The sequence below is a fragment of the Streptomyces azureus genome (assembly GCF_001270025.1).
Taxonomy (GTDB): Bacteria; Actinomycetota; Actinomycetes; order Streptomycetales; family Streptomycetaceae; genus Streptomyces; species Streptomyces azureus.
The window spans coordinates 1-55105 of record NZ_DF968533.1 but is presented as its reverse complement, the minus strand read 5'-3'; the positions used below and the strand labels follow the sequence as shown (position 1 = coordinate 55105).

General features: G+C 70.7%; 55 protein-coding genes and 1 pseudogene (1 of these 56 cut by a window edge). 23 read left to right on the top strand and 33 right to left on the bottom strand.

Going from position 1 to position 55105, the window contains the following annotated elements; genetic code table 11:
* The 4 genes from AOQ53_RS38200 to hemL all read right to left on the bottom strand — a co-directional run.
* A protein-coding gene (locus AOQ53_RS38200; RefSeq protein ID WP_059424516.1) for a TlpA family protein disulfide reductase crosses the window boundary here: on the bottom strand, positions 1-493 show its 5' portion. The gene continues 155 nt to the left of window position 1, outside the view; the window shows 493 of its 648 coding nt (coding positions 1-493); its start codon is at positions 491-493; the stop codon falls past the left edge of the window.
* Between the two features lie 66 nt (positions 494-559).
* The gene (locus tag AOQ53_RS38195; protein ID WP_059424514.1) at positions 560-1849 is read right to left on the bottom strand and encodes a polysaccharide deacetylase family protein; all 1290 of its coding nucleotides are present in this window, start codon (positions 1847-1849) and stop codon (positions 560-562) included.
* 165 nt (positions 1850-2014) lie between these two features.
* Positions 2015-2728: a histidine phosphatase family protein gene (locus AOQ53_RS38190; protein ID WP_059424513.1), complete on the bottom strand. Its 714-nt coding sequence runs from the start codon at positions 2726-2728 to the stop codon at positions 2015-2017.
* Positions 2725-4041: a glutamate-1-semialdehyde 2,1-aminomutase gene (gene hemL, locus AOQ53_RS38185; RefSeq protein WP_059424511.1), complete on the bottom strand. Its 1317-nt coding sequence runs from the start codon at positions 4039-4041 to the stop codon at positions 2725-2727. The genes AOQ53_RS38190 and hemL overlap by 4 nt, the downstream gene beginning before the upstream one ends.
* Positions 4042-4328: 287 nt before the next feature.
* On the opposite strand from hemL, the gene AOQ53_RS38175 reads away from it, so the two are divergent.
* The 3 genes from AOQ53_RS38175 (at position 4329) to AOQ53_RS38165 (ending at position 7662) form a co-directional block, all read left to right on the top strand.
* Entirely contained in the window at positions 4329-4967 is a 639-nt protein-coding gene (locus tag AOQ53_RS38175) for a hypothetical protein (protein ID WP_174523414.1), read from the top strand.
* Positions 4968-5406: 439 nt separating this feature from the next.
* A complete protein-coding gene (locus AOQ53_RS38170) occupies positions 5407-6345 on the top strand; it encodes an aminoglycoside phosphotransferase family protein (RefSeq protein ID WP_099054779.1) in 939 nt (312 codons plus the stop codon).
* A 663-nt stretch (positions 6346-7008) separates the two neighbouring features.
* Positions 7009-7662, top strand: a complete 654-nt coding sequence (locus AOQ53_RS38165; protein WP_059424505.1) for a M15 family metallopeptidase — start codon at positions 7009-7011, stop codon at positions 7660-7662.
* Between the two features lie 31 nt (positions 7663-7693).
* Here AOQ53_RS38165 and AOQ53_RS38160 read toward each other — a convergent pair whose 3' ends face one another.
* Positions 7694-8098 (bottom strand): MerR family transcriptional regulator, encoded by a 405-nt coding sequence (locus AOQ53_RS38160; RefSeq protein WP_236711954.1) that lies wholly within the window; start codon positions 8096-8098, stop codon positions 7694-7696.
* A 329-nt stretch (positions 8099-8427) separates the two neighbouring features.
* Between AOQ53_RS38160 and AOQ53_RS38155 the strand changes: the two genes are divergently transcribed.
* On the top strand, positions 8428-9918 hold the full coding sequence (locus AOQ53_RS38155) for a SulP family inorganic anion transporter (protein WP_174523416.1): 1491 nt from the start codon (positions 8428-8430) through the stop codon (positions 9916-9918).
* Between the two features lie 53 nt (positions 9919-9971).
* Here the strand turns inward: AOQ53_RS38155 and AOQ53_RS38150 are convergent, their stop codons facing one another.
* Positions 9972-10322 carry an alpha/beta fold hydrolase gene (locus tag AOQ53_RS38150; RefSeq protein ID WP_236711973.1) on the bottom strand — a complete coding sequence of 117 codons (351 nt, stop codon included), beginning with the start codon at positions 10320-10322 and terminating at the stop codon, positions 9972-9974.
* Here AOQ53_RS38150 and AOQ53_RS38145 point away from each other — a divergent pair.
* On the top strand, positions 10254-10697 hold the full coding sequence (locus AOQ53_RS38145; RefSeq protein WP_059425018.1) for a MarR family transcriptional regulator: 444 nt from the start codon (positions 10254-10256) through the stop codon (positions 10695-10697). The genes AOQ53_RS38150 and AOQ53_RS38145 overlap by 69 nt on opposite strands.
* Before the next feature lie 169 nt (positions 10698-10866).
* Positions 10867-11673: a GNAT family N-acetyltransferase gene (locus tag AOQ53_RS38140; protein WP_059424501.1), complete on the top strand. Its 807-nt coding sequence runs from the start codon at positions 10867-10869 to the stop codon at positions 11671-11673.
* A gap of 24 nt (positions 11674-11697) precedes the next feature.
* On the opposite strand, the gene AOQ53_RS38135 is transcribed toward AOQ53_RS38140, so the two are convergent.
* A complete protein-coding gene (locus AOQ53_RS38135; protein WP_059424499.1) occupies positions 11698-12753 on the bottom strand; it encodes a LacI family DNA-binding transcriptional regulator in 1056 nt (351 codons plus the stop codon).
* Positions 12754-12965: 212 nt separating this feature from the next.
* On the opposite strand from AOQ53_RS38135, the gene AOQ53_RS38130 reads away from it, so the two are divergent.
* On the top strand, positions 12966-13586 hold the full coding sequence (locus tag AOQ53_RS38130) for an antibiotic biosynthesis monooxygenase family protein (RefSeq protein WP_059424498.1): 621 nt from the start codon (positions 12966-12968) through the stop codon (positions 13584-13586).
* 2 nt (positions 13587-13588) lie between these two features.
* Here AOQ53_RS38130 and AOQ53_RS38125 read toward each other — a convergent pair whose 3' ends face one another.
* The 3 genes from AOQ53_RS38125 to AOQ53_RS38115 all read right to left on the bottom strand — a co-directional run bounded on the left by AOQ53_RS38125 (position 13589) and on the right by AOQ53_RS38115 (position 16921).
* Positions 13589-15007, bottom strand: coding sequence for a sensor histidine kinase (locus AOQ53_RS38125; RefSeq protein WP_059424496.1), 1419 nt, complete (start codon positions 15005-15007; stop codon positions 13589-13591).
* On the bottom strand, positions 15008-15727 hold the full coding sequence (locus AOQ53_RS38120) for a response regulator transcription factor (protein WP_078945695.1): 720 nt from the start codon (positions 15725-15727) through the stop codon (positions 15008-15010).
* A 117-nt stretch (positions 15728-15844) separates the two neighbouring features.
* Positions 15845-16921, bottom strand: a complete 1077-nt coding sequence (locus tag AOQ53_RS38115; protein WP_059424492.1) for an LLM class flavin-dependent oxidoreductase — start codon at positions 16919-16921, stop codon at positions 15845-15847.
* Between the two features lie 713 nt (positions 16922-17634).
* Here AOQ53_RS38115 and AOQ53_RS38110 point away from each other — a divergent pair.
* Complete coding sequence (locus AOQ53_RS38110; protein WP_059424491.1) at positions 17635-17970, top strand: YnfA family protein; 336 nt, start codon at positions 17635-17637, stop codon at positions 17968-17970.
* A 21-nt stretch (positions 17971-17991) separates the two neighbouring features.
* Here AOQ53_RS38110 and AOQ53_RS38105 read toward each other — a convergent pair whose 3' ends face one another.
* Positions 17992-18426: an ester cyclase gene (locus tag AOQ53_RS38105; RefSeq protein ID WP_059425016.1), complete on the bottom strand. Its 435-nt coding sequence runs from the start codon at positions 18424-18426 to the stop codon at positions 17992-17994.
* A gap of 121 nt (positions 18427-18547) precedes the next feature.
* Between AOQ53_RS38105 and AOQ53_RS38100 the strand changes: the two genes are divergently transcribed.
* Positions 18548-19324 carry an SDR family NAD(P)-dependent oxidoreductase gene (locus tag AOQ53_RS38100; RefSeq protein ID WP_059424489.1) on the top strand — a complete coding sequence of 259 codons (777 nt, stop codon included), beginning with the start codon at positions 18548-18550 and terminating at the stop codon, positions 19322-19324.
* Positions 19324-19488 (top strand): hypothetical protein, encoded by a 165-nt coding sequence (locus AOQ53_RS45130; protein ID WP_167745811.1) that lies wholly within the window; start codon positions 19324-19326, stop codon positions 19486-19488. Before AOQ53_RS38100 ends, AOQ53_RS45130 begins: the two co-directional genes overlap by 1 nt.
* Before the next feature lie 291 nt (positions 19489-19779).
* Here AOQ53_RS45130 and AOQ53_RS38095 read toward each other — a convergent pair whose 3' ends face one another.
* Complete coding sequence (locus AOQ53_RS38095; RefSeq protein WP_059424487.1) at positions 19780-20973, bottom strand: RtcB family protein; 1194 nt, start codon at positions 20971-20973, stop codon at positions 19780-19782.
* A 171-nt stretch (positions 20974-21144) separates the two neighbouring features.
* On the opposite strand from AOQ53_RS38095, the gene AOQ53_RS38090 reads away from it, so the two are divergent.
* The 3 genes from AOQ53_RS38090 (at position 21145) to AOQ53_RS38080 (ending at position 24320) form a co-directional block, all read left to right on the top strand.
* On the top strand, positions 21145-21963 hold the full coding sequence (locus AOQ53_RS38090; RefSeq protein ID WP_059424486.1) for a hypothetical protein: 819 nt from the start codon (positions 21145-21147) through the stop codon (positions 21961-21963).
* A gap of 118 nt (positions 21964-22081) precedes the next feature.
* On the top strand, positions 22082-22960 hold the full coding sequence (locus AOQ53_RS38085) for a DUF3558 family protein (RefSeq protein ID WP_059424484.1): 879 nt from the start codon (positions 22082-22084) through the stop codon (positions 22958-22960).
* A gap of 112 nt (positions 22961-23072) precedes the next feature.
* Positions 23073-24320 (top strand): DUF2637 domain-containing protein, encoded by a 1248-nt coding sequence (locus tag AOQ53_RS38080; protein WP_059424481.1) that lies wholly within the window; start codon positions 23073-23075, stop codon positions 24318-24320.
* Positions 24321-24363: 43 nt separating this feature from the next.
* Here AOQ53_RS38080 and lysS read toward each other — a convergent pair whose 3' ends face one another.
* On the bottom strand, positions 24364-26106 hold the full coding sequence (lysS, locus tag AOQ53_RS38075; RefSeq protein WP_059424479.1) for a lysine--tRNA ligase: 1743 nt from the start codon (positions 26104-26106) through the stop codon (positions 24364-24366).
* Between the two features lie 149 nt (positions 26107-26255).
* Here lysS and argS point away from each other — a divergent pair, with 149 nt between their 5' ends.
* Complete coding sequence (argS, locus tag AOQ53_RS38070; protein ID WP_059424477.1) at positions 26256-28028, top strand: arginine--tRNA ligase; 1773 nt, start codon at positions 26256-26258, stop codon at positions 28026-28028.
* 76 nt (positions 28029-28104) lie between these two features.
* Here argS and AOQ53_RS38065 read toward each other — a convergent pair whose 3' ends face one another.
* On the bottom strand, positions 28105-28488 hold the full coding sequence (locus AOQ53_RS38065; protein ID WP_059424475.1) for a peptidase inhibitor family I36 protein: 384 nt from the start codon (positions 28486-28488) through the stop codon (positions 28105-28107).
* A 307-nt stretch (positions 28489-28795) separates the two neighbouring features.
* Between AOQ53_RS38065 and AOQ53_RS38060 the strand changes: the two genes are divergently transcribed.
* Both AOQ53_RS38060 and AOQ53_RS38055 read left to right on the top strand, forming a co-directional pair.
* Positions 28796-29635, top strand: coding sequence for a peptidoglycan-binding protein (locus AOQ53_RS38060; protein WP_059424473.1), 840 nt, complete (start codon positions 28796-28798; stop codon positions 29633-29635).
* Positions 29632-30459, top strand: coding sequence for a DUF2690 domain-containing protein (locus tag AOQ53_RS38055; protein ID WP_059424471.1), 828 nt, complete (start codon positions 29632-29634; stop codon positions 30457-30459). Before AOQ53_RS38060 ends, AOQ53_RS38055 begins: the two co-directional genes overlap by 4 nt.
* Before the next feature lie 12 nt (positions 30460-30471).
* Here the strand turns inward: AOQ53_RS38055 and AOQ53_RS38050 are convergent, their stop codons facing one another.
* Positions 30472-30972 (bottom strand): DinB family protein, encoded by a 501-nt coding sequence (locus tag AOQ53_RS38050; protein WP_059424468.1) that lies wholly within the window; start codon positions 30970-30972, stop codon positions 30472-30474.
* Positions 30973-31058: 86 nt separating this feature from the next.
* Between AOQ53_RS38050 and AOQ53_RS38045 the strand changes: the two genes are divergently transcribed.
* Positions 31059-31844, top strand: a complete 786-nt coding sequence (locus AOQ53_RS38045; RefSeq protein ID WP_059424466.1) for a DUF4253 domain-containing protein — start codon at positions 31059-31061, stop codon at positions 31842-31844.
* 9 nt (positions 31845-31853) lie between these two features.
* Here the strand turns inward: AOQ53_RS38045 and AOQ53_RS38040 are convergent, their stop codons facing one another.
* The 3 genes from AOQ53_RS38040 to AOQ53_RS38030 all read right to left on the bottom strand — a co-directional run bounded on the left by AOQ53_RS38040 (position 31854) and on the right by AOQ53_RS38030 (position 34987).
* Positions 31854-32687 carry an arylamine N-acetyltransferase family protein gene (locus AOQ53_RS38040; protein WP_059424465.1) on the bottom strand — a complete coding sequence of 278 codons (834 nt, stop codon included), beginning with the start codon at positions 32685-32687 and terminating at the stop codon, positions 31854-31856.
* 78 nt (positions 32688-32765) lie between these two features.
* Complete coding sequence (locus tag AOQ53_RS38035; RefSeq protein WP_059424463.1) at positions 32766-33989, bottom strand: aminotransferase-like domain-containing protein; 1224 nt, start codon at positions 33987-33989, stop codon at positions 32766-32768.
* Between the two features lie 95 nt (positions 33990-34084).
* Positions 34085-34987, bottom strand: a complete 903-nt coding sequence (locus AOQ53_RS38030) for an SAM-dependent methyltransferase (RefSeq protein WP_059424460.1) — start codon at positions 34985-34987, stop codon at positions 34085-34087.
* A gap of 86 nt (positions 34988-35073) precedes the next feature.
* Here AOQ53_RS38030 and AOQ53_RS38025 point away from each other — a divergent pair, with 86 nt between their 5' ends.
* Positions 35074-35430 carry a hypothetical protein gene (locus AOQ53_RS38025; RefSeq protein ID WP_059425015.1) on the top strand — a complete coding sequence of 119 codons (357 nt, stop codon included), beginning with the start codon at positions 35074-35076 and terminating at the stop codon, positions 35428-35430.
* A 1-nt stretch (position 35431) separates the two neighbouring features.
* On the opposite strand, the gene AOQ53_RS45125 is transcribed toward AOQ53_RS38025, so the two are convergent.
* Entirely contained in the window at positions 35432-35569 is a 138-nt protein-coding gene (locus AOQ53_RS45125) for a hypothetical protein (RefSeq protein ID WP_167745810.1), read from the bottom strand.
* Between AOQ53_RS45125 and AOQ53_RS38020 the strand changes: the two are divergent.
* Positions 35561-35846, top strand: a pseudogene (locus AOQ53_RS38020) (DUF4232 domain-containing protein); the annotation flags it as partial. The gene AOQ53_RS45125 and the pseudogene AOQ53_RS38020 sit on opposite strands and share 9 nt — an antisense overlap.
* Here the strand turns inward: AOQ53_RS38020 and hemB are convergent.
* A complete protein-coding gene (gene hemB / locus AOQ53_RS38015) occupies positions 35840-36838 on the bottom strand; it encodes a porphobilinogen synthase (protein WP_059424458.1) in 999 nt (332 codons plus the stop codon). The pseudogene AOQ53_RS38020 and the gene hemB overlap by 7 nt on opposite strands.
* A gap of 248 nt (positions 36839-37086) precedes the next feature.
* Between hemB and AOQ53_RS38010 the strand changes: the two genes are divergently transcribed.
* Complete coding sequence (locus tag AOQ53_RS38010) at positions 37087-38475, top strand: FAD-binding oxidoreductase (RefSeq protein ID WP_059424456.1); 1389 nt, start codon at positions 37087-37089, stop codon at positions 38473-38475.
* A 24-nt stretch (positions 38476-38499) separates the two neighbouring features.
* Here AOQ53_RS38010 and AOQ53_RS38005 read toward each other — a convergent pair whose 3' ends face one another.
* The 5 genes from AOQ53_RS38005 to AOQ53_RS37985 all read right to left on the bottom strand — a co-directional run bounded on the left by AOQ53_RS38005 (position 38500) and on the right by AOQ53_RS37985 (position 44278).
* Positions 38500-40206 (bottom strand): bifunctional uroporphyrinogen-III C-methyltransferase/uroporphyrinogen-III synthase, encoded by a 1707-nt coding sequence (locus AOQ53_RS38005; protein WP_059424455.1) that lies wholly within the window; start codon positions 40204-40206, stop codon positions 38500-38502.
* Entirely contained in the window at positions 40203-41162 is a 960-nt protein-coding gene (gene hemC, locus AOQ53_RS38000; RefSeq protein ID WP_059424453.1) for a hydroxymethylbilane synthase, read from the bottom strand. The genes AOQ53_RS38005 and hemC overlap by 4 nt, the downstream gene beginning before the upstream one ends.
* Positions 41159-42913 (bottom strand): glutamyl-tRNA reductase, encoded by a 1755-nt coding sequence (locus AOQ53_RS37995; RefSeq protein ID WP_059424451.1) that lies wholly within the window; start codon positions 42911-42913, stop codon positions 41159-41161. The genes hemC and AOQ53_RS37995 overlap by 4 nt, the downstream gene beginning before the upstream one ends.
* Entirely contained in the window at positions 42910-43674 is a 765-nt protein-coding gene (locus tag AOQ53_RS37990) for a redox-sensing transcriptional repressor Rex (RefSeq protein ID WP_059424449.1), read from the bottom strand. Before AOQ53_RS37990 ends, AOQ53_RS37995 begins: the two co-directional genes overlap by 4 nt.
* Positions 43675-44008: 334 nt before the next feature.
* Positions 44009-44278 (bottom strand): glutaredoxin family protein, encoded by a 270-nt coding sequence (locus AOQ53_RS37985; protein WP_059425013.1) that lies wholly within the window; start codon positions 44276-44278, stop codon positions 44009-44011.
* Positions 44279-44449: 171 nt separating this feature from the next.
* Between AOQ53_RS37985 and AOQ53_RS37980 the strand changes: the two genes are divergently transcribed.
* The 3 genes from AOQ53_RS37980 (at position 44450) to AOQ53_RS37970 (ending at position 47999) form a co-directional block, all read left to right on the top strand.
* Positions 44450-45367: an HAD family hydrolase gene (locus tag AOQ53_RS37980; RefSeq protein ID WP_059424447.1), complete on the top strand. Its 918-nt coding sequence runs from the start codon at positions 44450-44452 to the stop codon at positions 45365-45367.
* A 374-nt stretch (positions 45368-45741) separates the two neighbouring features.
* A complete protein-coding gene (locus AOQ53_RS37975) occupies positions 45742-46512 on the top strand; it encodes an ECF subfamily RNA polymerase sigma factor, BldN family (protein ID WP_059424445.1) in 771 nt (256 codons plus the stop codon).
* 236 nt (positions 46513-46748) lie between these two features.
* Positions 46749-47999, top strand: a complete 1251-nt coding sequence (locus AOQ53_RS37970) for a DUF5667 domain-containing protein (protein WP_059424443.1) — start codon at positions 46749-46751, stop codon at positions 47997-47999.
* Between the two features lie 96 nt (positions 48000-48095).
* Here the strand turns inward: AOQ53_RS37970 and AOQ53_RS37965 are convergent, their stop codons facing one another.
* The 8 genes from AOQ53_RS37965 to AOQ53_RS37935 all read right to left on the bottom strand — a co-directional run bounded on the left by AOQ53_RS37965 (position 48096) and on the right by AOQ53_RS37935 (position 54986).
* Positions 48096-49151 (bottom strand): lysophospholipid acyltransferase family protein, encoded by a 1056-nt coding sequence (locus AOQ53_RS37965; RefSeq protein WP_059424440.1) that lies wholly within the window; start codon positions 49149-49151, stop codon positions 48096-48098.
* Between the two features lie 14 nt (positions 49152-49165).
* The gene (locus AOQ53_RS37960; protein ID WP_059424438.1) at positions 49166-50227 is read right to left on the bottom strand and encodes an NAD-dependent epimerase/dehydratase family protein; all 1062 of its coding nucleotides are present in this window, start codon (positions 50225-50227) and stop codon (positions 49166-49168) included.
* A gap of 202 nt (positions 50228-50429) precedes the next feature.
* Positions 50430-50528, bottom strand: coding sequence for a 30S ribosomal protein bS22 (locus tag AOQ53_RS42455; RefSeq protein ID WP_003948845.1), 99 nt, complete (start codon positions 50526-50528; stop codon positions 50430-50432).
* A gap of 153 nt (positions 50529-50681) precedes the next feature.
* Positions 50682-50894, bottom strand: coding sequence for a helix-turn-helix domain-containing protein (locus tag AOQ53_RS37955; RefSeq protein WP_159045100.1), 213 nt, complete (start codon positions 50892-50894; stop codon positions 50682-50684).
* Positions 50895-51023: 129 nt separating this feature from the next.
* Positions 51024-51839, bottom strand: coding sequence for a phosphatase (locus AOQ53_RS37950; protein ID WP_059424436.1), 816 nt, complete (start codon positions 51837-51839; stop codon positions 51024-51026).
* 86 nt (positions 51840-51925) lie between these two features.
* Positions 51926-53098 carry an acetoin utilization protein AcuC gene (locus AOQ53_RS37945; protein ID WP_059424434.1) on the bottom strand — a complete coding sequence of 391 codons (1173 nt, stop codon included), beginning with the start codon at positions 53096-53098 and terminating at the stop codon, positions 51926-51928.
* A complete protein-coding gene (locus tag AOQ53_RS37940) occupies positions 53049-54266 on the bottom strand; it encodes an MFS transporter (RefSeq protein WP_059424433.1) in 1218 nt (405 codons plus the stop codon). The genes AOQ53_RS37945 and AOQ53_RS37940 overlap by 50 nt, the downstream gene beginning before the upstream one ends.
* Before the next feature lie 75 nt (positions 54267-54341).
* Positions 54342-54986 (bottom strand): HAD family hydrolase, encoded by a 645-nt coding sequence (locus tag AOQ53_RS37935; RefSeq protein WP_059424431.1) that lies wholly within the window; start codon positions 54984-54986, stop codon positions 54342-54344.
* Positions 54987-55105: the final 119 nt, after the last annotated feature.

Genomic DNA, 55105 nt, shown 5'->3' with positions numbered 1-55105 from the left:
GCTTGCCGGTCGGGTCGTACAGGCTCGGGTAGGAGATCCCGAAGTCCTTCTCGAAGGCGGTGGCGGACTTCAGGTTGGTGTCCCGGGTGTTGATGCCGACGAACTGCACGCCCTTGCCGGCGTACTCCTTGGAGACCTTCGCGAAGTACTTGGCCTCGGCGCGGCAGGGGTTGCACCAGGATCCCCACACGTTGAGGACGACGACCTTGCCCTTGTAGTCGGCGACGTCGAGGGTCTTGCCGTCGATGGTCTTGCCGGACAGGTCGGGCGCCGGGGTGCGCTTGCCCTCGGCGACCGTGGCGATGCCGTCGGTGCCGGTGACGAAGTTGGTGTTGCCGCCCCCGCCGGAGGTGCCGCCGGAGCCGCACGCGGTGACGAGCAGCGCGGCCACGGCGGCACCGGCGGTCAGGGCGGCGCGGCGACGGACCCGGGTCGAGTGGGTCGTGCGGGACGAGCGGTTCGAGCGCAGGGGGGCGCGGCTGGCGGCACTCATGTGAAAAGTTTCGCATGTCCGTTCCGAGGCTCTCGCCCACCCCCCTTGCGGGTGGAAAACCGCATTTCAGGCGGCGCTCCGGGAGGGTGTACCGGCACCTGTCGGGGTCTTCTCGACAAACCCCTTCCAGCCACCGGCCGGTTGCTGGCCGACGTCGAGCGTGCGGAGCTTTTCGAGCACCTCGGGCTTCTGTACGTCCAGCCAGTCGACGAACTGCCGGAAGGAGACGAGGCGCACATCCGCGCCCTTCTCCTTCTCCCGCGCGATGTGCTTGAAGGCCTCCTCCACGGCGTCCATGTAGATGCCGCCGTTCCACTGCTCGAAGTGGTTGCCGATGAAGAGAGGTGCCCGATTAGTCTCGTATGCCCGCTTGAATCCCTGTATGTACGCCTGAGCCGACTGCTCCCGCCAGCCCGGGTAGTTGTGCGCCGGGGCCTTCGTGGTGCTGATGGACTGGTTCGCCAGCATGTTGTAGTCCATGGAGAGGACCTCGAAGCCACGGCCGGGGAAAGGTATCTGCTGCAACGGCAGGTCCCAGAGCCCCTGCCGCTTCACCGGCCACACCTGACGGCCGCCGGGCGAGGAGGCGTCGTAGCGCCAGCCCAGCTCACGGGCGGTGGGCAGCAGGTTGTCCTGGCCGAGCAGACAGGGCGTACGGCCGCCGACGAGTTCCTTGTCGTAGTCGAACGGCAGCGACGGCAGGTCCCTCCAGCCGGTGTTGGTGCGCCATTCCTTCACGAAGGACTTCGCCTGGTCGATCTCACTGCGCCACTGCCGGGGCGTCCAGTTCTTGACCGAGCCGTGGGCCTCACCGCAGAAGTGCCCGTTGAAGTGGGTGCCGATCTCGTGGCCTTCCAGCCACGCCCGGCGGACGTTCTCCAGCGTCTCCTTGACGTGCGCGTCGGTGAGGTAGCCGATGTCGGAGGCGCCGCGCGGGTTGTTCGGCGGGTCGTAGAGGCGCTTCTTCGACTCGGGCAGCAGATACAGCCCGGACAGGAAGAAGGTCATGCTCGCGCCGTGCTCCTTGGCCAGGTCCAGGAAGCGCGGGAAGAGCCCGTTGCCGACCTCGCCGGCGCCGTCCCAGGAGAACACGACGAACTGCGGCGGGGTCTGCCCCGGCTCCAGCGGCTCGGGCTTCGCGGGCTGGTGGGGCTGCTTGCCGGTGTAGGCGGTGGAGCCGTCACCGATGGGCCGGGCGGTCGGCTTCGGCTTCGACCCGCCTTCCGCGGAGTCTCCGGAACCGTCGGCATGGCTGGACCCATCTGACCCGGTGAGTCCGCCGCACCCGGCGAGCGAGACGGCGGCCGCGGCACCCGCGCCGATTCCGAGCATTCCCCTGCGGGAGTAAGGGCGCATTGCATCCCCGTTCGTCACGTTCTCTGGTGGTCACCCAGTCAGAGGACGTGATGAACGGGGAGGTTCCGCTGATATTTGCAGATTCCGTAACGGAGGAGTCGTAAGCGAACAGAAGGGGTCGAACGGAAAAGGCCTACGCGCGCGCAGGGCGCCCTGCGCGCCGGCTCACGCGCCGAACGCCTTGTCCTTCCCCTTCACCGGCTTGGCACCGGCGAGGAGATGGGCCGGGACGAGATCGCGGGCCGGCTCGCTGTAGCCGACAGAAACGATCCGGTCGCCCCGGTACGTGAAGCTCGTCAGCGAGGCGAGCGTGCACTGCCTCTTGCGCGGGTCGTGCCAGAGCCGCCGTCGCTCGACGTACGACCGCACGATCCAGATCGGCAGCTGATGGCTGACCACGACGGCCTCGTGCCCCCGGGCCCGGTCCTTCGCGGCGCTCAGCGCGTTCATCATCCGCACGACCTGGTCGACGTACGGCTCGCCCCAGGACGGCCGGAACGGGTTGATCAGGTGCTTCCAGTTGCCGGGTCTGCGCAGCGCCCCGTCCCCGACACCGAACGTCTTGCCCTGGAAGATGTTGCCGGCCTCGATCAGCCGCTCGTCGGTGGCGAGGTCCAGCCCGTGCGCCTTGGCGATCGGCTCCGCCGTCTCCTGCGCCCGCTCCAGCGGGGAGGCGACGACGTACGTCACATCGCGGGACGCGAGGTGCTCGGCGACCCGGTCGGCCATGCGCCGGCCCAGCTCGGACAGGTGGTAACCGGGAAGCCGCCCGTAGAGGATGCCGTCCGGGTTGGCCACCTCGCCGTGCCGCATGACGTGGACGACGGTGATGTCGTCGTCGACGCCGTTGTTCCGGGGGCTGCCGTTCTGGGGGCTCATGCCCTGGCCTCCGCGGCGGCTCGGGCCGCCGCCGGGAGGGCGTCGGCGATCCGCTGCACGGCCCGCTCGTCGTGCGCGGTGGAGACGAACCAGGACTCGAAGGACGACGGCGGCAGGTAGACGCCGCTCGCGAGCAGCGAGTGGAAGAACGCGGTGAAGCGGAAGGACTCCTGCGCCTTGGCGTCCTCGTAGTTCCGCACGGGCCGGTCGGTGAAGAACACGGAGAACATGTTGGAGGCGTTCTGCAGCGTGTGCGCGACGCCCTCCTTGGTCAGCGCCTCGCTGACGAGCCCCTGGATCTGCTTCGACACGGCGTCGACCTTGTCGTAGGCGGCGTCGTCGAGGAGGCGCAGCTGGGCGAGCCCGGCCGCGGTGGCGACGGGGTTCCCGGAGAGGGTGCCGGCCTGGTAGACGGGCCCGGCCGGGGCGAGGTGCGCCATGACGTCCGCGCGCCCGCCGAAGGCCGCCGCGGGGAAGCCGCCGCCCATGACCTTGCCGAAGGTCATGAGGTCGGGCCGGACCCCGTCGATCCCGTACCAACCGGCCCGGCTGGTCCGGAACCCGGTCATGACCTCGTCGGAGATGTAGAGGGCGCCGTTCTCGGCGCAGAGGTCCTTGAGGCCCTGGTTGAAGCCGTCCGCGGGCGGTACGACGCCCATGTTGCCCGGGGAGGCCTCGGTGATCACGCAGGCGATCTCGCCGGGGTGGGCGGCGAAGGCGGCGCGTACGGCGTCGAGGTCGTTGTAGGGCAGGACGATCGTGTCGCCGGCCTGGGCACCGGTGACACCCGGGGTGTCGGGCAGCGCGAAGGTCGCGACGCCGCTGCCGGCGGCGGCGAGCAGCGAGTCGACGTGCCCGTGGTAGCACCCGGCGAACTTGATCACCTTGCTGCGCTGGGTGAACCCGCGCGCGAGCCGGATCGCGGACATGGTCGCCTCGGTCCCACTGGACACGAGCCGCACCTGCTCGACCGGCTCCACCCGGGCGACGATCTCCTCGGCGAGCGCGACCTCGCCCTCACCGGGCGTACCGAAGGACGTACCGCGGGCGACGGCCTCCTGCACGGCGGCGATGACCTCGGGGTGCGAGTGCCCCAGGATCATGGGCCCCCATGAGCACACGAGGTCGACGTACTCCCGCCCGTCGGCATCGGTCAGATACGGCCCGTTGCCGGACACCATGAACCGCGGTGTGCCGCCGACCGCGCGGAAGGCCCGCACCGGCGAGTTCACGCCACCGGGTGTGACAGCCGCCGCACGGTCGAACAGAGCCTGCGAGGCCGGTGCTTCATACGGATATGCCAGTTCGCTCATGACCTGCGACTTCTCCGACCTTCTCCGACGACGTCGGACTCCGGGTGTGAGTGACCTGTTCAGGGTAGGACAGTGCCCGGCAACCGGTCCCCGAACCTCCGTCGTCTGAGAGACTGGGACGTGATACACACAGCTCAAACGGCCGAGGGTGGTCGGAGGCTGCGAAGATCCCGCGGGCAGATGTTTCAGCGCACGTTTCGGCGAGCGGCCGCGGGGGAGGTCACTGACACGATGATCGGGTTGCGCGGCGGGGGCGACGCGTCCTAGAAAAGCAGTCGGGTGGAGATATGCATCGCGGTGGCGGACTGGGCGAGGGGACTGATGACCTGGGTCCTCGACGTGCCCGGCGGGGAAGGCACCGGCGCGAAGCGGAGGACACGCAGGAAGCACGTCGGGCTCAGAGTTTTCCGAGTGAACCGGAGCGGCTCGACGGACGTACAGAACGTCGGCTGGACGATCTTCGGGCCGGGAGCAGGAATGGTGGTCGGGTGGGGGTGACGTACAAGTACTTCGGCGCGCCGGACGGCGCGACCGCGGCCCGCGTCCCGATCTCGATGCGTCCCGAGGAACTCGGCGGCGACGAGCTCGGCATGAACGGCATGTTCACCAAGATCAAGCCGGAGACCATGGCGGCGATGGTCCTGACGGGCATCGAGGGCATTCCCCTGCACAAGGTGCCGCCCCTGGAACTGGTCGTCCTGCACCCCGACTACGCGGTCGTGAAACTCCCGATGACCGTCGTCGACCCCCTGCGCGGCATCGGCGAGGAGACGGTGGGCGCGGCGGCCTTCATCTGGTCGACGGTCCCGGACCGGGGCGGGCCTCGGGACGCGTTCAACGTGTACCAACTGCTGCACGAGTGGCAGGACTTCTCGCATCGGTTGCATGAGGCGGGGCATCAGCCTTATTGCTTGGTTTGGCCCTGAGCTGGGGTTTCGTTGGTCGTGGGCGGGGTCTTCGGGCCTCGCCCTTTTTTGGTGTCGGAGAGGGGCCGTCAGGCGGCCGGGACACATTGGATTCGATGGGGGCACGGACGCGCCCTGGGCGGCGGGCGGGGCCGCACGCCGCTGAGGGACGCGCTCGAAAGGAGCGTGACCGCATCACAGTGGCAAGGAGCGCGACCGCATCACCGTGACGCGGGCCGACCCGGGCGTGCGGCCAGTCGACACGAAGACGCGAGGTGCGGTCAGACAGCCCATGCCCGCCCCCCTGAGACTCGCGTCGGGGTCGGGTCATCGTGGTGGTCTTCCCCCGTCTTCAACGGATGACAGCAATTCTGTGTTCGTGTCCCGGACGGCCGGCAGGAGAGGTCGCGCGACGAAAAAACGGATTGCAGTAGAAGATCGTGACGCGGATGCTGCCACCATGAAGATGCACGCCAACCAGCTCACCGTGTCACCTGAGACGGTGCGCACGTTGGTAGATCAGCAGTTTCCCGAGTGGCGGAGCCTGCCGGTCAGGAGCATTGCCGGCCACGGCACGGTCAACGCCATCTTCCGCATCGGCGATCGGTTCACAGCTCGATTCCCTCTTGAGTCCGCGGACGTCGAGTCGACGCGGCGCCAACTGGAATCCGAAGGCGAAGCGGCTCGCGAGTTGGCGGGGCGCACGCGTTTCCCCACGCCCGAGCCGGTCGCGCTGGGCGAACCGGGGGCGGGCTACCCCCTTCCGTGGTCGGTGCAGACGTGGCTGCCCGGCATCGTGGCCACCGACGAGGACCCGGGTGAATCGGTTGCGTTCGCCCGCGACTTGGCCGACCTCATCGGCGACCTACGCGCGATCGACACACGTGGTCGCGCCTTTGCCGGCACAGGCCGGGGAGGCGACCTGCGATCCCACGACGCGTGGATGGAGACCTGCTTCGAACACAGCGAGCAACTCCTGGATGTTCCCCGGCTTCGCCACCTCTGGGCAACACTGCGCGAGCTGCCGCGCGGTACGGCGGAGGACATGATGACCCACGGTGACCTGATTCCCGGCAACGTGCTCGTGTCCGCCGGCCGGCTGGCGGGGATTCTTGACGTCGGCGGCTTCGGGCCGGCCGACCCTTCTCTGGATCTCGTGAGCGCGTGGCATTTGCTCGATGCCCGGCCGCGCCGGGTTCTCCGCGATCACCTGGGGTGCGACGACCTCGAATGGGAGCGGGGCAAGGCGTGGGCCTTCGTTCAAGCCATGGGGTTGGTCTGGTACTACGTCGAAAGCAACCCACCCATGAGTCGGATGGGCCGACGCTCCTTGGAACGCATCATGGCGAGCACCGGAGGACGGCTCGGCGGCAACAGGGGTGACCGCGTGCGTCCTTGAGAGCTTCTACCGCTCCGATAGAGGCCCGCGGATGCCGCACGGACGCTGAGGAAGGCGAGATCGGCGGTAGGCCGGCGCAGTCACCGTGGATGAGGACCGGTGCCAGTGACTCCATCTGGTGCTCCAACTCGGCTATGGACAGAAGAGATGACGCGTGGCAGAGAGTGGAGCCACTGTCGGCCCTGCTCGCCGTGCTGCTGCCAGGCCGAACCGGCGCATGGACTCGGGCACTTCGAGTGACCCGCCTTCCTCGGATCCTGCATCGGCAGTCACAGCCGATTTCTCCACATTCTGCTCGTGAACGCCTTGGCCTCGGAGCAACACCGTCAGTGACGGCCGCCATGGGTGCTCCTCCGTGGACGGATCGGTGACGGCACCCTGCCGGCGGGCGAGGGTGCGCAGCGTACCGGCCGCGAGGTCCGTGCCGAGGGGAACCCTGCTCTACGAGTCACCCGACCTGAAGACCTGGACCTACCGCGGCCCCTTCGACGCCCGCCATCCGCAGCACGTCGGCGACACCAGCCGAGGGACACCCCGGCTGACTGATGTCACGACCGCCGATGCCGCTCGCCCTGCCCCTGCCCTTCTGAGGCCACCAGGGCAGCAACCTCGGCGTGCTCGGGCCCTTGTTCTGCCACTCGGGACCTGCGTCATGATGAGCGCATGACCAAGATCGTGCTGATGTCGGATTCCAGGGTCGCGGCGATCCCCGTGGTCGACTGCGGTGAAGAGCTGCTCGACGTCAGGGCGCGGGGGTCCATCGCCGTCGACCCGCGCAAGGAAGACGGGTCGGGCGCTTTCGCGCACCTGCGCAAGGGCGTCCTGGCCCGCCTTCTGAAGGCTCAGGAGCTGCTGCCGGACGGCGTTCGTCTGCTGTTCGTCGAGGGGTACCGGCCGCCCGCCCTCCAGCGTTCCTATTTCGAGCAGTACTCCGACGCCCTGCGGGCGGAGCATCCGGGCTGGCCGGCGGAACAGGTGCGCGAGGCCGCGAGCCGCTATGTGTCACCGCCCGAGATAGCTCCCCACAGTGCCGGTGCGGCAGTCGATCTGACCCTCATGTCCGCCGACGGGCAGGAACTCGACATGGGGACGCGGGTGAACGCCAGTCCGGAGGAGAGCGACGGCGCCTGCTACACGAACGCTCCCGGCATCCCGCCCCGGGCACGCGACAACCGGCGGCTGCTCGGCGACGCGCTGACGGCGGCGGGCCTGGTCAACTACCCGACCGAGTGGTGGCACTGGTCGTACGGCGACCGGTACTGGGCCCTTGCCACCGGCGCGGAGCACGCGATCTACGGGGCGCGGGAGCGGAGTTGAGTCTCCCGTGGGGGGAGACGTGAGGGTGAGCTCAGGCCGTGGGTGTTCGGGCGAGGCGGTCTGCCAGTGTGGCCGCGAGATCCTCGGCCCGGCTCAGTTGGGTGCGCAGGTCCTCCACCCGACGCTGCGCGGCCTGTTCGAAACCGCGTAGGCGTTCCAGGAGTTCCTCCCGTTCGGAGGCGGGCAGGTCGTCACCGGAGTCGAGGCGGTCGGTTGCCGCGAGCAGGTCGCGCATCTCGTCCAGCGTGAAACCGAGCGGCTTCATACGGCGGATGACCATCAGCCGGGCGACGTCGGCCTCCGTGTAGAGACGGAAGCCGCCCTGCGAGCGGGCCGAGGGGACGACGAGTCCGGCCTCCTCGTAGTGCCGGATGGTACGCAGGGACAGCTCGGTCCGCGCGGCGACCTCGCCGATCTGCATGTGCTTGCCGTCCACGTCCCTGCCCTGACCTCTTCCGAAGCATCCCCGCCGATCTCTACCCTAACGTCAGGGTAGAGTTGCTCGTGAATTTCGAGCTTGCAGGAGAGAAGCGTGCGTGAGTCCGTGGTGCCCGGCGCCGCCTGTCCGCCGTGATCCTGCGCCGCTGACCCGAGTTCAGACGCGCGTCCGATCGCGTCTCTCGGCTCCGTCCTGAATCTTCCGGCCCGTGAGCGGGCCGATCGCGGGAAGCCGGACCGGCCTTCCGCGCCGTACTACGCACGCCTCGTCCTGCCCGGGGGTGTGCCCGAGCACGACAGGTAGCTGTTTCCTTGTCTTCCTCCGTACTGTCTCCCGCCGCCCGACTGCGCGGTCTCAAGCCCGACTGGCTGCGTGACCCGAAGGTCTGGCGCACCGAGGTACTGGCCGGCCTGGTGGTCGCGCTCGCGCTGATCCCGGAGGCGATCTCCTTCTCCATCATCGCCGGGGTCGACCCGGCGATCGGCCTGTTCGCCTCCTTCACCATGGCCGTCACCATCGCGGTCGTCGGCGGCCGCCGGGCGATGATCTCCGCCGCCACCGGCGCCGTCGCCCTCGTGATCGCGCCCCTGAACCGTGAGCACGGCTTCGGCTACCTCGTCGCCGCCGTGATCCTGGCCGGTGTGTTCCAGATCGTCCTCGGCGCGCTCGGCGTCGCGAAGCTGATGCGGTTCGTGCCGCGCTCGGTGATGGTCGGCTTCGTGAACTCCCTCGCCATCCTCATCTTCATGGCGCAGGTGCCGGAGATGACCGGCGTGCCGTGGCCGGTCTATCCGCTGATCGCCGCCGGGCTGGCGCTGATGGTGTTCTTCCCGAAGGTCACCACCGTGGTCCCGGCGCCGCTGGTGTCCATCGTCATCCTGACCGTGATCACCCTGGCGGCCGGGATCGCCGTGCCGACCGTGGGCGACAAGGGCGAGTTGCCGTCCTCCCTGCCCGTGCCGGGGCTGCCGGACGTGCCGTTCACCCTCGACACGCTGACGACCGTGGCCCCGTACGCGCTCGCCATGGCGCTGGTCGGGCTCATGGAGTCCCTGATGACGGCCAAGCTGGTCGACGACATCACCGACACCCACTCCTCCAAGACCCGCGAGTCCGTCGGACAGGGCGTCGCCAACATCGTCACCGGCTTCTTCGGCGGCATGGGCGGCTGCGCCATGATCGGCCAGACGATGATCAACGTACGGGTGTCCGGCGCCCGCACGCGCCTGTCGACGTTCCTCGCCGGCGCGTTCCTGATGGTGCTGTGCGTCGTCTTCGGGCCGGTCGTCTCCGACATTCCCATGGCGGCGCTGGTCGCGGTGATGGTCATGGTGTCGGTCGCCACCTTCGACTGGCACTCCATCGCGCCGAAGACGCTTCTGCGGATGCCGGCCGGGGAGATCACGGTCATGGTGGTCACCGTCGCGTGCGTGGTCGCCACCCACAACCTCGCCGTCGGTGTGGTCGTCGGCTCGATCACCGCGATGGTCGTCTTCGCCAAGCGCGTCGCCCACCTCGCCGAGGTCACCGCCGTCACCGGCCCCGACGGCACGACGGTCGTCTACCGGGTGACGGGCGAGCTGTTCTTCGCCTCCGTAGGCGACCTCGTCGGCCGGTTCGACTACGCCACCGACCCCGACAAGGTCGTCATCGACCTGTCCGCCGCGCACATCTGGGACGCCTCGTCCGTCGCCGCCCTGGACGCCATCGAGACCAAGTACGCCCAGCGTGGCAAGACCGTCGAGATCATCGGCCTGAACGAGCCCAGCGCCCGGATCCACGAGACGCTCAGCGGCGAACTCGCCGGCGGCCACTGACCGGGCGCGAGCAACCGCGCGTGTCGGACCCGTCGCCAAGGCGGCTGCGGCGCTCAGGCAAGGAACTCTGCCAGCAGGCGGTCGAGTTCGGCAGGTCGCTCGGTGGGGATGGAGTGGTGGGAGGCGTCAGGCAGGGTGACGACGCTTGCTTCGGGCAGGAGCCGACGTGCGGCGGCCGCTGTGCGTGGCACGTCGTGAACCCGGCTGTGTTCGGCCAGGAGCACCAGGGCCGGGACAGTACAGGCCCTCAAGTGCTGTGCCCTGGGGCGTCGCATGGCGACGACCTTCGACCGCCGGGCGGTGGCGGTACTGTCCAGGAACGCCCGCCACACCGGATTCTCAGGGGTGCGGCCGGTCTCCCACCGGTGGAAGGCCCGCACGCGCTCCGCGGTGAAGGGCTTCATCCCACGGATGTGCGCGCACTGATCCACCTGCTGGACGCCGGCCGGGAGGGCGTGAGAGCCACGCCCGGATGGCTCGGAGCGCAGTTGGGTGTGAACTCGGCATCGACCACTGCCCTGGTCGACCGGCTGGAGCGGCTGGGGCTCGTGCGCCGGGAACGGGACACGCGCGACCGCCGGCGGGTGCTCCTGGTCGTCCAGGACGAGGCCGTCACCCTGGGCTGGTCGTTCTTCGGGCCGCTGATCCACGAGATGGTCGCCGAGATGCGGTCCTTCGAGGAGAAGGAGCTGGCCACGGTGCGGCGTTTTCTGCTGGCCATGCGCGATGTCGCCGCCACACGCCGACGGGCCCAACAGGACAGCTCTGCCGGACGGTGACAGGGCGAGCAGGAGACGCGAGGGCCGGAGCGGGCTGCAAGGCGGGCGCCGTGTCGAGGGCCGTGGGCGGGGATCGCCGTACGGTCGGGATGAGGCAGCCCCGCGAAGGGCAGTACGTGTACGGGGCACGGCCAACGCCCGTGCGCCGTCGCCGATCTGGGGAGATGTCATGCACGATCTCGCGGACTCGATCGAATCGATGGAGCAGCTCGCCGCGGTGTGGCGGGTCATGGTGCTCGACCGGGATCCGCGGGCGGACGTCCGCGATCTGCCGGGGATCGCCGTCCGCTGGGCCGACTGCCGGTTCGCCTTCTGGAACTGCGTCACGCTGACCGAGCACGGCACCACCGCCGGGCTGCTGAAGCAGCGGCTGAACGAGGTCGCGGAGATCATGCGGTCGAAGAAGTGCCCCGGTTTTCTGTGGGTCTTCGAGGATCTGCTCGACGACGACGCGCGCGCGGGGCTCGGGGAAGCCGCCGAGCGAGCCGGGCTCGTCCACGCCTTTCCCGGTACGGGGATGGCGGGGGACTTACTGCCCGTTCCCGAGCCCGCCCACCCCGACCTCACGTTCGTACGCGTGACCACCGATGAGCAACTGCGCGCCTTCGCCGACATCAACTCGCGTGCCTACGGGTTCCCGTTGGAGGACGGCCGTGACGGGCTAGGACGCTCCTCGCTGTGGAAGAGCCAGGTGTACGCCTGCCTGGGCGTGCGCGACGACGGCACTCCCGTGACCTGCGCCGCCACCGTCGAGGCCGACGGCCGCCTCTTCGTGCTGCTCGTCGCCACCGATCCGGCGTGGGAGCGGCGGGGATACGGGGAAGCGGTGACGCGGAAGGCCCTGCACGAGGGCGGCCGGGCCACCGGGCTGACCCGGGCGACCCTGCACGCCACCGCCGCCGGAGCGCCCGTGTATCCGCGCATCGGGTTCAGGGCGAACTCCCCGATGCGGTTCTTCGCCCTCGCGGAGGGCTGACGCCGGCCCGTGTCTCCAGCGCCCCTACACCGCGTCACGGCACCCGCCCGCCGGCTCGCCGCCCCGCTCCACCTCGCCCCCGGCACGGGCCACCGGCGCGGTCGTGGCACGCGGGAGCACATACGTCGGCAGCACGACATGCCGCTGGTGGTCAGCCCCGGAGTCGTCGATGAGCTTCAGCGCCAGCTCGCCGGCCTCCCGGCCCATGTCCGAGGGTGACTGGGCGACCGTGGACAGGTCGAACCAGTCGGCCAGCGGCTGGTCGTCGAAACCGAGGACGGAGATGCGTTCGGGTACGGCGATCTGCGTCTTGCGCAGGTTCCAGATGAGGGCGACGGCGACCTCGTCCTGCTCGGCGAAGACGGCGGTGGGCGGCTCGCGCAGGCTCAGCAGCATGCCGAGCACCTCGGCGGCGGCGCGCTTGTCGCCGACCCGCGTGGACACCACCAGCTCGTCGTCGAGCGGGACCGCCGCCTCGTTGAGCGCCTGCTGGTAGCCCAGCAGCCGTTCGTTGGAACTGAAGGAGAAGCCGCTCGTGCCCGCCGTCTGGACGAAGGCGATCCGGCGGTGGCCGAGGTTGAGCAGGTGCCGGGTGCCGTGCAGGGCGCCGGCCACGTCGTCGACGTAGACGCTGGGCCGTCCGGCGACATGTTGGCTGACGTAGATCACCGGCATGCCGAGGTCGTCCAGCCGTGCGGTCTCCTCGACGGTCAGGTCGAAGGAGAACACCAGGAGCGCGTCGGCGTTGCGGCGTGCCGGGAGGTGCTCGAAGAACGCCGTGCGCTCGGCCAGGTCCGGGATCTCGTAGACGTTCAGCTGCATGCCCGCCGCCCGCAGCAGCGGGGCCAGGCTGGACAGGGCGGATCCCATGAACCAGGAGTCGAGCGTCGGGACCAGCACCGCCACCGTCCCGGTCCTGCCCGTGACCAGGCTCGCGGCCTGCCGGGACACGGCGAAGTTCAGCTCGCGCGCGGCCTTCTCGACCCGCGCCCGCACCTCCGCCGAGACCGTGGACAGGCCGCGCAGCGTGCGCGAGACGGTGGATGTGGAGACCCCGGCCCGTTCGGCGACGTCGGCCATCGTGGGGTGCCGTTGAGCTGGAGGCATGAGCGGACGGTAGCAGCCGTCGGACCGGGCCGGACCGAGCGCCGAGCCCCGGACGGGCGACCCACTCCAGGACGGCCTGCTGGGTCCGACCAGGCGGTGTGGCCGGCGGGGTAAAGCAGTTGACGGCTCCCTGCCGCCCTCGGGCACGATCACGGTTCCGCTCCCTTCACGAAGGAGTTCCGTCCGTGCCCTCAGCCCCCTTCCCGGACCTGACCGTGCCCGGCACGTTGGTGATCGGCACGCGGTACGCCGACGGCCTGGATCAGCAACAGTCTGCCGTGGAAGCCGAGTTCGACGCGCTGGCGACCATGCCCGCCGGGCTCGCCGCCGTCAGCTGGTTCCTCAGTACCGACGCGGAGACGGTGCTGACGCTCGCCCAGTGGACCGACGACACCGCGGCTCCGCCGGCCGGCCCGCCCCGCTACCGGCTGTACCGCAGCCTCGTCGAGGAGCAGGAGACGCGCGTCCCGGGGTGTCTCATCACCGCCGCCTTCGACGTCGACGGGCCCGAGCGGCAGCGCGCCTTCACCGACGCGGTGATCGAGGCACAGCCGCGCGAAGGCGGCCACCCCGGGGCGATCTCCGCCCACTTCCTGCACAGCGTCGACGGCAGCCGGGTGTTGCTCTGCACCGAGTGGACCAGCGTGGAGGCCCACCGGGAGGCCGCCGAGGCCGGGGATCACGACAAGGGGCACGAGCTGTTCTCGGGGACGCCCGGGGTGCGGCTCACGCACGGCGGGCGGTTTCACCTGTATCGCACCCTGCGGCGGGATCCGGCGAGGGGAGCCTCACGCGAAGGCAGGTGATGTCAGTCGAGCCCCCCACCCACCGTGAACCCGATCACCGTCCCGCCCCCCTCCCGCCGGAACGCGAACGGCGCTCCCCCGTGCGCGAGTGCCACCTCGCGGACGATGGACAGGCCCAGACCGGAACCCGGCAGGGAGCGGGCGTCGGCGGCGCGGTAGAAGCGGTCGAAGACGCGGTCGAGGTCCTTGTCGGATATGCCGGGACCGCGGTCGAGGACCTCGACGCGGATCGTGCCCGGCCGGGCGGGTCCGGCGACGACGATCTCGATGGGGGCCGAGCCGCCCTGGTCGAACTTCACCGCGTTCTCGACGAGGTTGGACAGCGCCCGGGTCAGCATCCCGGGCCGCCCGTCGGTCGTGGTGTCGCCGCTCGCGCGGAGCAGGATCCGCCTGCCGCTGCGGCGCCGGGCGAGGCCCGCCACCTCCTCCGCGATGTCGGCGACGTTCACCCGCTGCGGCGGCTCGGTGTCGGACTGCCCGGCCGCGAGGTCGACGAGCTCGTTGACCAGGTCGGTCAGCTCGCGGGCCTCCTGACCCAGGTCTGCGACCAGTTCCTCGCGGGTCCCGGGCGGGAGTTCGTCGATCCGGCGGAGCAGGGAGATGTTCGTACGCAGGGAGGTCAGCGGCGTACGCAGCTCGTGGCCCGCGTCCTGGACCAGGCGGCGCTGGTCCTCCTCGGACTGGGCGAGCCGCCCCAGCATGCGGTCGAAGGCCCGGCCGAGCCGGCCCACCTCGTCGTGCCCGGCGACGGGCACCTGGATGCCGAGCCGGCGGGTGCGGGCGACATCCTCGGCCGCGTCGGTGAGGACGACCAGGCGGCGTGTGATCCGCCGGGCCAGCCACCAGCCGAACAGGCCGGCGGCGATCACGACGGCGGCCATCAGCAGGAGCGTCCGCCGCTGGAGCGCCCGCAGCAGGTCCTCCACGTCGCTGAACTCCTGCGCGACCTGCACCGCTCCCCGGCCGCCGCCGAGCGAGACGGTCGCGACGCGGTAGACGTCGTCGCCCACGTCGACGTCCCTGTGCTCGGCCACCCGCCCGGACACGGCCGCCGCGGCGATCCGCACATCGGCGCCGGCGACCGGCAGCCCCGGACTGCCCCGGTCGACGACATGCCCGTCCGGGCCGAGCACCTGCACATCCGTCCGGGCGGGCCGGACCAGGTCGTGGCCCGGCGCGGCGGACGAGAAGTCGCCGGGCGTCATGCGGTTCTCCCGCACCTCGTCGCGCAGGTCCTGCACGACCTCGTCGAACACGGTCTGCTGGTCCACCCGCACCAGCCGGGCCGCCGCGCTGTACGACAGGATGCCGACCAGCATCGTCACGGCCGCCGTCACCGCCGCGAACGACACCGCGAAGGTGGTGCGCAGCGAGACCAGCTTCGGCCGCCGCCCGTCCAGCAGCCGGCCGAGGCGGCCCACTCAGTCCTCCCGCAGCACGTAACCCACGCCACGCACCGTGTGGATCAGCTGCGGCGCGTCCGGCTCGTCGAGCTTGCGGCGCAGATAGCCGACGTAGACGGCGAGGTTCTTCGAGCCGGGGCCGAAGTCGTAGCCCCAGATGCGGTCGTAGATCGTCGAGTGGTCGAGGACGATGCCCGCGTTGCGGACCAGCAGCTCCAGCAGTTCGAACTCGGTGCGGGTCAGCTCCAGCTCGCGGGCGCCGCGCCAGGCCCGGCGCGCCTGCGGGTCCATGCGGATGCCGGCCGCCTCGATGAACCGCTCGGGGACCGGCCGGGGCGCCTCGGCCACGGGTGCGCCGCCGACGCCCACCGGGCTGGTGCGGCGCAGCAGGGCGCGCAGCCGGGCGAAGACCTCCTCCACGTCGAAGGGCTTCACCACGTAGTCGTCGGCGCCCGCGTCCAGGCCGGCGATCCGGTCGGCGGTCTCCACGAGGGCCGTCAGCATCAGGATCGGCGTCCGGTCTCCCTCGGCGCGCAGCACGCGGCACACCTGGAGCCCGTCGATGCCGGGCATCATCACGTCCAGGACGAGGACGTCCGGACGGTTGCGGTGGGCCTGTGCCAGCGCCTCGACACCGTCGGCGACCGCCATGACCTGGTAACCCTCCAGGGTCAGGGCGCGCTCCAGGGCGTTGCGGATGGCGCGGTCGTCTTCGGCGAGCAGCACTGTTTGGGACACGCGTCCAGTGTGCCCCGCCGCCGGGGTTCCGGGACCGGATGAGCTGCGCCGGAGCGTCCTTCTTACTGCCCTCTCACCAGGGGTCACGCAACCACAGGCGGGGTGCCTACCGTCCTCTCACCCTCGGGCCCCGGCGAGCCGGGCCGCGTGCGTCGGCGCGTCCGGCACGTCCGCCGGGCGGCCCACGGCGAACTCCTTGCGCAGCACCGGCACGACCTCCTCGCCCAGCAGGTCGATCTGCTCCAGCACGGTCTTCAGCGGCAGCCCGGCGTGGTCGACCAGGAACAGCTGGCGCTGGTAGTCACCGGCGTAACTGCGGAAGGCCAACGTCTTCTCGATGACCTGCTGCGGCGAGCCGACGGTCAGCGGCGTCTGCGCCATGAAGTCCTCCAGCGACGGCCCGTGCCCGTACACCGGCGCGACGTCGAAGTACGGCCGGAACTCACGCACGGCGTCCTGCGAGTTCCGCCGCATGAACACATGCCCGCCGAGCCCGACGATCGCCTGCTCGGGCGTGCCGTGCCCGTGGTGCGCGTACCGCGTCCGGTACAGCTCGACCATCCTCTTGGTGTGGTCGGCCGGCCAGAAGATGTTGTTGTGGAAGAAGCCGTCGCCGTAGTACGCGGCCTGCTCGGCGATCTCCGGCGAGCGGATCGACCCGTGCCAGACGAACGGCGGTACGCCGTCCAGTGGGCGGGGCGTGGCGGTGAACCCCTGCAACGGCGTACGGAACTTCCCCTCCCAGTCGACGGCCTCCTCGCGCCACAGCCGGTGGAGGAGGGCGTAGTTCTCGATCGCGAGCGGGATGCCCTGCCGGATGTCCTGCCCGAACCAGGGGTAGACGGGGGCGGTGTTGCCGCGACCCAGCATGAGATCCACCCGGCCGTCGGCCAGGTGCTGGAGCATCGCGAAGTCCTCGGCGATCTTCACCGGGTCGTTGGTGGTGATGAGCGTGGTGGCCGTGGAGAGGATCAGCCGCTCGGTGCGGGCGGCGATGTGGCCGAGCATGGTGGTCGGGGACGAGGGCACGAACGGCGGGTTGTGGTGCTCGCCGGTGGCGAAGACGTCGAGGCCGGCCTCCTCGGCCTTCAGTGCGATGGCGACCATGGCCTTGATGCGCTCGCGTTCGGTCGGCGTCCGGCCGTTGGTCGGGTCGGGCGTGACGTCGCCGACGCTGAAGATCCCGAACTGCATGCTCGCTCACCCTCCAGGTTGTTTACACTTCAACCATACCTCCGCCTTTCAGAAGTGGTAGGGGTCCCCCGTATCCAGGACGAGCACCGCTGCCGGTCGTCGCGCCGGTCGCGGTCCACCGTCCCGCCGACCCACACCGTGTCGAGCTCCGGCCCCACCTCCGGCGGCGCCACGGCGACCGCACCCGCAGGGCGGTCCGCTCCCCCACGCCGTCCGCCGCCAGCGCCCCCCGTCCGGGACAGCACCACCTGCCGCCCCGACCGCGCGCACCCCTCCGGCAGCTCCTGCCGGTCGGCCAGCGGCTCCGACCACCGCAACCGCACGGTCGCGTCCGCGACGGCGGCGGACCCGTGGTTGCGCGGCGTGAACGCCAGGTCGACGAGACCGGCGGAGAGGAGGCGGACCCGTGGCAGGCGAGATCGGCCCCAGGGCCACGCCGGTCGCCGGCAGGAGCCGCCCCGGAGGCCGGAGCCCCGGAGACCGGCGTGGCCACCCCGGTCACCAGCCCGGACACGGCAGCGACCCCCACGGCCCGCGCGGCGAAACCCGCACGCCGAAGACCCGCTCTCACCCCATACCGCCCGCTCCTCGCACCGCCGGAACAACCACCACTGGGACACCCCGATGCATCCCACGCGGAGCGCCCCGCAGGCGCCGTCCATCAGGTGACACCGCACCCTTCGAGTCCCGCCCGGGCGTGCGAAGCTGCCCGCATGCAGATCCTGCGTTCCGCCACCCTCTTCGTCCTCGCCGCCCTGCTGGAGATCGGCGGCGCGTGGCTGGTCTGGCAGGGCGTGCGCGAGAACAAGGGCTGGCTGTGGGCGGCCGGCGGCGTCCTCGCGCTCGGCGCCTACGGCTTCGTCGCGACGTTCCAGCCCGACGCCCACTTCGGCCGCGTCCTCGCCGCGTACGGCGGGATCTTCGTCGCCGGCTCGATCCTGTGGGGCGTGATCGCGGACGGTTACCGCCCGGACCGCTGGGACATCACGGGCGCACTGATCTGCCTCGCGGGTATGGCGGTGATCATGTACGCCCCGCGAGGAAACTGACCGGCCTCCCGGGCCGGGGGCTCAGAACGGCTCGTCGGGCAGCAGCCCCAGCTGCCCCAGGAAGTCCATCTCGTCGAAGTACAGGCGGTAGTCGACGATCCGGCCGTCCTTCACGGTGGCGATGTCCACCCCGCGGATCCTGATCTCCTTCTGGGTCGGGGGCAGCGTCTCACCATTGGGCAGTTGCAGCGGCCCGGTGTTCCGTCCGCTGAAGATCCCTTCGTCGATGGCGGTGTCGCCGACTTCGTAGGAGTGCAACGGCTGGAACGTCGCCTCGGGGAGCGCCTCCGTCATCGTCCGCCAGTACTCGACGATGTTGTCGCGCCCGTGCAGCTCGCCCTCGTCGGGGGTGAAGGCGACCGCGTCCTCGGCGTACAGCTCGCTGATGACGTTCAGATCGGCGTGCGTGGTGACCGCGTCCGTGAGCCGGTCCATGACCTGGCGTGCCTCTCCCATGACCAACCTCCAGAGGAACAGGAGGATCACCCGCCCCCATTCTCCCACCGCGGAGCCCACTTATCCTGGCCGCAGGCCTTCGCACAGAAGTCGGCCCGTCCGCCACGCCCGAGGAGCTCCCATGGCCACCGCCGCCCCGTCCGCCGCCTCCCGCATCGCCGTCGTCACCGGTGCGAGCAGCGGAATCGGCGCCGCCACGGCCCGGCAGCTCGCCGCCGCGGGCTACCGCGTCGTCCTCACCGCCCGCCGCAAGGACCGCATCGAGGCGCTGGCGGAGGAGATCACCAAGGCCGGCCACCAGGCCACGGCGTACGCCCTCGACGTCACCGACCGCGCGGCGGTCGACGAGTTCGCCACGGCCTTCAAGACGATCGGCGTGCTGGTCAACAACGCGGGCGGCGCGCTCGGCGCCGACCCGGTCGCGACCGGTGACCCCGCCGACTGGCGCCAGATGTACGAGACGAACGTCATCGGCACGCTCAACCTCACCCAGGCCCTGCTGCCCAAGCTGGTCGCGAGCGGCGACGGCACGGTCGTGGTCGTCTCCTCCACCGCGGGCCACGGCACCTACGAGGGCGGCGGGGGCTACGTCGCCGCCAAGCACGGCGCGCACGTCCTCGCCGAGACCCTGCGCCTGGAGATCGTCGGCCAGCCGGTCCGCGTCATCGAGATCGCCCCCGGCATGGTCAAGACGGACGAGTTCGCCCTCACCCGCTTCGGCGGCGACGAGGACAAGGCGGCCAAGGTCTACGAGGGCGTCGCCGAACCCCTCACCGCCGACGACGTCGCCGACACCATCACCTGGGCGGTCACCCGCCCCAGCCACGTCAACGTCGACCTCCTGGTCCTCCGCCCCCGCGCCCAGGCCTCCAACACGAAGGTCCACCGGGACCTGTGATGCCGGACGCCGAACCCGATCAGGAGCGGGAGCGGGAACGGCGGCGCCTCGCCCAGGAGACGAAGAACGAACGCCACATGTGGTGGTGGCTCGCCTACTTCCTCTTCGGCATCCACATCGTGGCGTTCGTCATGATCTACGCGGTGATGCACGCCCCGAAGTAGCTCTCGCTCACAGGAGTGAACATCCTCGATCGCCCGAACGGCAGTTGAACTGGCGCTCCAGGCTCACGCCACACCATCAAAGCGACGGCCCTCGGCCGGGACCGGCATCCCGACCGACAAGGAAGTAGAGGCTTCCCTGTGGCTGACTGCGAGCCTAGCGCTCACAGAATCCCGCTCTCAGTACCGACCATCGACGACGCCCGCGCCAAACCAGGACACTCCGTCAACGCGTGCCGGGCTCGCCTCAACAAGCTCCTCGACGGAGTGGTACCGCTGCCCGACTGACCACTCCTAGCCCTTGACGCAGACAACCTGCTTCAGCTTCGCCACGACCTCCACCAGGTCCCGCTGCTGGTCGATGACCTGCTCGATCGGCTTGTAGGCGCCCGGGATCTCATCCACGACGCCGGAGTCCTTGCGGCACTCCACGCCCCGCGTCTGCTCCTCCAGGTCCTTCGTGGAGAACCGGCGCTTCGCCGCGTTCCGGCTCATGCGCCGGCCCGCGCCGTGCGAGGCCGAGTTGAAGGACTTGTCGTTGCCGAGGCCCTTCACGATGTACGAACCCGTGCCCATGGAGCCCGGGATGATCCCGTACTCGCCGGAGCCGGCCCGGATCGCGCCCTTACGGGTCACGAGCAGGTCCATCCCGTCGTAGCGCTCCTCGGCCACGTAGTTGTGATGCGCGCTGATCTCCGGCTCGAAGGTCGGCTTCGCCTTCTTGAACTCCTTGCGGATCACGTCCTTCAGGAGCGCCATCATGATCGAGCGGTTGTACTTCGCATACTCCTGCGCCCAGAACAGGTCGTTCCGGTACGCCGCCATCTGCGGGGTGTCCGCGACGAAGACGGCGAGGTCGCGGTCGACCAGGCCCTGGTTGTGCGGGAGCTTCTGGGCCACGCCGATGTGATGCTCGGCCAGTTCCTTGCCGATGTTGCGGGAACCGGAGTGGAGCATCAGCCAGACAGAACCGGTTGTATCCGTGCAAACCTCGACGAAGTGGTTTCCCCCGCCGAGCGTTCCCATCTGCTTCGTGGCACGTTCCTGACGGAACTTGACCGCCTCCGCAACCCCGTCGAACCGCCCCCAGAAGTCGTCCCACCCGGCCGTGGCCAACCCATGGAACCGCCCCGGATCGACGGGATCGTCATGCATCCCCCGCCCCACCGGGATCACCTGCTCGACCCGCGACCGCAGCCGGGACAGGTCCCCGGGCAGGTCGTTGGCCGTCAGGGACGTCTTCACCGCCGACATTCCGCAGCCGATGTCGACGCCCACCGCCGCCGGGCACACCGCACCCCGCATGGCGATGACCGAGCCGACCGTCGCACCCTTGCCGTAGTGCACGTCGGGCATGACGGCCAGGCCCTTGATCCAGGGCAGCGTGGCGACGTTCTGGAGCTGCTGGAGTGCGGAGCCTTCGACCGTGGACGGATCGACCCACATCCGGATCGGTACTTTCGCACCAGGTATCTCTACATACGACATAGCGTCCTCAATCCCCCGCAAACGAACAGAAGTCCTCAACAGCAAATACCGGAGCCAAGGTCGACGAAAGGGAATCCGGACCGGCGTCCACGGCAGTGCGTGCGATACACATTGTGTTCACCGGCCGCCCCGCGGCGGCAAGCCATTATCCGCGTCGAGAGGAGCCACCACGTGCAACGGAAGGCGTACGCACCCGGCATCGCCGCGCTCCTCGCGGCCCTGCTGGCCGGCTGCACCGGCAGCTCGGGCGACGGCGGCCCGACAGAAGACTCCAACCCGGGCGACACGGGCACGGCCTCGGCCGCCGCCGAGCCGGGCCGGTACCGCACGCTGCCCGAGCCCTGCGGCGCCGTCGGGCAGAGCTCCCTCGACGAACTCCTGCCGGGTATCCGGCAGATCACCGACGAGAAGCAGCGCGAGAAGGCGTACGAGGGCGAGGCGACGGTCACGTACGACACCGACCGCAAGGTCGGCTGCCAGTGGAAGGTCGATTCGCAGCAGGCCACCGACCATCTGCTCGTCGACTTCGAACGGGTCGTCTCCTACGACAACGCGGTCAGTGACGACAACCAGGCCGAGCAGCTCTTCGCGGAGAAGGAGGCGGCGGCCCACCTGCCCGAGCCGACCGCCACCGAGTCGGCGGCCGTCGGCAGCACCCCGGCCGGCGGTTCCTCCGCCGCTCCGAGCGGCTCCCCGTCCCCGTCGGGCAGCACGTCACCGTCGGCGTCCGCCTCCGCCGCCCCGACCGATCTCCAGCCCCGCGTCCTGGAGGAGGTCGGCGACGAGGCCTTCCTCGACGACGAGCTGAGCAGCTCCGGTTCGACGGCCAAGCAGCGGACGGTGACTGTGGCATTCCGCACGTCCAACGTCATCGTGACCATCGAGTACGCCGAGCAGCCGGCCACCGTCGGCGTCGTCCCGGACAGCAAGGAAATGCAGGACAGGGCCCGGAAACTGGCCTCGCAACTGGCCGACTCGCTGAGCGGCTGAGGCCCCTTCACGCCCCCTTCACGCGCACCCGCAAAGCGCCCGAAGGAAGAACACACAGCGGCCTCACCGCGTACCGTGACCACTCGGACCCGTCCCGACCGCAGGAACCACGAGCGTCATGAGTGAAGGAACCATGCAGCGACGAGCACAGCGAGACCGAGACCAGCGAGCGAAGCGACTCCACCGCGTCCTTGTCTGCGCGGCCGCCGTCCCCGTGATGCTGGTCGCCGCCGGCTGCTCCTCGGACTCCGGCTCCGGCGACAGCACGGACACGGCCGCGAAGGCCGCCGCCTCGGCGTCCGCGAGCCCGTCGCCGACCGTTCAGGCGGCGGCGTACGGCAAGCTTCCGGAGCCCTGCAAGGTGCTGTCGAAGAAGACGCTGAAGGACCTCGTCCCGGCGGGTAAGTCCGGCAAGGAGGGCAAGTCGGACGACATCTCGACCCGCGGCAACTGCTCCTGGAACAGCCTCGACAACAACGGCGTCAAGGGCTCGCAGTTCCGCTGGCTGAACGTGTCGATGCTGCGCTTCGAGTCGGACGTCACCCGCGGCCCGGCCGACAAGCTGGCCCAGGAGTACTTCGAGAAGCAGGTCCAGGACGCCCAGGCCATGGAGGGCGCCAAGAGCACCAAGTCGGAGCCGGTGCCCGGGACGGGCGACGAGGCGACGGCCGTGCGCTACGAGCTGAAGAAGAAGGAAGGCACCTTCAAGCAGCAGACGGTCGTGGCACGCGTCGAGAACGTGGTCGTCACCATCGACTTCAACGGCGCGGGCCTGGCGGGCGACAAGAGCCCGAGCGCCGACGACCTGATGAAGGACGCGAAGAAGGCCGCCAAGGAGGCGGTGGCGGCGGTGTCCGAGGCGAACGGCGCGGGCGGCGGCAAGGCGAGCGGCGCCCCGTCCGAGTCCCCCTCGAAGTCGGCGTCCAAGGACGCGTCGGACGAGCCGTCGGACGACGCGTCGAAGTCGCCGTCCAAGAAGCCCGCGTCGAAGAGCTGAACAGGCCCGACGGGATCCGGCCACCCGTCCTCCGCACACATGTGCCACCCTGTTGCGCGCAACAACACGCAAGGGGAGGGGAGTACGGGTGGCCGCGCCACAGCTGACTCGGATGCACCGCGTTCTCATCGGTGTGGTCGTGGCCGGTGCCGTGATCATCGCCGGCATCGGCTTCGCCGGTTCGTACGCGGCCGTCCGCGAACTGGCCCTCAAGAAGGGCTTCGGGAACTTCTCCTACGTCTTCCCGATCGGCATCGACGCGGGCATCTGCGTCCTGCTGGCCCTGGACCTGCTCCTCACCTGGATCAGGATCCCCTTCCCGCTCCTGCGCCAGACGGCGTGGCTCCTGACAGCGGCGACGATCGCCTTCAACGGCGCGGCCGCCTGGCCGGATCCGCTCGGTGTCGGCATGCACGCGGTGATCCCGATCCTGTTCGTGGTCGCGGTCGAGGCGGCCCGCCACGCGATCGGCCGGATCGCCGACATCACGGCCGACAAGCACATGGAGGGCGTCCGCCTCACCCGCTGGCTGCTCTCCCCCGTGCCGACGTTCCTCCTCTGGCGCCGCATGAAGCTCTGGGAGCTCCGCTCCTACGACCAGGTCATCAAGCTGGAGCAGGAACGTCTCGTCTACCAGGCCCGGCTGCGTTCCCGCTTCGGCCGGGCGTGGCGCAGGAAGGCCCCGGTGGAGTCGTTGATGCCGCTGAGGCTGGCGCGCTACGGCGTGCCCCTGGCGGAAACGGCCCCGGCGGGACTGGCGGCGGCGGGCATAGAGCCCGCGCTGATCCCCCCGCCGCCACAAACCGATCCGGCTGCGGGCAGTCGTGCCCCAGGGGCGGCACCCGTCCCGCAGAAAGCGGCGCCTCCCGGAGAGCAGCGCCCACAACTCGAGAGCAACCACAACGCCGAGCAAGCGGACGACATCCCGGAGCCTGACCAGAGCCCCTGGTTCAACGCCCCGCGCGAGGTGGAGTACCAGGGCGGCTACGACCCGGCCTACGACCCCGAGCAGTACGCCCAGTGGATCGCGGAACAGCAAGAGGCCGAGCAGTACCAGACCCAGTACGAGCAGGAACCCTCCCCGGAGGACACCGGGAGCTTCCCCATCCCGGTGGGCCCCAACCGCACCCGGGAACTGGGCGACGGCGGCGGCGCCCCGCCGGCCCCCGAGCCGGACGAGGAGTCGTACTACCAGGTCTTCAAGCAGTCGATCAACGGCAGCTACCCGACCCCGAACCAGCTCGTCGACAACCTGGAAGCGGAATACGGCATCCGCATCGACGCCACGGAAGCCAAGCGCATGGTCGACCGGTTCAGCAGCCGCCACTACAAGGAACTGGAAGAAGAGCACATCGCATGAAGAAGGGGCCCTGCGGACAGAGCCCCTCCCTCCACACCGGCGACTACTCCCCGAGCAGGGCCCGAACCCGCTCCTGCCCCACCGCCAGCAGCAGCGTAGGCAGCCGCGGCCCCGTATCCCGGCCCACCAGCAGGTGGTACAGCAGGGCGAAGAAGGACCGCTGGGCGGTCTTGATCTCCGGCGGCAGTTCCTTCGGCGTGGCGTCGGCCGAGAACCCGGCCTGCACCTTCGGTACGCCGTAGACGAGGTGCGTCAGCCCGTCCAGCGACCAGTGGTCGGCCAGCCCGTCGAGCAGCAGCCGCAGCGACTCCCGGCCCTGCTCGTCCAACGACTTCAGCAACTCCGCGTCGGGCTCGTCCCGCACGATGGTCCGCTGTTCGGCCGGCACGTGCGTGTTGATCCAGGCCTCGGCCTTGTCGTACCGCGGCCGCACCTCGTCGAGCGAGGTCAACGGCTGCTCCGGGTCCAGCTCGCTCAGGATCCGCAGCGCCTGGTCCTCGTGCCCGGCGGTGATGTCCGCGACGGACGCCAGCGTCCGGTACGGCAGCGGCCGGGCCGTCCGCGGCAGCTCACCGGCGGCCGTGCGCACCGCACGCGAGTGCGCGGCGGCGTCGGCGGGCAGGACGCTGCCGTCGGCGACCTTGGCGTCCAGCCGGTCCCACTCGTCGTACAGCCGCTGGATCTCCTGGTCGAAGGCGACCTTGAAGGACTGGTTGGGCCTGCGGCGGGCGTACAGCCAGCGCAGGAGCTGCGGTTCCATGATCTTCAGGGCGTCGGCGGGCGTGGGCACGCCGCCCTTGGAGGACGACATCTTCGCCATGCCGGAGATGCCGACGAAGGCGTACATCGGGCCGATCGGCTGCTTGCCGCCGAAGATCCCGACGATCTGCCCGCCGACCTGGAACGAGGACCCGGGAGACGTGTGGTCGACGCCGCTCGGCTCGAACACGACCCCTTCGTACGCCCACCGCATCGGCCAGTCGACCTTCCAGACCAGCTTGCCGCGGTTGAACTCGCTCAGCCGGACCGTCTCGGAGAAGCCGCACGCGGTGCAGGCGTACGTCAGCTCGGTGGAGTCGTCGTCGTAGGACGTGACGGTCGTGAGGTCCTTCTCGCAGTTGCCGCAGTACGGCTTGTACGGGAAGTACCCGGCGGCTCCGGAGCTGCCGTCGTCCTCGCCGGCCGCGCCGGAGCCCTCGGCGGCCTCCAGCTCGGCCTCGTCGAGGGGCTTCTGCTGCTGCTTCTTGGCCGGGGCCTTCTTCGTCCGGTACTGGGCGAGGATCGCGTCGATGTCGCCGCGGTGCCTCATGGCGTGCAGGATCTGCTCGCGGTACACGCCGGAGGTGTACTGCGCGGTCTGGCTGATCCCGTCGAACTCCACGCCCAGCTCGGCCAGCGACTCGATCATCGCGGCCTTGAAGTGCTCGGCCCAGTTGGCGTGCGAGGAGCCCTTGGGCGCCGGAACGGACGTCAGCGGTTTGCCGATGTGCTCGGCCCACGACTCGTCGACGCCCGGGACACCGGCCGGCACCTTGCGGTAGCGGTCGTAGTCGTCCCAGGAGATCAGGTGCCGCACCTGGTACCCCCGGCGGCGGATCTCGTCGGCGACGAGATGCGGGGTCATGACCTCGCGCAGGTTCCCGAGGTGGATGGGGCCGGACGGTGAGAGGCCGGACGCGACGACGACGGGTTTGCCCGGGGCCCGACGCTCCGACTCCTCGATGACCTCATCCGCGAAACGGGAGACCCAGTCGGTGGTCTCGGTGCTCTGAGCCACGATCGGCACGTCCTTCTTTCTGCATCGGGCAGCCGGTACGGTCGCACGGCTGACCGCACCATTGTCCCAGACCTGCTCGCGCCCGGAAAAACGGCTTTACCTCCATGGGATACTGGCCGTGTCTATCCATTTCCTCGAGGAGAACGGCACCCTTTCCTATGGCCTCGGTCACGTCCCTCAGCGACTCCGTCCACCAGCGCCTCGCGGCGGCCCTGTCGGCGGCTGTGCCGCAGGCCGGTTCCGCGGACCCGCTGCTGCGACGAAGCGACCGGGCCGACTTCCAGGCCAACGGGATCCTGGCCCTCGCGAAGAAGGAGAAGGCGAACCCGCGGGAGCTGGCGACGCAGGTCGTCTCCCGGGTCGAGCCGGGTGACGTGATCAAGGACATCGAGGTCTCCGGCCCCGGCTTCCTGAACATCACGATCACGGACCGGGCGATCACTCAGACCCTCGCCGCGCGCTACGCGGACGACACCGGCCGCCTCGGCGTGCCGCACGCCGAGCAGCCCGGCACCACGGTCATCGACTACGCCCAGCCGAACGTGGCGAAGGAGATGCACGTCGGTCACCTGCGCTCCGCGGTGATCGGCGACTCGGTGGCGCAGCTGCTGGAGTCCACCGGCGAGAGCGTGGTCCGGCGTCACCACATCGGCGACTGGGGCACCCAGTTCGGCATGCTCATCCAGTACCTGGAGGAGCACCCGCACGAGCTGGACCACCACGACGGCGAGGACCTCCAGGCGTCCGGCGAGCAGGCCATGTCGAACCTGGACCGCCTCTACAAGGCAGCCCGCAAACTCTTCGACGCGGACGAGGAGTTCAAGACGCGGGCCCGCCGCCGGGTGGTCGACCTCCAGGCGGGCGACCCGCAGACCCTCGCCATGTGGCAGAAGTTCGTCGACGAGTCGAAGATCTACTTCTTCTCCGTCTTCGAGAAGCTGGACATGGAGATCCGCGACGAGGACATCGTCGGCGAGTCCGGGTACAACGACATGCTCGCGGAGACCTGCCGCCTGCTGGAGGAGTCGGGCGTCGCGGTCCGCTCCGAGGGCGCTCTGTGTGTCTTCTTCGACGACATCAGGGGCCCGGACGGCAAGCCGGTCCCGCTGATCGTGCAGAAGTCGGACGGCGGCTACGGCTACGCGGCGACCGACCTCTCGGCGATCCGCGACCGCGTCTTCAACATCAAGGCGAACACGCTGCTGTACGTGGTGGACGCCCGCCAGTCGCTGCACTTCAAGATGGTCTTCGAGACGGCCCGCCGGGCTGGCTGGCTGAACGAGGACGTGCACGCGGTGCAGCTCGCCTTCGGCACGGTCCTCGGCAAGGACGGCAAGCCGTTCAAGACCCGTGAGGGCGAGACGGTCCGCCTGGTCGACCTGCTGGACGAGGCGATCGACCGTGCCTCGGCGGTGGTCCGGGAGAAGGCACAGGACCTCTCCGAGGAGGAGATCGCCGAGCGGGGCACCCAGGTCGGCATCGGCGCGGTGAAGTACGCGGACTTGTCGACGTCGGCGAACCGCGACTACAAGTTCGACCTGGACCAGATGGTCTCGCTGAACGGCGACACGTCCGTCTACCTCCAGTACGCCTACGCCCGTATCCGGTCGATCCTGCGCAAGGCCGGCGAGTCCCGTCCCCTCGCGCACCCCGAGCTGGATCTGCACGAGGCGGAGCGTGCGCTCGGCCTGCACGCGGACTCGTTCGCGGCGACGGTGGCGGAGGCGGCGGCGGAGTACGCCCCGCACAAGATGACGGCGTACCTGTACCAGCTGGCATCCCTCTACACGACGTTCTACGACAAGTGCCCGGTCCTGAAGGCCGAGTCGCCCGAGCAGATCGAGAACCGCCTGTTCCTCTGCGACATCACGGCCCGCACCCTCCACCAGGGCATGGCCCTGCTGGGCATCCGGACGCCCGAGCGGCTCTGAGCCTGGCCCTGCCGTGACAGGCCGAGGGCGGCACTCCCCCCGTGGAGTGCCGCCCTCGGGCGTTACGGAGCGCAGGTCACCGGCAGTTGACCCACTTGTTGGACTTCATGTAGTGGCCCGTGTTGTCGGACTTCTTGTATCCCCTCGGGATGATGCCGTCGCTCCCGCCGTGGTTCTTCTCGGAGAACCACTGGAAGTCGCAGGAAGCGCCGTGGTTGTACCAGGACCGGAAGTTCTGGAAGACAGAGAACTTGGTCAGGTCCTTGTTGGTCCCCGCGACCTTCTGCATGCGGCCGGTGTAGTTCTGCCCGGCCCAGACGCAGAACCAGCCCGACGGACAGTCCGACGCGGCCTGCGGCCCGACCTCGGCCGCACCGGCCCCACCCGCGCCGCCGGCCAGCAGACCACCGGTCAGCGCAAGGCCCCCGGTCATGACGGCGAGCTTCCTGGTCATACGCATGCTGTTTCCCCCTTCGTGGGCGGGCCGACCGCACCGGCCGGCTCGGCAACGAGACTGCGGCCCGAGGACCCGGGTCCGCCACAGTCGCCTCCCAAGTGACGTACTCGCGGGACATCCCACGCGCTGACCTGCGGCGACGCCGTACGCCGGGACGGTGTGGCGGGACGGTCGCGGCGAGCGTGGCCGAATCGGTAGGGGGCGGCGGGGAGAAGGGAACCGATGTATGGGGCACCGCGTGGATGCTGATGCAGAATGCGGCGGTGACGGGGACCGCTGACCACGGTCCACGAACGCGAGTGGGGGGAACATGTCGCGTTGGAAAGGGCTGCCCGAGGAACTGGATCCGCGCGTACGGCAGTTGGTGGTGCGCTTACGCCGGGTGAAGGACCACAGCGGACTGAGCCTGCGCCAGCTCGCGGCCAAGACGGGGTACAGCACGTCGTCCTGGGAGCGCTACCTGGCCGGCAGATCGCTCCCGCCCAGGGAGGCCGTGGAGGCGATGGCCCGGCTCGGCGGTGATGACGCGACCCGCCTGCTCGCGCTGCACGAGGTCGCCGCGGAGGCGTGGGGCAAGGGGGCGGACCGGCCGAGCGAGCCGGCCGGGGACGGGACGGGCAGAGGGCCGGACCCGCAGAGCCCGCAGCGCGGAACGAAGCCCGGGGCCGAGCCCGGCACCGAGCTGGGGACCGGCGCACCCCGGCCCCACGGCCGGGCACTGCGCATCACGCTCATCGCGGGGTCCGTGGCCCTGGTGCTGGCCGTCGCCGCCACGGTCCTGCTCGCCGTACGGCTCACGGACGGCGAGGGCGGAGCGGCCGCGGCCGGCCTCACCGCCTCCGCCACGACGGCACCGGGATCGCCCAGGGAGTCGGAGCGGCCCCGGTACACCTGCCGGGCGGAGCGGATCGACGGCCGCTGGTACGCGGGCAACAGCCGCACCCAGAAGGCCGTCCTGGCGAACGGCCACGCCGGACCGGAGGTGGCCGAGGCACAGTGCCTGCTGCGCGAGGCGGGCCTCTCACCGGGCGCCGTGGACGGCATCTTCGGCCCGCACACGGAACGCGCGGTCAGGGCCCTCCAGAAGCGGGCGAACCTGGTCGTTGACGGCATCATCGGCCCGCACACCTGGAAGGCCCTGCGGGAATGACGCCGACCCCGCCGGGCCCGCTGCCGCCGGAGCGCGCCCGCCTCGCCTCCGTGCTGACGGAGTTGAAGGCGGGCGCGGGCCTGAGCCTGGCGGCCCTCGCGGCGAAGACGACCTTCAGCAAGTCGTCCTGGGAGCGTTACCTCAACGGCAAGACGCTCCCGCCGCGCCAGGCGGTACAGGAGCTGTGCCGCCTCGCGGGCGAGCCGGAGGGCCGGTGTCTCGCGCTGTGGGAGCTCGCGGAGTCGGAGTGGAGCGGCCGGGCGGCGCCGGCCACGCGTACGCAGACGGAGACGCCCGCGCCCACGGAGGCGGAGGCCAGACCCGCCGTCGGCGGCAGGGGCGCGGTCATGGCGATACTCGCGTCGGTGTGCGCGATCGCGGCCGGCGGCCTGTCCGTGGCCCTGGTCCTCCTCGCGGGCCAGTCCGGCGACCCCCGGCCGGCCCCGCCGTCCCCTTCCGCCCCGGCACCCCGCTGCCGTGCGGCCGCCTGCGAGGGCCGGAGCCCGATGCACATGAGATGCGGCACGGCCCCGCTCACCCTCGCCTCGCACCGCACGTCCACCGGAGCCCACCTCGAACTGCGCTACAGCGAGAAGTGCGAGGCCGGCTGGGCCCGGATGTGGAGCACGCGGATCGGCGACCGCCTGGAGCTGAACCGGGCCGACGGAGGCCGCCGTCCGCACTTCGCCGAGGTCACGGACGACATCGCCGCACAGTCCTACGTCTACACACCCATGACCGAAGCCCGCCCCGGCACGACCGTCCGGGCCTGTTTCCGCCCGGCGACGGGAGGCAGCCGCGAGTGCTTCGACGCCCGCGTCTGACGGGCCGCCGGGTCAGCGCCGGGCCGTGGTGTTCGCGCCGTCCAGTGCCTCCCGGACGATGTCCGCGTGCCCGGCGTGCTGGGCCGTCTCCCTGATCAGGTGGAGCAGGATCCGGCGCGCCGACCAGTGCTCGGGCTCCGGCGGCGACCAGGGAGTCGTCGGCAGAAGCACCCTCTGCCCCAGGTCCGGCAGCCCGGCCACGGCCTCGTCGGTAGCCCGGGCGGCCGCCGCGTACCGCTCCAGCAGCGCGGGGAGCGTCTCGCCCTCTGCCATGCGGTACTGCCCCATGTCGAGCATGCCGTCGGGGAGTTCACCGTCGCCCTTGGTCATGATCTGCGTCCACACCTCTTCCCCCTGAGCGAGATGCTTCACGATCCCGCCCAGGGTCAGTTCACTGACGGTCGTACGCTGCGCGGCCTGCGCGTCGGTGAGTCCGCGCACGGTGATCAGCAGCAACTCCCGCTGCTCCGCGAGCGCCTGCGACAGGTCCGTCTTCTCCGGGGAAGTGGTCATGAGAGGACCGTAGGGAGCAAGTAGGTCAGAGTGTGTCCTCCAAGGGGCCGGTCCGATTGTCAGTGGTCGCCTCTAGAGTCACGACCATGGCGACTCTTCCCAATCCCCTGCCGAAGCTGGCGGCAGACCCGAGCGGCAGCGCACTCGGACTCCGGCTCCCCGCCGGGGCCCTCGTCGATATCACGGTCGAGGGCTCCTGGCACGAGCCGCTGCTGTGGTACGCGGACGAGCGGGCCCTCCCGGGTGGCTGGGCAGCACTGGAGCCGGCCCGTCGTACGGGACTGCTGCCTGTCGTGCTCGACGTGGGGGACGGGCACGACGGGCCGGACCGCTGGCAGTTGATGCCCGGCGCGGTGTCGTACCCCGGGGACCATGACGCCGAAGAGGTCCTGGCGGAGTACTGGGAGGAGTACGCCGCGGAGGGCGACGCATGGCCCGGGCCGGCCGGCCCGCTCCCCTACGCGCAGGACCCCGACGCGGTCGCCGCCGGAGCCGCGGACGCGTTGCTCGACGGCGGTGGCCCCCTCAAGGACCCCCGCCTCGCCCTCGTCCCGGCCCGCCGCAGCGCCGACATCCCCGCGGCGATCGGCTGGACGGGCCCGGCGAACCACGAGGGCGACACGGCCCGGCTCAGCGCGGTGCTGCGCTCCTGGGAGGACCGCTTCGGCATACGGGTCGTGGCCCTCGGCTTCGATCACCTGCTGGTGTCGGTCGCCGCCCCGCCCGTCACGACGGCCGACGCGGAGGCCGTGGCCGCCGAGCACTTCGCGTTCTGCCCGGACAACGTCCTGCAGAGCGCCGACCCGACGCTGTGGGCCTACGCGGAGCACCAGGTTCTCGGCCGGCAGGTCTGGCAGTTCTGGTGGGACTGACGCGACCCGTCAGCCGGTCAGCAGCGTCATCCCCTCCGGCGCGGTGATGCCGAACTCCTCGTCCAGGAGCCGCCGCGCCTCCGCCTCACCGGTCACCTCCCGCTCGGTGACCGTCCCGTCGGGGCGGGTCTGGGTGAGGAGCCGGCCGTCGAGCAGGAGGTGCCGCGTGGCGCCGACGTGCTGGACGTAGACGCGCTGGGCGAACGGCGAGCGCGGGTTGGTGGCGATATGCCAGTTGATGACGTCGAAGTCGGGCTTCTCGAAGGGCTCCAGGGTGAAGGCGTACTGCCCGGTCCAGTCGTCCTTCTCCTGGTCGTGGGCCTGGAGCAGCCACATCTCCAGCGGACCGTCGTGCGGCACGTGCACCAGGCGGTGCCGCCGCCCGGCCCCGGCGAACTCGACGTCCGCGATCAGCGGCACCGGCTCCAGCAGCGAGCCGATCGCCCCGAAGCCGACGTCCGCGAGGTACGGCCGTGGTTCGCCGGGGACGTGGGCCAGCAACGCCATGTGGGTGCGCGGCCGGCTCGCGATGGTGTCGGCGCCGACGACGACCCGCGCGGTCAGCAGGGTCACCCGGAAGCCCAGTGCCTCCAGCGCGCAGGCGAACAGCGTGTTGTGCTCGTAGCAGTAGCCGCCGCGCCGGCTGTGGACCAGCTTGGCCATGAGGTCGGCCGGATCGAGGGAGGGGGCCCTGCCACGCAGTGCGTCGAGGTTCTCGAACGGGACGGCCCGCATGTGCGCCAGATGCACACCGCGCAGGGTGGCCGCGTCGGCCCGCCGCTCCCCGTCCCATCCGATCCGCCGGAAATACGCGTCGAGGTCGAACTGTGTGGAGTCCAGCATGGCGTCACCGTAACGACACTCGTCCCACCCCGTCCGCAGCCCACAGCAGGAACCCCCGCTCCGCCGTTGGTCCTAGGCCTACAGGGCCCGGGCTCGCGGCCCGCCGGTCCGCAGCCCCTCCCCCAGCCTCCGCAGCCCTTCCTCGATCTCCTCCGGCGTCTGCGTCACGAAGCACAGCCGCAGGGTCGTGCGGTCGGGCGTGCCGGCGTAGAAGGGGGCTCCGGGGACGTACGCCACGTCGTGCCGCACGACCTGCGGCAGCAGGGCCGTAGTGTCGTACGGCTCGGGCAGGCGCGCCCAGAGGAACATGCCGCCCTCGGGCCGGGTCCAGACCGACCCCTCGGGCAGCGCGCCGGGCAGAGCCGCGAGCATGGCGTCCCGGCGTTCGCGGTACACGCCGGCGACGCGCGTGACGTGCGCGTCCAGGTCGCGGTCGGCGAGGTACCGGGCCGCGGCGAGCTGGTTGACGGTCGGCGTGTGCAGGTCGGCGGCCTGCTTGGCGACGGCACAGGCGCGCCGCAGCTCACCGGGCGCGCGCAGCCAGCCCAGCCGCAGGCCGGGCGCCATGACCTTGGAGAAGCTGCCGAGCAGGACCGTACGGTCCTCGGCGCCCGGTTGGGAGGCGATCCACGGCAGGCGTTCGCCCTCGTAGCGGAGCTCCCCGTAAGGGTCGTCCTCGACGATCCACAGCCCGCGCCGGGCGGCGACGGCGGCCACGGCGGCGCGCCGCCCGGCGGGCAGCGTGCGGCCGGTGGGGTTCTGGAAGGTGGGCACGGTGTAGAGCAGCTTGGGCCGCTCGCGCGCCACGAGGTCCGCCAGAGCCTCGGGATCGACACCGTGCTCGTCGCCGGGCACGGCCACGATCCGCGCTCCGGCGAAGCCGAAGGCCTGAAGGGCCGCCAGATAGCAGGGGTTCTCGACGAGGACGGTGTCCCCGGGTTCGAGCAGCGCGGTGGCGAGGAGCGACAGGGCCTGCTGGGAGCCGGTGGTGACGAGCAGATCGCCGGGAGCGGTCGGCAGCCCGCGTGCCGTGGTGCGGCCTGCGAGCGCGGCCCGCAGCACGGGCTCGCCCTCGGTCGTGGAGTACTGCAACGCCCGGGCGGGTTCCTCGGCGAGGACGGCCCGGTACGCGGCCGCGATGCCCTCCGCGTCGAACAGCTCCGGCGCGGGCAGCCCGCCCGCGAAGTTGATCACCTCGGGGCGGGCGGTGACGGCGAGGATGTCCCGCACGGGAGAACCGCCGACCGATCGCGCCCGCGCGGCGAGCGGCGGCACGGCGGGTGCGGGCTCGGTGACGGTCATGACACGGCTCCTTCGGCTGCGGTGACGACTGTGCGCCACAGCCTAGGGAAGTACGTGCCACCTACAAGCACATTTCCGCGATCCGGACGCCCTGCTCAGCCCTTGGCGGCCATCCCCGCGTAGACGTTGATGTCCGCGTCCGTGACGTCGTTGATGTCGCGGTAGCGGACCTTCTCGATCTCGTCGAGGCCGGCGAGGTACGACTCGTCCGGCTGCTCGGGGACGGGAGCGGCGTGGTCGGGCCGCCAGCGGTGGGCGGGGACGACCCCCGGTTCGGCGATCTCCAGGGAGTTCTCCGTGAAGAACCGCTCGACCTCCGCCCGGGACCGCAGCACGAAGGTGAACCCCCGCTCGGTGTACGTCCGCTGCACCGCGCGGATGTTCTCGGGGTTGAGGTCCTCGGTGAGGTGGCTGAGCACCAGCCGGCTGCCGGCGGGCAGCGCGTCGAGCAGCTCGCGCACCAGCGGATACGCCTCCTCGTCCGCGACGAAGTGCAGGATGGCGACCAGGCAGAGCGCGACCGGCTGGTCGAAGTCCAGGGTCTTGGCGGCCTGTTCCAGGATGCGGGCCGGATCGCGCAGATCGGCGTCGATGTAGTCCGTACGCCCCTCGGGGCCGCTCGTCAGCAGGGCCCGCGCGTGCGCGAGCACGACCGGGTCGTTGTCGACGTACACGACCCGCGAGTCGGGCGCGATGCGCTGCGCGATCTGGTGCACGTTCTCGGCGGTCGGCAGTCCCGTGCCGATGTCGAGGAACTGCCGGATGCCGTCCTGCTCCACCAGCGTGGTCACCGCGCGGCGCAGGAAGTCGCGGTTGTGCCGTACGTCGAGGTACCCGCGCGGGTTGGCGGCGAGCGCGGCGGCGGCCGCGTCCCGGTCGGCCGGGTAGTGGTCCTTGCCCCCGAGGAAGACGTCGTAGACCCGGGCCGGGTGCGCCTTGCTGCTGTCGATTCTCCTCTGCATATCGGCGGGATCCTGGCTGAGCGCGTCACCGGTCATGGACGTCTCCCTGAAGAGTAGGTGGTTCAATCAACAACCACTACGGCGGTCAACAACCTAACGGTTCAAGTGATTTGATGGTGCCCATGCACCCCGACCAGCCGCCGACGACGACCCTGTGGCGCCCCACCGGCCCCAAGGAGCTGGACCTGGTACGGGAGCTCGACTGGCGCGCCTGGCCGCCCCGGCTCCCCGAGCAGCCGATCTTCTACCCGGTCCTCAACGAGGACTACGCCATCAGGATCGCGCGCGACTGGAACGTCAAGCACGACGGCGCCGGCTTCGTCACCCGGTTCGAGGTCGACTCCGGCTTCCTGCGCCGGTACCCGGTCCAGCAGGCAGGCGGGGAGACGATCCTCGAACTGTGGGTACCGGCCGAGGAACTCGACGAGTTCAACGCCCACATCGTCGGCAGGATCGAGCTGGTGCACGAGTTCCACTGACTCAGTCGGTGGTCCCGGCCTCGACCCGCTTGTCGCCGCCCAGCGGGAACTCGTACGCCGGACGCCCGTTGTTCCCGCTCGTACGGAAGGGCCGGCCCTCGCTCAGCTCCAGGTACCAGCTGACGTCGTCGAGATGCAATGGGACCCGCAGCCGATGAGGAGTCCAAGCCGCAGGCCGTGACGACCCTGGCACCCGGCGAGTCCGGCTACGCGGGCGTCGTGCTGTCGGTGGCCGACGGCAGCGGCACCGGCGGCACCACCGGCCGCAAGCTCACGGTCGGCTTCCAGGGCCGCACGCCGCACAGCAGCGGCGGCCCCTCGGCGATTCCGCAGCTGCCCGCCGGGGCATGTACTACGACCGCTCGCTGACCGTCACGTACCGGCTGCGGGACATGGAGCAGGCCCTGTCCTACTGATCCTTGAGCTGCTGGGCCACTTCGGTGGCCCAGTAGGTGAGGATGCTCCGGGCGCCCGCCCGCCGGATACCGGTCAGGCTCTCCATGATCGCGCGGTCCCGGTCGATCCAGCCCTTCTCGGCGGCGGCCTCGATCATCGAGTACTCACCGGAGATCTGGTAGGCGGCGACGGGAACGTCCACGGCGTCCGCGACCCGGGCGAGGATGTCCAGGTAGGGCCCCGCGGGCTTCACCATGACCATGTCGGCGCCCTCCTCGAGATCGAGGGCGAGTTCCCGCATGGACTCCCGCACGTTCGCGGGATCCTGCTGGTAGGTCTTCCGATCCCCCTTCAGGGACGAGCCGACGGCCTCCCGGAAGGGCCCGTAGAAGGCGGAGGCGTACTTGGCGGTGTAGGCGAGGATGGCGACATCCTCCCGGCCGATCTGGTCGAGGGCGTCACGGACGACGCCGATCTGCCCGTCCATCATCCCGCTGGGGCCGACCACATGGGCCCCTGCGTCGGCCTGCACCTGGGCCATCTCGGCGTACCGCTCCAGGGTCGCGTCGTTGTCGACCCGCCCCTGGTCGTCCAGCACCCCGCAGTGCCCGTGATCGGTGGTCTCGTCGAGACACAGATCGGACATGACGAGCAGGTCGTCACCGACTTCCGATCGCACGTCCCGGATGGCGACCTGGAGAATCCCGTCCGGGTCGGTCCCCGCCGTCCCGAGGGCGTCCTTCTTCGACTCCTCCGGCACGCCGAACAGCATGATCCCGGAGATCCCCGCCGCGACGGCCTCCGCGGCGGCCTTCTTCAGACTGTCCCGGGTGTGCTGCACGACCCCCGGCATGGCCGCGATCGGCACCGGCTCGCTGACGCCCTCCCGCACGAAGGCCGGAAGAATGAGATCGGCAGGGTGCAACCGGGTCTCGGCGACCATCCGACGCATGACGGGATTGCTCCGCAATCGCCGCGGCCGCGTACCGGGGAAAGATCCGTACGTCGTCATGCCACCTACGCTACGCCCGCCCCATAAGCCCCGATGCCGACGCACTGTCGGAACTCAGCTGCGGGCATGTACCCCCCTGCGCACCCACCCGGCCACCCCCCACGCCGAGTACCAAGCCCCCCGCAGCCCCACAATGCGCCCACCACCCCCCAGGTCCATCCTGAAAACAACAACCAAGGACAAGGACCCCGACGGCCAACACCACCCTCGCCGCCGCCGTCCCTCCGTACGCCCCCACGGAGGACGCGATGACCACCCGCCACGACACGCCCGACCTCTTCGCCCTCTCGGACATACACGGCCCGGTCCTACGCCCCGGCGATCCCGCCTACGCCGACGAGGTCACCGGCTTCAACCTGGCCGCCCTCCACACCCCCGACGTGGTCATCGGAGCCACCGGCCCCGACGACATCGTCACCGCCATGCGCTGGGCGAAAGCCACCCACACCCCGGTCGCCGTCCAGGCCACCGGCCACGGCGCCAACTTCCCCATCGAACAGGGCCTCCTGATCAACACGTCCCGCATGACCGACGTACAGGTGGACCCCACCACCCGCACGGCCACCATCGCCGCGGGCGCGAAGTGGAGCCACGTCATGGCCGCGGCCGCCCCGCACGGCCTCGCCGGCCTCAGCGGGACCTCCACGGACGCGGGCGTCGTCGGCTACACCCTCGGCGGCGGACTCCCCGTCCTCGGCCGCGCCTACGGCTACTCCGCCGACCTGGTCCGCTCTTTCCAGGTCGTCACCCCGGACGGCCGGCTGCGCGAAACGGACCCCCAGCACGAACCGGAACTGTTCTGGGCCCTGCGCGGCGGCAAGGGCAACGCAGGCGTCGTCACCTCGCTCGTCACCGAACTGCTCCCCCTCCCCCGCCTCTACGGCGGCGGCATCTACTGCCCGGGCGAACACGCCGAAACCCTGCTCCGGGCCTGGGTGGACTGGACCCGCACGATCCCGGACCAGATGTGCAGCGCGTTCACGATCCTGCGCCTGCCGCCCATCCCCCAGATCCCGGAGCCGCTGCGCGGCGGCTTCTGGGCCCGCGTGGCGATCGCCTGGCCCGGCCTCCCGGCCGAGGGCGAGGCACTGATCGCACCGCTCCGCGCGGCCGCCCCCGTGGCCGTCGACACGGTCGAGGTGATGGACCACGCGGCCCTGGACCGCATCCACATGGAACCGCAGGACCCGCTCCCCGCGAGGGAGTCGTGCCTGCTCCTGCGCGACCTGACCCCCGACGCCATCCGCACGTTCCTGGACCAGGCCGGCCCCGCGGCGGGCGCCGACCACCCGCTGCTGATGGTCGAGATACGCCACATGGGCGGCGCGATGTCCCGCCCGTCCCCCGTCGAGGACGCAATCTGCGCCCGCGACGCCCAGTACTTCATCGACTCGGTCGGCGTCCTGGCCGCGCCACCCGCCGCCGAGGCCATCGAACGGGCCACGGAACAGCTCTACACAGCCATGGCCCCCTACGGCACGGGCCGCACCATGGTCAACATCCACGGCACCCCGGGCGACGAACAGGACCGCGCCCGCGCCTGGACCCCGGAGGTCTACGAACGCCTACGCCACGACAAGGCCACCTACGACCCGGACAACCTGCTGCGCTACGGCCACGCGGTGACGCCCGCGTAGCCGCAGCCGACACAGTCAGCCCACCTACGTCGTAGACCGCCGCCGCCGAGCCCCCGGCCGCCTCTCACTCGGCCGCGTCACCGGATCCCCGGCCTCGAGAGCGGCAGCTCTGCGCTTCGCACCGAAGTCGGCCAGCGCCTCCGCCAGCTTGTGCACGGACGGCTCCGGAGCCATCACGTCCACCCGGAGCCCGTGCTCCTCGGCTGTCTTCGCCGTGGCCGGCCCGATACACGCGATGACGGTGACGTTGTGCGGCTTGCCCGCGATACCGACCAGGTTCCGCACGGTCGACGACGACGTGAACAGCACGGCGTCGAACCCGCCGCCCTTGATCGCCTCCCGCGTCTCCACCGGCGGCGGCGAGGCCCGTACGGTCCGGTAGGCCGTGACGTCGTCGACCTCCCAGCCCAGCTCGATCAGCCCGGCGACCAGCGTCTCCGTGGCGATGTCGGCACGCGGCAGGAACACCCGGTCGATCGGGTCGAAGACCGGGTCGTAGGGGGGCCAGTCCTCCAGCAACCCCGCCGCGGACTGCTCCCCGCTCGGCACCAGGTCCGGCTTCACACCGAAGGCGATCAGCGCCTTGGCCGTCTGCTCGCCCACGGCCGCGACCTTGATGCCCGCGAAGGCACGCGCGTCGAGCCCGTACTCCTCGAACTTCTCCCGCACGGCCTTGACCGCGTTCACCGAGGTGAAGGCGATCCACTCGTAGCGGCCCGTCACGAGCCCCTTGACCGCCCGCTCCATCTGCTGGGGCGTGCGCGGCGGCTCGACGGCGATGGTCGGCACCTCGTGCGGCACGGCCCCGTACGACCGCAGCTGGTCGGAGAGCGACGCCGCCTGCTCCTTCGTGCGCGGCACGAGCACCTTCCAGCCGAACAGCGGCTTGGACTCGAACCACGCGAGCTGGTCGCGCTGGGCGGCGGCGGAACGCTCACCGACCACGGCTATCACCGGCCGGCCGCCGTCGGGCGAGGGCAGCACCTTGGCCTGCTTCAGCGTCTGCGCGATCGTGCCGAGCGTGGCGGCCCAGGTGCGCTGCCGGGTGGTCGTACCGGCGACGGTGACCGTCATCGGGGTGTCCGGCTTGCGGCCCGCGGAGACGAGCTCGCCGGCCGCCGCGGAGACGGAGTCCAGCGTCGTGGACACGACGACCGTGCCGTCCGACGCCCCGACCTCCGTCCAGCACCGGTCCGACGCCGTCCGCGCGTCCACGAACCGCACGTCCGCGCCCTGCGCGTCCCGCAGCGGCACACCGGCGTACGCCGGCACACCGACGGCGCTCGCGATACCGGGGACGACCTCGAAGGGCACCCCGGCGGCGGCGCACGCCAGCATCTCCTCGGCGGCGTACGCGTCGAGTCCGGGATCCCCGGACACCGCACGCACGACCCGCCTGCCGCCCCGCGCGGCCTCCATGACAAGATGTGCGGCATCCCGCACCACGGGGGCGGCGACGGCGGTTGACGTGCCGTCAACTACCGTCAGCTGGGGCGCTCCTGTGCCCGGACCCGGCTCCTGGGAAGGATCCGAGTCCGTGTTCACTTCGGAGACGCCCTGCCTGGCGTGCTGACGTACGACGTCGAGCACTTCGTGCTCGGCGACGAGGACGTCCGCGTTCGCCAGCGCCTCGACGGCGCGCAGAGTAAGCAGTCCCGGATCTCCGGGTCCGGCACCCAGGAAGGTGACGTGCCCGTGTTCAGGACCGGCGGAAAGGGTGGTGGGGCTCAATGTGCTCGCTCCCCCATCAGACCGGCCGCGCCCTGGGCGAGCATCTCGGCCGCGAGTTCGCGACCGAGCGCCATTGCCCCGTCACGCGTCTCGGGCACGGGACCGGTGGTGGACAGCTGCACCATGCGCGTGCCGTCGGTCGTGCCGACGACGCCGCGCAGGCGCATTTCCTTGACAATCTGCCCGTCGGCCAAAAGGTCGGCCAGCGCGCCCACAGGGGCGCTGCAACCGGCCTCCAGGGCGGCGAGCAGTGACCGCTCGGCCGTCACGGCGACCCGTGTGAACGGGTCGTCGAGTTCGGCGAGCGCGGCGACGAGGTCCGCGTTGCCCGCGGCACACTCGATCGCCAGTGCCCCCTGGCCGGGGGCGGGCAAAATCGTGTCGACCGACAGGAAGTCGGTCACTTCGTCACCCCGGCCGATCCGGTTCAGTCCGGCGGCGGCCAGCACGACGGCGTCGAGCTCACCGGACCGTACGTATCCGATCCGGGTGTCGACGTTGCCGCGGATCGGGACCGTCGCTATGTCCAGGCCGTGGCTGCGGGCGTACGCGTTGAGCTGGGCCATGCGGCGCGGCGAACCGGTGCCGATGCGGGCACCGCTCGGCAGGTCGGTGAACTTCAGCGCGTCCCGGGCGACGATCACGTCCCGCGGGTCCTCCCGCGCGGGCACTGCGGCCACCACCAGCTCTTCGGGCTGCGTGGTCGGCAGGTCCTTCAGCGAGTGCACCGCGAAGTCGACCTCGCCCTTGAGCAGCGCGTCGCGCAGGGCGGTCACGAACACACCCGTGCCGCCGATCTGGGCGAGCGCCTCCCGCGAGACATCGCCGTACGTGGTGATCTCGACGAGCTCGACGGGCCGCCCGGTCACCCGGCTCACGGCCTCGGCCACCTGCCCGGACTGGGCCATGGCGAGCCTGCTCCGCCGGGTGCCGAGCCTCAGCATCTTGTCGGTCATGCCGGGCCTCGGTCTTTCTCTGTGCTGTCCTCGGCCCGGGAGACGGCGGCAACCGCTTCCGGGTCGAGGTCGAACAGGGTCCGCAGCGCGTCCGCGTACCCGGCGCCGCCGGGTTCGGCCGCGAGTTGCTTGACCCGTACGGTCGGCGCGTGCAGCAGCTTGTCCACCACGCGCCGCACGGTCTGGGTGATCTCCGCGCGGTGCTTGTCGTCGAGGCCGGGAAGCCGTCCGTCCAGGCGGGCGATCTCGCTGGCCACGACATCGGCGGCCATGGTGCGCAGGGCGACCACGGTCGGCGTGATGTGCGCGGCCCGCAGGGCTGCCCCGAAGGCCGCGACCTCGTCGGAGACGATACGCCGGACCTGGTCCACATCGGCAGCCATCGGAGCGCCCGCGGAGGCCTCCGCCAGCGACTCGATGTCCACCAGCCGCACCCCGCCCAGCCGGTGCGCGGCCGCGTCTATGTCGCGCGGCATCGCCAGGTCGAGCAGGAAGAGCACGGGCTCCGGCCGCGGCGGCCCGTCGGCCGGCTCGGACCTGCGCCGCTCGGGGATCCGGCCGACGGCGGCCGCGGTCGCGGCGAGCGCGGCGATGGCGTCGGCGTCCGAGGCGGGGTCGAGCGGGCCTGCCGTCCCCGGCCTGGCCGCGCGCTGGGCGCCGCCCACCGCGCCGTTGTCCACCCACGCCGCGTGCTGCTCCAGGTCGGCGGCGGCCATACCGGCCACGGCCGCCTCGCCGAGCACGGAGAACCCGGCGGTGCCCTGCACCGCGGGCAGGTCCAGCGGGCAGCCGTCCTCGCCGCCGAGGCCGGTGGCCGGCAGGTTGCCCCGCTCGGCGCCCGTGGCCGCCGTGCGGCCCGTCCCGCCGTCCGGCACAGGCGTTCCGTCGGCCACGGCCGACGGCGCGGCCGTACGGCCCTCCACCGCGGCGGCGACCGACTCGGCCGTCATGACCAGGCCCGTCGCTCCGGTGCAGGAGACGGCGACATCGGCACGTGTCAGCTCGAACGGCACCGACTCCATCGGGACCGCGCGGGCCAGCACGTCCGTGTCGTCGCCCTCGGCGAGGATCTGCGCGAGGCGCTCGGCCCGGTCGAAGGTGCGGTTGGCGACGACGACCTCGGCGACCCCGGCCCGCGCGAGCGTCGCGGCGGCCAGGGAGGACATCGACCCGGCGCCGATGACCAGGGCCTTCTTGCCCCGGGCCCAGGTCTCCACATCGCCGCCCGCGGCCAGCTGCTCCAGGCCGAAGGTGACCAGGGACTGGCCGGCGCGGTCGATGCCGGTCTCGGAGTGGGCGCGCTTGCCGACCCGCAGGGCCTGCTGGAACAGGTCGTTCAGCAGCCGGCCCGCCGAGTTCAGCTCCTGCGCGCGGGCCAGGGAGTCCTTGATCTGGCCGAGGATCTGCCCCTCGCCGACGACCATCGAGTCCAGCCCGCAGGCCACCGAGAACAGGTGGTGGACGGCCCGGTCCTCGTAGTGCACGTAGAGATAGGGAGTGAGTTCCTCCAGGCCGACCCCGCTGTGCTGGGCGAGCAGCGTGGACAGCTCGGCGACACCGGCGTGGAACTTGTCCACGTCGGCGTAGAGCTCGATGCGGTTGCAGGTGGCGAGCAGCGCGGCCTCGGCGGCCGGTTCGGCGGCGACCGTGTCCTGGAGCAGCTTGACCTGCGCGTCCGTGTTGAGCGAGGCCCGCTCCAGCACACTGACCGGGGCGCTGCGGTGGCTGAGTCCGACGACGAGGAGGCTCATGCCGGCATCACGGCGGGCATGTCCCCGTCGGGCCCCTGGTCGGCTGAGTCGCTGCGCGCGGCGGCGGCCGGGACGCCACCGTCGGAGGCGGCGGCCTCCTCGCCGGCCTTGCGCTGCTCGTGGAAGGCGAGGATCTGCAACTCGATGGAGAGGTCGACCTTGCGCACGTCGACGCCGTCCGGGACGGACAGCACGGTGGGAGCGAAGTTCAGGATGGAGGTGACACCGGCGGCCACGAGCCGGTCGCAGACCTGCTGGGCGGCACCGGCGGGGGTGGCGATGACACCGATCGACACGCCGTTGTCCTGGATGATCTTCTCCAGGCCGTCGGAGTGCTGCACGGGGATCCCGGCGACGGGCTTGCCCGCCATGGCCGGGTCGGCGTCGATCAGCGCGGCGACCCGGAAGCCGCGGGAGGCGAACCCGCCGTAGTTGGCGAGGGCGGCGCCGAGGTTACCGATACCGACGATCACTACGGGCCAGTCCTGGGTGAGGCCCAGCTCGCGGGAGATCTGGTAGACGAGATACTCGACGTCGTAGCCGACGCCCCGGGTCCCGTAGGAGCCCAGGTAGGAGAAGTCCTTGCGCAGCTTCGCGGAGTTGACCCCCGCCGCGGCCGCGAGCTCCTCGGAGGAGACCGTGGGCACCGAGCGTTCCGACAGCGCGGTCAGAGCGCGGAGGTACAGCGGAAGCCGGGCGACGGTGGCCTCGGGAATCCCTCGGCTGCGGGTCGCCGGTCGGTGAGTTCGGCCAGTTGCCACGGTGCTCCTGCGGGTAGAGCGGGGCTGTAGGCGGTCATACGTCCCTACATGACCGCCCCGTCGAAAGCAGGCTATGTCTTTGTGAACGCGTGCACAAAGATGGTGTCCGATTTGCCCGGCCAACGTGACCGGGGTCACGCGCCCCCGGCGCACGCGCGGGGAACCGGCGCGCACGCGCGGGGAACCGGCGCGCACGCGCCACTGTTCCTCTACATCTGGGGGCAAAACCGCACACTCTCCTCCGTGTATCCCGCCCCCGAGACCAGCCACCGTCGATCCTAAGCGACCTGGCGGGCTCTTTGGACTACTCGGTCAGTTGCGGGACCGGCCCGGATCAGCCGGTCAGCGCCTTGCGCAGGCGGTCCTCGTTCACGCGCCAGAACGTGTGCTGCCTGCCGTCCACCAGCACGACCGGGATCTGCTCCCAGTACTGGTCGTGCAGTTCCCGATCCTCGGTGATGTCCTTCTGCTCCCAGGGGACTCCCAGATCACCGCACACCTTCTCCACAACGACCTGTGCGTCATCACACAGATGACAGCCGGGCTTGCGGATCAGGGTGACTAGCCGGTCCCGAGGGGGCCTGCGACGAAAGAGGGGACTCATGTCGGCCATTGTCGCGCGCCGGCGAGCATGGGGAACCCTCGCGAAAGCGCCGGCGGACGCGTCGGCCACGCCCGTCCCGAGCGACATCTTTAACGACACGCTCGCCGAGAGTTCACAGGCTCCGAACCTCTTGACTCCGGAACCACCGAACAGACTGGCTATGCTCACGCCATGGCCGCTCTCGGATGGCTCACTCCCCGTAGGCGCTCCGCCACGGCGAGGAGCGTTTTGGCAGGCGAGGCCTCGGCGGAGGCTGCCCGCAAGTCCTCACAGGAGGCCGCCGGCACGACCGAGGAACCGCAGTTCCCGGTCCACGGCGACGACCAGGCCGCCGCCTTCTTCGACCTGGACAACACCGTCATGCAGGGCGCGGCCCTCTTCCACTTCGGGCGGGGCCTGTACAAGCGGAAGTTCTTCGAGACGCGCGAGCTCGCCCGGTTCGCCTGGCAGCAGGCATGGTTCCGGCTGGCCGGGGTCGAGGACCCCGAACACATGCAGGAGGCCCGCGACTCGGCCCTGTCGATCGTCAAGGGCCACCGCGTCGCCGAGCTCCAGTCGATCGGCGAGGAGATCTACGACGAGTACATGGCCGAGCGCATCTGGCCCGGCACCCGTGCCCTGGCCCAGGCCCACCTGGACGCGGGCCAGAGGGTCTGGCTCGTCACGGCGGCCCCTGTCGAGATCGCCCAGGTCATCGCCCGCCGCCTGGGCCTGACCGGCGCCCTGGGCACGGTCGCCGAGTCGGTCGACGGCGTCTACACGGGCAAGCTGGTCGGCGAACCGCTGCACGGCCCCGCGAAGGCCGAGGCGGTCCGCGCGCTGGCCGCGGCCGAGGGCCTGGACCTGAACCGCTGCGCCGCCTACAGCGACTCGCACAACGACATCCCGATGCTCTCCCTGGTCGGCCACCCCTACGCCATCAACCCGGACTCCAAGCTGCGCAAGCACGCCCGCGAGCTGGACTGGCGCCTGCGCGACTACCGCACCGGCCGCAAGGCGGCCAAGGTCGGCATCCCGGCCGCGGCCGGCGTGGGCGCGGTGGCCGGCGGCACGGCGGCGGCGATCGCCCTGCACCGCCGCCGCCGCTGACGACCGAGCCGACGACCGATCGGCCAACGACCGATCAATCCGTGACACCTTCGCCTACGGATGACAAACGCCGTAAATCCAACTGGCGTACCCCCACAACCTCGTATCCAGTCCTCTTGGCTGCACACGGCCACAACCCGCCCCGGACTCACCCTCAATCCGAACCGTTCCGATCAGCAATCGTTCACACTCCGGCACTTGGTGCGGCGCCAATCGGTTACCGAAGCGACGTAATCGATGATTTGAGCAACTCGGTGTAGCAGGGCCTGCACGAAGCGTTATTCTCCTCAGACGCAAACCGGTACCCCTCCGTCGCTACGACGGGTGAAAGGTCCCGCACTGCACGTGATGGAAGCTCTGCCTCTGGGAGTCCCGTGTACCCACACGTCGGGGTTGACGCCTCGGGCCTGGCTACGCTGCGCGCAACGGTCCTCGACCTGTTGCGCGGCTTCGTCCCCACCGCGTACGCCGGCCCCGCATTCGCCACCGCCGCGCCCGTAGGCCCGTGCTATGCACTGGCCGACGGCAGCGCCGCGGTCGGCAGACGAGGGCGCCCGTCCGGCGCGGCCACTGCCCGACGGCCGGCGGCGGACAGCGACAGCGCCCGCATGATGGACCTCGTGGAGCGCGCCCAGGCCGGCGAGTCCGACGCCTTCGGCCGCCTCTACGACCAATACAGCGACACCGTCTACCGGTACATCTACTACCGGGTCGGAGGAAAGGCGACTGCCGAGGACCTGACGAGTGAGACCTTTCTGCGCGCCCTGCGGCGCATCGGGACCTTCACCTGGCAGGGGCGCGACTTCGGCGCCTGGCTGGTGACGATCGCCCGGAACCTCGTAGCGGACCACTTCAAGTCCAGCCGCTTCCGCCTCGAGGTCACCACCGGCGAGATGCTCGACGCCAACGAGGTCGAGCGCTCCCCCGAGGACTCCGTCCTGGAGTCCCTCTCCAACGCCGCCCTCCTCGACGCGGTGCGGCGACTCAACCCCCAGCAGCAGGAGTGCGTGACGCTCCGCTTCCTCCAGGGCCTCTCCGTCGCCGAGACCGCCCGCGTGATGGGCAAGAACGAGGGCGCCATCAAGACCCTCCAGTACCGGGCCGTCCGCACCCTCGCCCGGCTCCTCCCGGAAGACACCCGCTGACCGGGCCGTACGCTCGGCGAAGGTCAACTCACTTTCCGTGAAAGTCCGTTGACTTCGGCATCCGATCATCCGGCGTCCGTAACCCAAGTGCCGCGCCACTCGTTGTGCGGGATGCAGGCTCCCTGTGGTCACCCCCTGACCGGCTGCGATCACTCGATCGTGTGGTCGTGGTCAGGGTGTGCAACCCTCAGGACCCCCTGGGGAGTCGACCGTCATGACGAGAGGAGGTGCCGCCAGTGATCGCGAACGTATCGGCGCACCGGCGGGCGAACGCCTTCGCCCAGGCCCTTCAGGAGCAGTCCGAGCAGGGCACGGCGGCCGAGCAGTCCGAAGGATCGGCACCGACCCCGGCCGCCGCGGAGCGGACCGAACAGGCACGCCTGCTGGCGCTCGCCTCCGGTCTCGGCGCGCTGCCCAAGCCGGAGCTCGATCCGGAGGTCAAGGTCGTCCAGCGGGCCCAGCTGGTGGCCGCGTTCGAGGCCATGCTCCAGGAGGGCACCGCAGGAGGCGGGGCGACGGACACCGCAGTCCCCGAACAGCGCTCCCCCCGGGCCCGTGGCGCCCACCGCGCGAGCCCGCTGAAGAAGCTCCGGCCTCGGTCCCGCCTCGCCAAGGGCCTCACTGCGGGCGGGCTCAGCGTGGGCGTGGCCGCGAGCGCCTTCGGCGGAGTCGCCGCCGCCAGTTCCGACGCCCTGCCCGGCGATTCGCTCTACGGCCTCAAGCGCGGCATCGAGGACGTCAAACTCGGCCTCGCCGACGGAGTCGACGAGCGCGGCCGGGTGTATCTCGACCACGCCTCCACCCGGCTCAGCGAAGCCCGCCGCCTGATGGAGCGGGGCCGCAGCGGCCCGCTGGACCACGAGTCCCTGGGCGAGGTCCGACGTGCCCTGTCGGGCATGCGGCACGACGCGTCGGAAGGCCACCGGCTGCTGAGCGAGGCGTACGAGCGCGACCCGGACTCCCTGGAGCCCATCCAGGCCCTGTCCGCGTTCTCCCGCTCCCACCGCGAGGCCTGGGGCGAACTGCGCGAGAGGCTCCCCGTCCAGCTCGGGGACGTCAGCGAGCAGGTGTCGTCGGTGTTCGACGCCATAGAGGAGGACGTCGCCCCGCTGCGGTCCCTGCTGCCCGAGCCCCCGGCCCAGAGCGGCGGCGAAGGCAACCGGCAGGGCGCCTCCGAGTCGGCCTCCACCGGCTCCTCGGCCACCGACCGGTCGGCCCGTCCCAGCGACAGCGGCCGCGGCCACTCCGACGAGGGCAGCACCGACTCCGGCAGCCCCAGCCGCTCGGCCGGTTCCGGCAACGACAGCGACGGCCTGCTCGGCGGCAACACCGGCGGCCTGCTCGACCCGCCGCAGGACAGCGACGCGAGCACCTCGCCGTCGTCGGAAGGCAACACGCCCGTCCCCGAGCCGGACGTGACGCTCCCGCCGCTCCTGCCCGATCTGCTGCCGCCCGGGCTGGGCATCAACAGCGAGGACGCCGACTAGCCGGCGGTACGACAGTGGGGGCGCCCCTAGGAAGGGGCGCCCCCCATCGTCGTAGGCGCGGCCGCAGTCGTATGGACCGCAGTCGCACGCGCTGCCTCAGAAGAAGACCGACCGGCGCTGCACCAGCAGCTTGTACAGGGTGTGCTGGATCTGCTCCCTGACCTGGTCGGTCAGGTTGAACATCAGCATCGGGTCCTCGGCGGCCTCCGGCGGATAGCCGTCCGTGGGGATCGGCTCGCCGAACTGGATCGTCCACTTGGTCGGCAGCGGAACCGCCCCGAGCGGCCCGAGCCACGGGAACGTGGGCGTGATCGGGAAGTACGGGAAACCCAGCAGCCGGGCGACCGTCTTGGCGTTGCCGATCATCGGGTAGATCTCCTCGGCGCCGACGATCGAGCAGGGCACGATCGGCGTCCCGGCGCGCAGGGCGGTCGAGACGAAACCGCCGCGGCCGAAGCGCTGGAGCTTGTAGCGGTCCGCGAAGGGCTTGCCGAGGCCCTTGAAGCCCTCCGGCATCACCCCGACCAGCTCGCCCTGCTCCAGCAGCCGGGACGCGTCCTCGGCGCAGGCCAGGGTGTGACCGAGCTTGCGGGCCAGCTCGTTGACCACCGGCAGCATGAACACCAGGTCCGCGGCGAGCAGCCGCAGGTGCCGGCCCGCCGGGTGGTTGTCGTGCACGGCGACCTGCATCATCAGGCCGTCCATCGGCAGCGTCCCGGAGTGGTTGGCGACGATCAGGGCACCGCCCTCGGACGGGATGTTCTCGACGCCCTTCACCTCCACCCGGAAGTACTTCTCGTACAGCGGGCGCAGCAGGGACATCAGGACCTGGTCGGTCAGTTCCTCGTCGTAGCCGAAGTCGTCGACCTCGTAGTCCCCGGTGAGGCGGCGGCGCAGGAAGGCCAGGCCGCCCGCGATACGCCGCTCCAGGCTGCTCTCGCCGTCCTGGGGGCCCTCCGGGGGTTGTTCCTCAGACGTCACAGGAACATCATCCTGCGGAACAGCCCTGGTGGGCAGGGGCTGCACCTCACGGACCGGCGCGGACTCCGTGCCCGGGCGCCGGCTGCCCGCGCTCCGGCGCCGCTGCGGACGCTGCACGGCGCCCCCGCGGGACCGGTCGTCGTCGAACGGAATGACCTTGGCATCCGCCATCGTTGATGCGCTCCTCAGTTGGCGCTCTGCGTCGGGGGGTGGCCGCCGCCCGCGAGGGGCTGCGCGGCGATCCGGTCGACGGCCCCCGCAAGGGCCTCCGGCGGAAGAAGTCCGGGACCTTGGCTGCGTGCGAAGTCCGCGAACGTCTCCGCGGTCGTGTACTTGGGCTGGAATCCCAGCGTCTCGCGCATCTGGCCCGTGGCCACGACCCGGCCGTGAGTGAGCAGCCGGATCTGCTCGGGCGAGAAGTCCGACATGCCCAGCGTACGCACCAGCGAGCCCGCCCAGGTGACGGCCGGGAGCAGCAGGGGCACGGTGGGGCGCCCGAGGCGCCGGGAGCACTGCGAGAGCAGCAGCACGCCGTCGCCGGCGATGTTGAAGGTGCCGCTGTTGAGCGTGCCCCGCCGCGGCTCGTGCGAGGCGATCCGCAGCACCTCGATCACGTCGTCCTCGTGGACGAACTGAAGCCGCGGGTCGTAGCCGAACACGGTCGGCAGGACCGGCAGCGAGAAGTACGAGGCGAGCGGCGTGTCCGCGGTCGGGCCGAGGATGTTGGCGAACCGCAGCACGCAGACCGCCACGTCGGGCCGCCGGCGCGCGAAGCCTCGCACGTACCCCTCGACCTCCACCGTGTCCTTGGCGAAGCCGCCGCTTGGCAGGGACTTGGGCGGGGTCGTCTCGGTGAAGACGGCCGGGTCGCGGGGCGCGGAGCCGTAGACGTTCGTGCTGGACTTCACGACCAGCCGCCGCACGTTCGGGGACTTCTGGCAGGCACCGAGCAGCTGCATGGTGCCGATGACGTTGGTCTCCTTCAGGGAGGCCCGGTTGCCGCTGCCCAGCGGCGTGCCCGTCACGTCCAGGTGGACGATCGTGTCGGCGCCCGTCTCGGCGAGCACCCGCGCGATTCCGGGTTGCCGGATGTCGGCCTGGACGAAGTCCGCGCCGCCCAGGTGGTGCTCGGGCGGCACCGCGTCCACGGCGACGACCCGGTCCACCTCGGGGTCACGCTGGATCCGCCGTACGAACCGGCCCCCCAGCTGGCGGGCCACTCCGGTCACGAGCACGACCTTGCCCAAGATCAGCGCCTTCCTTCCAGAAAACCTCTTGCCCCGCCGCGTTCCCCCGTGGGGCCAACTTAGCGGGTCGGCGTTGCGCTGTGATGACCGCCCGATGCGCGACGTGACGGAAGCAGCCGGACGTACGAGCCGGAACACGTGTGGCCCCCCACCGGTGGGTGGGGGGCCACAGCAACGCTCTCGCGGCGTCCGCGTCGCGAACTTACTTCTTGTTGCGACGCTGAACGCGCGTGCGCTTGAGCAGCTTGCGGTGCTTCTTCTTGGCCATCCGCTTGCGCCGCTTCTTGATAACAGAGCCCACGACTACCCTCGCTCACTTCTCATCACTCGGTGCTGGGCGCCGGGGCCCACACGACCTACGAGGGGCCAGCCTACCCGCCCGAGCGCTGAGGTCGTAATCGAGGAGGCCAGGGTGATCCCGAGTGCCCTGTGAGGGACCACCCCGCCCCAGCCGTCAGACGGTTTCCACCCCCACATAACTCTCGCGGAGGTACTCGTGAACCGCTTGCTCCGGGACGCGGAAGGACCGCCCCACACGGATCGCGGGCAGATGACCGCTGTGCACCAACCGGTACACGGTCATCTTCGACACTCGCATCACCGAGGCGACTTCCGCCACGGTAAGGAACTGAACCTCGTTCAGAGGCCTCTCGCCAGCTGCAGCCATGACACACCTGAACCTTCCGCACTCGACGGCCACCGGCTTCCCCTTCCGGTGACTCTTCGTCGCTGCGTGCTCACTCCCCAATGTAGGGGCGGGTGATGCGAGTGGGGAAGAGGTGCACCCATCGGCGGCCTACTGTGACAGACACGCCCGATTGAGTACGTAGCGGGTAAGCGGCAGGTAGTAATCAGACCGCACCCCGTCGTCAAATGGAACGACGACGGAGACGGACCCCTCGGCCTCACCGACGAACGGGGCGGGGTCGTCCGTATCGGCCGGCCCGATGGCCTCGAACCCCAGCTGACCTGCCCCGCAGACCCACCCATGGTCCCCGATGACCAGCTCGGGAAGGGGCCCGCCGGCCTCCGCGGCAGCGGCCAACACGGTACGAACCGGGAGAGGTGAGTGCGTATGTGCGCCGGTCTCACAACCGGGGCGTTCCACGCCAGATCCCTGCACCAGCGCGACTCCTCGTACGTAGTCGAGGTTGTACGTACGTAGGCCGAACCGGGTCGTTATGTCGACACAGCGACCCTGCGCGGGGGTGAGGACCTCACACCCCGCCGCCGACAGCGCGTCTGCCAGAGCGGCGTAGAAACCGAGCAGCCGGTGGGGGTGCCCGGTGCCGAGGAGCACGGGTGTGCTCCTCCGGGCGGCCTCGGCGAGGCGCTCCGCGAAGGCGTCCAGCGCGGCCAGGGTGCGCTCCGGATCGATCACGTCCTGGCCGGAAGTCCGACGTGAATTGGCCGAAACCCCGCACCGGTCCGCCATCAGCTGGATCAAATCCCGCTGGCTCCAGGCCCCTTCGGGATCGAGCCCGAGGAGCACCCGGGGATCCCGGGCGGCGAACAGCCGGTAACTCCGCAGGCTCTCCTCACGAGGCGTGGCCACGGTCCCGGCGAGGCGCGCGCCCACCAGGTGCGCACGAAGGGCTTCGGGGGTCAGCACGAGGAGATCGTGCGCGACAGGCGCCTCATGTGTCCCGAGAACAGGCGAACACCGCACGGTCGGCCTACGAGGAGGCCCACCCCCGCTCAGGCCAGCAACCCCCGCAGCGGGAACACCGCCCGCCGAGCCGCCAGCACCGCCTGGTCCAGCCGGTCCGCGGGGTCGTAGCCCTCCTCCCAGCCGGGAAAGGTCACGGGCCAGCGTCCGTCCGTCATCCGCGCCGGGGCCAACTGCCGGGTCCGGGCGAACGCTTCCTGCCGCCAGCCCTCCGGAATCATCGCCTCGGGCTCCACGGCCCGGCCCGCCGCGATCCCGACCAGATGCGTCCACGACCGCGGCACGACATCCACCACGGCGTAGCCGCCCCCGCCCAGCGCCACCCACCGCCCGTCGGCGTACTCGTGCGCCAGGTCGTGACAGGCCACCTGCACCGCCCGCTGCGCGTCCAGCGACACCGCCAGATGCGCCAGCGGATCCTCGAAGTGTGTGTCGGCCCCGTGCTGCGTCACCAGCACCTGCGGCCGGAAGTCCGCGATCAGCTCCGGCACGACCGCGTGGAACGCCCGCAGCCACCCGGCGTCCCCGGTCCCGGCCGGCAGCGCCACGTTCACCGCCGAGCCCTCCGCGGAGTCCGCCCCGGTCTCCTCCGGCCACCCGGTCTGCGGGAACAGCGTCCGGGGATGCTCGTGCAGCGAGATCGTCAGTACCCGCGGGTCCTCCCAGAACGCCGCCTGCACCCCGTCCCCGTGATGCACGTCGACGTCGATGTACGCCACTCGCTCGGCCCCGAGCTCCAGCAGCCGGGCGATCGCCAGCGAGGCGTCGTTGTAGATGCAGAACCCGGACGCCCCGCCCGGCATCGCGTGGTGCAGCCCGCCGGCGAAGTTCACCGCGTGCAGCGCGTCACCGCGCCACACGGCCTCCGCCGCCCCCACCGACTGCCCGGCGATCAGCGCCGACACCTCGTGCATCCCGGCGAAGGCCGGATCGTCCATCGTCCCCAGCCCGTACGACTGGTCCGCCGCCCCCGGCTCCGCCGACGCGGCCTTGACCGCGTCGATGTAGTCCTCCCGGTGGACGAGCCGCAGCGTCGACTCCCCGGCCGCTTTCGCGGCGACCACCTCCACCTCACGGTCCAGCCCGAAGGCACCGACCAGTGCCCGGGTCAGGGCGAGCCGGACCGGGTCCATCGGATGCCCGGGACCGAAGTCATAGCCCGTTACTGCCTCGTCCCACATCAGCTGTGCGCGGCCGCTCATGCCCGCCACCGTATCGGTCCGGTTGAGGCGCGAACGACCTGGCGTACACCAGCGTCACCAGCACCAACACCATCGGCACGACCATGGCCCCGCGATAGCTCCACGCATCACCGAGCGCCCCGACCAACGGCGAACCGATCAAAAACCCCACATAGTTGAAGACATTCAGCCGTGCCACGGCCGCATCCGAAGCCCCGGGGAACAACCTGCCGGCCGCCGCGAACGTCTGCGGCACCAGCACACACAGCCCGAGCCCCAGCAGCGTGAACCCCAGCATCCCCACCCAAGCCCCGGGCGCCACCGCCACCACGGCGAACCCACCCGCCGCCACCAGCGCCCCGCCCCGCACGACCGAGACGGCCCCGAACCGCCGCACCCCGAGGTCCCCGATCGCCCGCCCCAGCAGCGTGGTGACCATGTACACGTTGTACGGCACCGTCGCCAGCTGCTCCGAGCTCCCCAGCACGTCCTGGAGGTACTTCGCGCTCCAGTTGGAGACCGTGGAGTCACCGATATAGGCGACCGTCATCACCAGACACAGCGGCAGCAGCCATTTGAACGCGACGGCCTGCTCCTCCCCGGCCTTCTCCTCCGGCCCGGCCGCCGCGCCCCGGTCGTCGACGTACCACCGGCTCCCCACCAGCACCGCCGGCAGCAGTACCGCCACGACCGGCAGGTACGACACCCACAAGGCCAGATCCCAGTGCGCCCCCGCCCACGCCAGCGAGGCCCCCAGGATCCCGCCCAGGCTGTAGGCCGCGTGGAAACTGAGCATGATGCTGCGCCCGTATGACCGCTGAAGACTCACCCCGAGCATGTTCATCGACGCGTCCAGCACTCCGACGGCGAGCCCGAACGCCGCGAGCGCCACGCCCAGTTCCACCATCCGCTCGCCGGCCCCGACCCCGAGCAGCGCCAACAGCACCACGGGCTGCGACCACCGCAGCAGCCGGCTCGGCCGCACCCGTTTCACCAGCCGCTCGGTGGTCACGCTCCCGACCCCGGCGAGGATCGGCACGGCGGCCAGGAAGGCGGGCAGCAGCGCGTCGGAGACCCCGTACCGGTCCTGGATGGCCGGAATCCGCGTCACGAGCAGAGCGAAGGCGACCCCCTGCACCAAGAAGCTGAACGCCAACGAGGCCCTGCCGCGCCGCAGCACATCAGTCATGGCGGCGAGCGTAGGGCCCCGGCTTACCCGTGGGTAGATCCAGCCAAAGATGAATTTGATTCAGCTTCTAAGCCCTCACACGAGCAGCTCAGTCAGCTCCATCATGTCGGAGAAGAGCCGCCCGGCCCCGACCAGCCGCTCCGCCGGCGTCATGGCGGTGAACCCGTACACGTCCATCCCCGCCGCAACCGCCGCCTGCACCCCCAGCGGACTGTCCTCGACGACGACACAGCGCTCCGGCGCGACCCCCATCCGCTCGGCCGCGTACAGGAACAGATCGGGAGCCGGCTTCCCCCTCCCCACATCCTGCGCGCTGAAGATCCGCCTCTCGTCGAACCACCGATCGAGCCCGGTCGTCCGATGACCCACCCGGATCCGCTCATGACTCCCGGACGACGCCACGCAGTACGGCAGGGAATCGGCGGCAAGCTTCTGAAGGACCTCCTCGATGCCGGCCACCGGCTTCAAGTCCCGCTCGAAGGCCGCGAAGACCCGAGCGTGGAACACGTCGTCGAAGTCCACCGGAAGCCGCTGCCCGGTCCGTCCCACCACCATGTCGTGTACGCGGTGCATGGCAGCGCCCATGTAGTCGCGCAGGGAGTCCTCGTAGGACGTCGGGTGCCCAAGCTCAGTGAGATAGGCGGCCAGGAGCCGGTTGGAAATGGGCTCACTGTCGACGAGGACACCGTCGTTGTCGAAGATCACGAGGTCATAGCGCATAGCTCGACCCTAAACGCAGAAAACCCCCGCATCCGAAGATGCGGGGGTTTTCTCAAGAATTGTTCGGCGGCGTCCTACTCTCCCACAGGGTCCCCCCTGCAGTACCATCGGCGCTGTAA

What these genes read in the sequence shown, in the direction of transcription:
- AOQ53_RS38195 (WP_059424514.1), bottom strand. Translation starts at nt 1,849, where the DNA reads ATGCGCCCTTACTCCCGCAGGGGAATGCTCGGAATCGGCGCGGGTGCC.
- AOQ53_RS38190 (WP_059424513.1), bottom strand. Translation starts at nt 2,728, where the DNA reads ATGAGCCCCCAGAACGGCAGCCCCCGGAACAACGGCGTCGACGACGAC.
- hemL (WP_059424511.1), bottom strand. Translation starts at nt 4,041, where the DNA reads ATGAGCGAACTGGCATATCCGTATGAAGCACCGGCCTCGCAGGCTCTG.
- AOQ53_RS38175 (WP_174523414.1), top strand. Translation starts at nt 4,329, where the DNA reads ATGCATCGCGGTGGCGGACTGGGCGAGGGGACTGATGACCTGGGTCCT.
- AOQ53_RS38170 (WP_099054779.1), top strand. Translation starts at nt 5,407, where the DNA reads ATGAAGATGCACGCCAACCAGCTCACCGTGTCACCTGAGACGGTGCGC.
- AOQ53_RS38165 (WP_059424505.1), top strand. Translation starts at nt 7,009, where the DNA reads ATGACCAAGATCGTGCTGATGTCGGATTCCAGGGTCGCGGCGATCCCC.
- AOQ53_RS38150 (WP_236711973.1), bottom strand. Translation starts at nt 10,322, where the DNA reads ATGAAGCCCTTCACCGCGGAGCGCGTGCGGGCCTTCCACCGGTGGGAG.
- AOQ53_RS38140 (WP_059424501.1), top strand. Translation starts at nt 10,867, where the DNA reads ATGCACGATCTCGCGGACTCGATCGAATCGATGGAGCAGCTCGCCGCG.
- AOQ53_RS38135 (WP_059424499.1), bottom strand. Translation starts at nt 12,753, where the DNA reads ATGGCCGACGTCGCCGAACGGGCCGGGGTCTCCACATCCACCGTCTCG.
- AOQ53_RS38115 (WP_059424492.1), bottom strand. Translation starts at nt 16,921, where the DNA reads ATGCAGTTCGGGATCTTCAGCGTCGGCGACGTCACGCCCGACCCGACC.
- AOQ53_RS38110 (WP_059424491.1), top strand. Translation starts at nt 17,635, where the DNA reads ATGCAGATCCTGCGTTCCGCCACCCTCTTCGTCCTCGCCGCCCTGCTG.
- AOQ53_RS38105 (WP_059425016.1), bottom strand. Translation starts at nt 18,426, where the DNA reads ATGGGAGAGGCACGCCAGGTCATGGACCGGCTCACGGACGCGGTCACC.
- AOQ53_RS38100 (WP_059424489.1), top strand. Translation starts at nt 18,548, where the DNA reads ATGGCCACCGCCGCCCCGTCCGCCGCCTCCCGCATCGCCGTCGTCACC.
- AOQ53_RS45130 (WP_167745811.1), top strand. Translation starts at nt 19,324, where the DNA reads ATGCCGGACGCCGAACCCGATCAGGAGCGGGAGCGGGAACGGCGGCGC.
- AOQ53_RS38095 (WP_059424487.1), bottom strand. Translation starts at nt 20,973, where the DNA reads ATGTCGTATGTAGAGATACCTGGTGCGAAAGTACCGATCCGGATGTGG.
- AOQ53_RS38085 (WP_059424484.1), top strand. Translation starts at nt 22,082, where the DNA reads ATGAGTGAAGGAACCATGCAGCGACGAGCACAGCGAGACCGAGACCAG.
- AOQ53_RS38080 (WP_059424481.1), top strand. Translation starts at nt 23,073, where the DNA reads ATGCACCGCGTTCTCATCGGTGTGGTCGTGGCCGGTGCCGTGATCATC.
- argS (WP_059424477.1), top strand. Translation starts at nt 26,256, where the DNA reads ATGGCCTCGGTCACGTCCCTCAGCGACTCCGTCCACCAGCGCCTCGCG.
- AOQ53_RS38065 (WP_059424475.1), bottom strand. Translation starts at nt 28,488, where the DNA reads ATGCGTATGACCAGGAAGCTCGCCGTCATGACCGGGGGCCTTGCGCTG.
- AOQ53_RS38060 (WP_059424473.1), top strand. Translation starts at nt 28,796, where the DNA reads ATGTCGCGTTGGAAAGGGCTGCCCGAGGAACTGGATCCGCGCGTACGG.
- AOQ53_RS38055 (WP_059424471.1), top strand. Translation starts at nt 29,632, where the DNA reads ATGACGCCGACCCCGCCGGGCCCGCTGCCGCCGGAGCGCGCCCGCCTC.
- AOQ53_RS38050 (WP_059424468.1), bottom strand. Translation starts at nt 30,972, where the DNA reads ATGACCACTTCCCCGGAGAAGACGGACCTGTCGCAGGCGCTCGCGGAG.
- AOQ53_RS38045 (WP_059424466.1), top strand. Translation starts at nt 31,059, where the DNA reads ATGGCGACTCTTCCCAATCCCCTGCCGAAGCTGGCGGCAGACCCGAGC.
- AOQ53_RS38040 (WP_059424465.1), bottom strand. Translation starts at nt 32,687, where the DNA reads ATGCTGGACTCCACACAGTTCGACCTCGACGCGTATTTCCGGCGGATC.
- AOQ53_RS38035 (WP_059424463.1), bottom strand. Translation starts at nt 33,989, where the DNA reads ATGACCGTCACCGAGCCCGCACCCGCCGTGCCGCCGCTCGCCGCGCGG.
- AOQ53_RS38030 (WP_059424460.1), bottom strand. Translation starts at nt 34,987, where the DNA reads ATGACCGGTGACGCGCTCAGCCAGGATCCCGCCGATATGCAGAGGAGA.
- AOQ53_RS38025 (WP_059425015.1), top strand. Translation starts at nt 35,074, where the DNA reads ATGCACCCCGACCAGCCGCCGACGACGACCCTGTGGCGCCCCACCGGC.
- hemB (WP_059424458.1), bottom strand. Translation starts at nt 36,838, where the DNA reads ATGACGACGTACGGATCTTTCCCCGGTACGCGGCCGCGGCGATTGCGG.
- AOQ53_RS38010 (WP_059424456.1), top strand. Translation starts at nt 37,087, where the DNA reads ATGACCACCCGCCACGACACGCCCGACCTCTTCGCCCTCTCGGACATA.
- hemC (WP_059424453.1), bottom strand. Translation starts at nt 41,162, where the DNA reads ATGACCGACAAGATGCTGAGGCTCGGCACCCGGCGGAGCAGGCTCGCC.
- AOQ53_RS37995 (WP_059424451.1), bottom strand. Translation starts at nt 42,913, where the DNA reads ATGAGCCTCCTCGTCGTCGGACTCAGCCACCGCAGCGCCCCGGTCAGT.
- AOQ53_RS37985 (WP_059425013.1), bottom strand. Translation starts at nt 44,278, where the DNA reads ATGAGTCCCCTCTTTCGTCGCAGGCCCCCTCGGGACCGGCTAGTCACC.
- AOQ53_RS37980 (WP_059424447.1), top strand. Translation starts at nt 44,450, where the DNA reads ATGGCCGCTCTCGGATGGCTCACTCCCCGTAGGCGCTCCGCCACGGCG.
- AOQ53_RS37965 (WP_059424440.1), bottom strand. Translation starts at nt 49,151, where the DNA reads ATGGCGGATGCCAAGGTCATTCCGTTCGACGACGACCGGTCCCGCGGG.
- AOQ53_RS37955 (WP_159045100.1), bottom strand. Translation starts at nt 50,894, where the DNA reads ATGGCTGCAGCTGGCGAGAGGCCTCTGAACGAGGTTCAGTTCCTTACC.
- AOQ53_RS37945 (WP_059424434.1), bottom strand. Translation starts at nt 53,098, where the DNA reads ATGAGCGGCCGCGCACAGCTGATGTGGGACGAGGCAGTAACGGGCTAT.
- AOQ53_RS37940 (WP_059424433.1), bottom strand. Translation starts at nt 54,266, where the DNA reads ATGACTGATGTGCTGCGGCGCGGCAGGGCCTCGTTGGCGTTCAGCTTC.
- AOQ53_RS37935 (WP_059424431.1), bottom strand. Translation starts at nt 54,986, where the DNA reads ATGCGCTATGACCTCGTGATCTTCGACAACGACGGTGTCCTCGTCGAC.